49 protein-coding genes and 8 pseudogenes are annotated in these 56,278 nt (G+C 68.2%); 26 read left to right on the plus strand and 31 right to left on the minus strand.

Going from position 1 to position 56,278, the window contains the following annotated elements; genetic code table 11:
• Nucleotides 1-235: 235 nt before the first annotated feature.
• Nucleotides 236-853, minus strand: a complete 618-nt coding sequence (locus tag ACZ5SK_RS44100) for a TetR/AcrR family transcriptional regulator (RefSeq protein WP_069764808.1) — start codon at nt 851-853, stop codon at nt 236-238.
• 114 nt (nt 854-967) lie between these two features.
• Here ACZ5SK_RS44100 and ACZ5SK_RS44105 point away from each other — a divergent pair, with 114 nt between their 5' ends.
• From ACZ5SK_RS44105 to ACZ5SK_RS44115, 3 genes and pseudogenes are all read left to right on the plus strand, one after another.
• Nucleotides 968-1,879, plus strand: coding sequence for an alpha/beta fold hydrolase (locus ACZ5SK_RS44105; protein ID WP_088245477.1), 912 nt, complete (start codon nt 968-970; stop codon nt 1,877-1,879).
• Nucleotides 1,880-2,110: 231 nt separating this feature from the next.
• Nucleotides 2,111-3,538, plus strand: a pseudogene (locus tag ACZ5SK_RS44110) (ISL3 family transposase); the annotation flags it as partial.
• Between the two features lie 240 nt (nt 3,539-3,778).
• A pseudogene (locus ACZ5SK_RS44115) lies at nt 3,779-4,114 on the plus strand (transposase); the annotation flags it as partial.
• An 861-nt stretch (nt 4,115-4,975) separates the two neighbouring features.
• Here the strand turns inward: ACZ5SK_RS44115 and ACZ5SK_RS44120 are convergent.
• The 4 genes from ACZ5SK_RS44120 to dctA form a co-directional block, all read right to left on the minus strand.
• Entirely contained in the window at nt 4,976-6,070 is a 1,095-nt protein-coding gene (locus tag ACZ5SK_RS44120; RefSeq protein ID WP_069764810.1) for a tartrate dehydrogenase, read from the minus strand.
• 113 nt (nt 6,071-6,183) lie between these two features.
• On the minus strand, nt 6,184-7,083 hold the full coding sequence (locus tag ACZ5SK_RS44125; protein WP_468577764.1) for a LysR family transcriptional regulator: 900 nt from the start codon (nt 7,081-7,083) through the stop codon (nt 6,184-6,186).
• A 42-nt stretch (nt 7,084-7,125) separates the two neighbouring features.
• Nucleotides 7,126-8,277, minus strand: a complete 1,152-nt coding sequence (locus ACZ5SK_RS44130; RefSeq protein WP_069764812.1) for a glycerate kinase — start codon at nt 8,275-8,277, stop codon at nt 7,126-7,128.
• Nucleotides 8,277-9,671 (minus strand): C4-dicarboxylate transporter DctA, encoded by a 1,395-nt coding sequence (gene dctA, locus ACZ5SK_RS44135; RefSeq protein ID WP_334581515.1) that lies wholly within the window; start codon nt 9,669-9,671, stop codon nt 8,277-8,279. The genes ACZ5SK_RS44130 and dctA overlap by 1 nt, the downstream gene beginning before the upstream one ends.
• 769 nt (nt 9,672-10,440) lie before the next feature.
• Here dctA and ACZ5SK_RS44140 point away from each other — a divergent pair.
• Nucleotides 10,441-10,659, plus strand: a complete 219-nt coding sequence (locus ACZ5SK_RS44140; RefSeq protein ID WP_079141231.1) for a hypothetical protein — start codon at nt 10,441-10,443, stop codon at nt 10,657-10,659.
• A gap of 4 nt (nt 10,660-10,663) precedes the next feature.
• On the opposite strand, the gene ACZ5SK_RS44145 is transcribed toward ACZ5SK_RS44140, so the two are convergent.
• Nucleotides 10,664-11,011 (minus strand): helix-turn-helix domain-containing protein, encoded by a 348-nt coding sequence (locus ACZ5SK_RS44145; protein WP_256122979.1) that lies wholly within the window; start codon nt 11,009-11,011, stop codon nt 10,664-10,666.
• A gap of 849 nt (nt 11,012-11,860) precedes the next feature.
• Here ACZ5SK_RS44145 and ACZ5SK_RS44150 point away from each other — a divergent pair.
• The 5 genes from ACZ5SK_RS44150 (at nt 11,861) to ACZ5SK_RS44170 (ending at nt 17,362) form a co-directional block, all read left to right on the plus strand.
• Nucleotides 11,861-12,271 (plus strand): nuclear transport factor 2 family protein, encoded by a 411-nt coding sequence (locus ACZ5SK_RS44150; protein ID WP_079141232.1) that lies wholly within the window; start codon nt 11,861-11,863, stop codon nt 12,269-12,271.
• A gap of 575 nt (nt 12,272-12,846) precedes the next feature.
• Nucleotides 12,847-13,431, plus strand: a complete 585-nt coding sequence (locus ACZ5SK_RS44155) for an SDR family NAD(P)-dependent oxidoreductase (protein ID WP_218109058.1) — start codon at nt 12,847-12,849, stop codon at nt 13,429-13,431.
• Nucleotides 13,428-14,645 (plus strand): sugar ABC transporter substrate-binding protein, encoded by a 1,218-nt coding sequence (locus tag ACZ5SK_RS44160; protein ID WP_079141233.1) that lies wholly within the window; start codon nt 13,428-13,430, stop codon nt 14,643-14,645. The genes ACZ5SK_RS44155 and ACZ5SK_RS44160 overlap by 4 nt, the downstream gene beginning before the upstream one ends.
• 94 nt (nt 14,646-14,739) lie before the next feature.
• Nucleotides 14,740-16,320, plus strand: coding sequence for a sugar ABC transporter ATP-binding protein (locus ACZ5SK_RS44165; protein ID WP_334581512.1), 1,581 nt, complete (start codon nt 14,740-14,742; stop codon nt 16,318-16,320).
• A gap of 4 nt (nt 16,321-16,324) precedes the next feature.
• Complete coding sequence (locus ACZ5SK_RS44170) at nt 16,325-17,362, plus strand: ABC transporter permease (RefSeq protein WP_069764817.1); 1,038 nt, start codon at nt 16,325-16,327, stop codon at nt 17,360-17,362.
• 160 nt (nt 17,363-17,522) lie between these two features.
• Here the strand turns inward: ACZ5SK_RS44170 and ACZ5SK_RS44175 are convergent.
• Together ACZ5SK_RS44175 and ACZ5SK_RS44180 are read right to left on the minus strand one after the other, a co-directional pair.
• Nucleotides 17,523-18,391: pseudogene (locus tag ACZ5SK_RS44175) on the minus strand (transposase); the annotation flags it as partial.
• Nucleotides 18,392-18,496: 105 nt separating this feature from the next.
• Entirely contained in the window at nt 18,497-18,709 is a 213-nt protein-coding gene (locus tag ACZ5SK_RS44180; RefSeq protein ID WP_079141235.1) for an HNH endonuclease, read from the minus strand.
• A 204-nt stretch (nt 18,710-18,913) separates the two neighbouring features.
• Between ACZ5SK_RS44180 and ACZ5SK_RS44185 the strand changes: the two are divergent.
• A pseudogene (locus tag ACZ5SK_RS44185) lies at nt 18,914-19,711 on the plus strand (IS630 family transposase); the annotation flags it as partial.
• A 19-nt stretch (nt 19,712-19,730) separates the two neighbouring features.
• Here ACZ5SK_RS44185 and ACZ5SK_RS44190 read toward each other — a convergent pair.
• The 3 genes from ACZ5SK_RS44190 to ACZ5SK_RS44200 all read right to left on the minus strand — a co-directional run bounded on the left by ACZ5SK_RS44190 (nt 19,731) and on the right by ACZ5SK_RS44200 (nt 22,407).
• Nucleotides 19,731-19,955, minus strand: coding sequence for an SDR family NAD(P)-dependent oxidoreductase (locus tag ACZ5SK_RS44190; protein WP_069764818.1), 225 nt, complete (start codon nt 19,953-19,955; stop codon nt 19,731-19,733).
• A 116-nt stretch (nt 19,956-20,071) separates the two neighbouring features.
• A complete protein-coding gene (locus ACZ5SK_RS44195) occupies nt 20,072-21,001 on the minus strand; it encodes an NmrA family NAD(P)-binding protein (RefSeq protein ID WP_069764819.1) in 930 nt (309 codons plus the stop codon).
• Between the two features lie 146 nt (nt 21,002-21,147).
• Nucleotides 21,148-22,407: an FAD-binding oxidoreductase gene (locus ACZ5SK_RS44200; RefSeq protein ID WP_069764820.1), complete on the minus strand. Its 1,260-nt coding sequence runs from the start codon at nt 22,405-22,407 to the stop codon at nt 21,148-21,150.
• A gap of 68 nt (nt 22,408-22,475) precedes the next feature.
• Between ACZ5SK_RS44200 and ACZ5SK_RS44205 the strand changes: the two are divergent.
• Nucleotides 22,476-23,560, plus strand: a pseudogene (locus tag ACZ5SK_RS44205) (IS630 family transposase).
• Here ACZ5SK_RS44205 and ACZ5SK_RS44210 read toward each other — a convergent pair.
• Nucleotides 23,557-24,327 (minus strand): SDR family oxidoreductase, encoded by a 771-nt coding sequence (locus tag ACZ5SK_RS44210; RefSeq protein ID WP_069764821.1) that lies wholly within the window; start codon nt 24,325-24,327, stop codon nt 23,557-23,559. The pseudogene ACZ5SK_RS44205 and the gene ACZ5SK_RS44210 overlap by 4 nt on opposite strands.
• The gene (locus ACZ5SK_RS44215; protein ID WP_069764822.1) at nt 24,324-24,806 is read right to left on the minus strand and encodes a MarR family winged helix-turn-helix transcriptional regulator; all 483 of its coding nucleotides are present in this window, start codon (nt 24,804-24,806) and stop codon (nt 24,324-24,326) included. Before ACZ5SK_RS44215 ends, ACZ5SK_RS44210 begins: the two co-directional genes overlap by 4 nt.
• 349 nt (nt 24,807-25,155) lie before the next feature.
• On the opposite strand from ACZ5SK_RS44215, the gene ACZ5SK_RS44220 reads away from it, so the two are divergent.
• Complete coding sequence (locus ACZ5SK_RS44220; RefSeq protein ID WP_334583736.1) at nt 25,156-25,935, plus strand: IS5 family transposase; 780 nt, start codon at nt 25,156-25,158, stop codon at nt 25,933-25,935.
• 129 nt (nt 25,936-26,064) lie between these two features.
• Here the strand turns inward: ACZ5SK_RS44220 and ACZ5SK_RS44225 are convergent, their stop codons facing one another.
• A complete protein-coding gene (locus ACZ5SK_RS44225) occupies nt 26,065-26,781 on the minus strand; it encodes an SDR family oxidoreductase (RefSeq protein WP_069764824.1) in 717 nt (238 codons plus the stop codon).
• A gap of 71 nt (nt 26,782-26,852) precedes the next feature.
• Here ACZ5SK_RS44225 and ACZ5SK_RS44230 point away from each other — a divergent pair, with 71 nt between their 5' ends.
• Complete coding sequence (locus tag ACZ5SK_RS44230; RefSeq protein ID WP_334581509.1) at nt 26,853-27,668, plus strand: helix-turn-helix transcriptional regulator; 816 nt, start codon at nt 26,853-26,855, stop codon at nt 27,666-27,668.
• A gap of 1,068 nt (nt 27,669-28,736) precedes the next feature.
• Here the strand turns inward: ACZ5SK_RS44230 and ACZ5SK_RS44235 are convergent.
• The 7 genes and pseudogenes from ACZ5SK_RS44235 to ACZ5SK_RS44265 form a co-directional block, all read right to left on the minus strand.
• Nucleotides 28,737-29,417 carry a CoA transferase subunit B gene (locus ACZ5SK_RS44235; protein ID WP_069764827.1) on the minus strand — a complete coding sequence of 227 codons (681 nt, stop codon included), beginning with the start codon at nt 29,415-29,417 and terminating at the stop codon, nt 28,737-28,739.
• A complete protein-coding gene (locus ACZ5SK_RS44240) occupies nt 29,414-30,169 on the minus strand; it encodes a CoA transferase subunit A (RefSeq protein WP_069764828.1) in 756 nt (251 codons plus the stop codon). The genes ACZ5SK_RS44235 and ACZ5SK_RS44240 overlap by 4 nt, the downstream gene beginning before the upstream one ends.
• Before the next feature lie 146 nt (nt 30,170-30,315).
• Nucleotides 30,316-31,347 (minus strand): NADPH:quinone reductase, encoded by a 1,032-nt coding sequence (locus ACZ5SK_RS44245; RefSeq protein ID WP_069764829.1) that lies wholly within the window; start codon nt 31,345-31,347, stop codon nt 30,316-30,318.
• A 33-nt stretch (nt 31,348-31,380) separates the two neighbouring features.
• Nucleotides 31,381-32,349 carry a quinone oxidoreductase family protein gene (locus ACZ5SK_RS44250; protein ID WP_069764830.1) on the minus strand — a complete coding sequence of 323 codons (969 nt, stop codon included), beginning with the start codon at nt 32,347-32,349 and terminating at the stop codon, nt 31,381-31,383.
• A gap of 11 nt (nt 32,350-32,360) precedes the next feature.
• Nucleotides 32,361-33,329 carry a fumarylacetoacetate hydrolase family protein gene (locus ACZ5SK_RS44255; RefSeq protein WP_069764831.1) on the minus strand — a complete coding sequence of 323 codons (969 nt, stop codon included), beginning with the start codon at nt 33,327-33,329 and terminating at the stop codon, nt 32,361-32,363.
• A 143-nt stretch (nt 33,330-33,472) separates the two neighbouring features.
• A pseudogene (locus tag ACZ5SK_RS44260) lies at nt 33,473-34,323 on the minus strand (LLM class flavin-dependent oxidoreductase).
• A 174-nt stretch (nt 34,324-34,497) separates the two neighbouring features.
• Nucleotides 34,498-35,193, minus strand: a complete 696-nt coding sequence (locus tag ACZ5SK_RS44265) for a VOC family protein (RefSeq protein WP_069764833.1) — start codon at nt 35,191-35,193, stop codon at nt 34,498-34,500.
• Between the two features lie 353 nt (nt 35,194-35,546).
• Here ACZ5SK_RS44265 and ACZ5SK_RS44270 point away from each other — a divergent pair, with 353 nt between their 5' ends.
• The 4 genes from ACZ5SK_RS44270 (at nt 35,547) to eno (ACZ5SK_RS44285) (ending at nt 39,769) form a co-directional block, all read left to right on the plus strand.
• Nucleotides 35,547-36,338 (plus strand): polysaccharide deacetylase family protein, encoded by a 792-nt coding sequence (locus tag ACZ5SK_RS44270; RefSeq protein ID WP_334581507.1) that lies wholly within the window; start codon nt 35,547-35,549, stop codon nt 36,336-36,338.
• 69 nt (nt 36,339-36,407) lie between these two features.
• Nucleotides 36,408-37,427: a LacI family DNA-binding transcriptional regulator gene (locus ACZ5SK_RS44275; protein WP_069764835.1), complete on the plus strand. Its 1,020-nt coding sequence runs from the start codon at nt 36,408-36,410 to the stop codon at nt 37,425-37,427.
• A gap of 39 nt (nt 37,428-37,466) precedes the next feature.
• Nucleotides 37,467-38,459: a C-terminal binding protein gene (locus ACZ5SK_RS44280; protein WP_069764836.1), complete on the plus strand. Its 993-nt coding sequence runs from the start codon at nt 37,467-37,469 to the stop codon at nt 38,457-38,459.
• Nucleotides 38,456-39,769: a phosphopyruvate hydratase gene (gene eno / locus ACZ5SK_RS44285; RefSeq protein ID WP_069764837.1), complete on the plus strand. Its 1,314-nt coding sequence runs from the start codon at nt 38,456-38,458 to the stop codon at nt 39,767-39,769. Before ACZ5SK_RS44280 ends, eno (ACZ5SK_RS44285) begins: the two co-directional genes overlap by 4 nt.
• A 200-nt stretch (nt 39,770-39,969) precedes the next feature.
• Here the strand turns inward: eno (ACZ5SK_RS44285) and ACZ5SK_RS44290 are convergent, their stop codons facing one another.
• Entirely contained in the window at nt 39,970-40,818 is an 849-nt protein-coding gene (locus ACZ5SK_RS44290; protein WP_069764838.1) for a fumarylacetoacetate hydrolase family protein, read from the minus strand.
• 401 nt (nt 40,819-41,219) lie between these two features.
• Nucleotides 41,220-41,363: pseudogene (locus ACZ5SK_RS44295) on the minus strand (recombinase family protein); the annotation flags it as partial.
• 42 nt (nt 41,364-41,405) lie between these two features.
• Here ACZ5SK_RS44295 and ACZ5SK_RS44300 point away from each other — a divergent pair.
• Nucleotides 41,406-41,881 (plus strand): annotated as a pseudogene (locus tag ACZ5SK_RS44300) (transposase); the annotation flags it as partial.
• 46 nt (nt 41,882-41,927) lie between these two features.
• Here the strand turns inward: ACZ5SK_RS44300 and eno (ACZ5SK_RS44305) are convergent.
• A complete protein-coding gene (eno, locus tag ACZ5SK_RS44305) occupies nt 41,928-43,214 on the minus strand; it encodes a phosphopyruvate hydratase (RefSeq protein ID WP_334581504.1) in 1,287 nt (428 codons plus the stop codon).
• Nucleotides 43,215-44,134: 920 nt separating this feature from the next.
• On the opposite strand from eno (ACZ5SK_RS44305), the gene ACZ5SK_RS44310 reads away from it, so the two are divergent.
• From ACZ5SK_RS44310 to ACZ5SK_RS44320, 3 genes are all read left to right on the plus strand, one after another.
• Nucleotides 44,135-45,172, plus strand: a complete 1,038-nt coding sequence (locus tag ACZ5SK_RS44310) for a phosphotransferase family protein (RefSeq protein WP_069764842.1) — start codon at nt 44,135-44,137, stop codon at nt 45,170-45,172.
• A 259-nt stretch (nt 45,173-45,431) separates the two neighbouring features.
• Entirely contained in the window at nt 45,432-45,734 is a 303-nt protein-coding gene (locus ACZ5SK_RS44315; protein ID WP_069764843.1) for a transposase, read from the plus strand.
• Nucleotides 45,731-46,291: an IS3 family transposase gene (locus tag ACZ5SK_RS44320; RefSeq protein WP_107488015.1), complete on the plus strand. Its 561-nt coding sequence runs from the start codon at nt 45,731-45,733 to the stop codon at nt 46,289-46,291. Before ACZ5SK_RS44315 ends, ACZ5SK_RS44320 begins: the two co-directional genes overlap by 4 nt.
• Nucleotides 46,292-46,383: 92 nt before the next feature.
• Here ACZ5SK_RS44320 and ACZ5SK_RS44325 read toward each other — a convergent pair whose 3' ends face one another.
• The 6 genes from ACZ5SK_RS44325 to ACZ5SK_RS44350 form a co-directional block, all read right to left on the minus strand.
• Nucleotides 46,384-47,109, minus strand: a complete 726-nt coding sequence (locus ACZ5SK_RS44325; protein WP_079141239.1) for an IS3 family transposase — start codon at nt 47,107-47,109, stop codon at nt 46,384-46,386.
• On the minus strand, nt 47,106-47,411 hold the full coding sequence (locus ACZ5SK_RS44330) for a transposase (RefSeq protein ID WP_079141251.1): 306 nt from the start codon (nt 47,409-47,411) through the stop codon (nt 47,106-47,108). The genes ACZ5SK_RS44325 and ACZ5SK_RS44330 overlap by 4 nt, the downstream gene beginning before the upstream one ends.
• A 611-nt stretch (nt 47,412-48,022) precedes the next feature.
• The gene (locus tag ACZ5SK_RS44335) at nt 48,023-48,982 is read right to left on the minus strand and encodes a PDR/VanB family oxidoreductase (RefSeq protein WP_069764844.1); all 960 of its coding nucleotides are present in this window, start codon (nt 48,980-48,982) and stop codon (nt 48,023-48,025) included.
• The gene (locus ACZ5SK_RS44340; RefSeq protein WP_069764845.1) at nt 48,979-50,070 is read right to left on the minus strand and encodes an aromatic ring-hydroxylating dioxygenase subunit alpha; all 1,092 of its coding nucleotides are present in this window, start codon (nt 50,068-50,070) and stop codon (nt 48,979-48,981) included. The genes ACZ5SK_RS44335 and ACZ5SK_RS44340 overlap by 4 nt, the downstream gene beginning before the upstream one ends.
• A gap of 38 nt (nt 50,071-50,108) precedes the next feature.
• Complete coding sequence (locus ACZ5SK_RS44345) at nt 50,109-50,720, minus strand: nuclear transport factor 2 family protein (protein ID WP_069764846.1); 612 nt, start codon at nt 50,718-50,720, stop codon at nt 50,109-50,111.
• A 71-nt stretch (nt 50,721-50,791) separates the two neighbouring features.
• On the minus strand, nt 50,792-51,400 hold the full coding sequence (locus ACZ5SK_RS44350; protein ID WP_069764847.1) for a PadR family transcriptional regulator: 609 nt from the start codon (nt 51,398-51,400) through the stop codon (nt 50,792-50,794).
• A gap of 666 nt (nt 51,401-52,066) precedes the next feature.
• Here ACZ5SK_RS44350 and ACZ5SK_RS44355 point away from each other — a divergent pair.
• Nucleotides 52,067-52,261 carry an RNA-binding domain-containing protein gene (locus ACZ5SK_RS44355; RefSeq protein WP_069764848.1) on the plus strand — a complete coding sequence of 65 codons (195 nt, stop codon included), beginning with the start codon at nt 52,067-52,069 and terminating at the stop codon, nt 52,259-52,261.
• Here ACZ5SK_RS44355 and ACZ5SK_RS44360 read toward each other — a convergent pair.
• Complete coding sequence (locus tag ACZ5SK_RS44360) at nt 52,243-52,731, minus strand: IPT/TIG domain-containing protein (protein WP_256122981.1); 489 nt, start codon at nt 52,729-52,731, stop codon at nt 52,243-52,245. The two genes, ACZ5SK_RS44355 and ACZ5SK_RS44360, sit on opposite strands and share 19 nt — an antisense overlap.
• A 99-nt stretch (nt 52,732-52,830) precedes the next feature.
• On the opposite strand from ACZ5SK_RS44360, the gene ACZ5SK_RS44365 reads away from it, so the two are divergent.
• From ACZ5SK_RS44365 to ACZ5SK_RS44380, 4 genes are all read left to right on the plus strand, one after another.
• Nucleotides 52,831-53,280 (plus strand): helix-turn-helix domain-containing protein, encoded by a 450-nt coding sequence (locus ACZ5SK_RS44365; RefSeq protein WP_176742565.1) that lies wholly within the window; start codon nt 52,831-52,833, stop codon nt 53,278-53,280.
• 151 nt (nt 53,281-53,431) lie between these two features.
• Nucleotides 53,432-54,211: a helix-turn-helix transcriptional regulator gene (locus ACZ5SK_RS44370; protein ID WP_334581500.1), complete on the plus strand. Its 780-nt coding sequence runs from the start codon at nt 53,432-53,434 to the stop codon at nt 54,209-54,211.
• Between the two features lie 114 nt (nt 54,212-54,325).
• A complete protein-coding gene (locus ACZ5SK_RS44375) occupies nt 54,326-55,426 on the plus strand; it encodes an aminotransferase class V-fold PLP-dependent enzyme (protein ID WP_069764850.1) in 1,101 nt (366 codons plus the stop codon).
• Between the two features lie 57 nt (nt 55,427-55,483).
• Nucleotides 55,484-55,891 carry a RidA family protein gene (locus tag ACZ5SK_RS44380; RefSeq protein ID WP_069764851.1) on the plus strand — a complete coding sequence of 136 codons (408 nt, stop codon included), beginning with the start codon at nt 55,484-55,486 and terminating at the stop codon, nt 55,889-55,891.
• Nucleotides 55,892-56,278 lie beyond the last annotated feature (387 nt).

The raw sequence follows: 56,278 nt of genomic DNA on the forward strand, positions 1-56,278 counted from the left end.
AACTGTGGCGGGTAGTTCTTCATGACCACGAGATGTCCGTTCTCAGATCCTCAGGATCCAGTGTCTCGTGTGTTCAACATCCGGGGTCAAGGCCCTTACTCCCCAGCCCTGCATGGCCAATTAGGCGGTTGTGACCGCTCTTCCGTGATGGCTACGCCTTGATGATGAGACCGGCTGGACAGGGTATGCGGCCGCTCCGCCGGCAGCGGCTCCTACGCGGTGAGTCGGCCGCCCATCAACTAGCCGCATCACCGGTGCGGAAGATTCGGTCCAGGCGGTGGTCCAGGACGGCGATGGCAGACTCCGGGCTGCGCTGGCCGACGAGGATGCTGGTGCCGAGTCCCGCAGACATGGCAAGCAGGCCGGCTGCCTCCAACTGTGCGTCCACACCGGGCTCGAGCAGAGCTGCCTCTTGCGCCTGCCGGAGGAGCTGGGTTACCGCGTCTTCTGCGGCATCCGGGTTCTTGATGAAGGGTTGGGCGGCGAGTGCCTGGTCGGTCACGGCCAGAACTGCGTAGGAGGTGTAGACAAAGTGGAAGGTGCGGCTGTCCTCGTCGGTCGGCAGCGCCGCCATCAGCAGCGCCTCGATCATTTCCCGCGGACCGGGACTGTCCCCGGCGGCCCGCACACGGGCGGAGGCCCGTTCCCCGAACCTCGCTGTCAGGTGCTCCAGTCCGAAAAGCAGCAGCTTCTCCTTGGTCTCGAAGTAGTACTGCACCAGCCGCAGCGACACGCCCGCCTCTGCTGCCACATCGCGCATCCCTACGGCATGCAGCCCGCGTCGCCCGGCGACCCGGACCAGTGCCTCGGCGATCTCGGTGCGCCGTTCTGCGTGGTCCACGCGCTTGGGCATCGGCCGTTTCTCCGCTCATCGTTCCACTGGTGCGGCCCCAGTAGGACCTTGATGATACAGCCGTACCAACATTGTGGTACGTTCGTATCACGAAAATGAGATCCGGAGGTGACCGTGTCCGAGACTGCTGTCCGTGCCCGAGCCGACATAGGCCGCTACGTGAGCGATGCCTGGCGCGACCGCTACTTCGCGGCCTGCGACGCGGTGTATGCACTGGGTGCACCCGCGCTCGCGGAAGAGGACGTGGAGACGTCCTTCGGTACCACGCACGTCTACCGCTACGGCCCCGCGAACGAGGCCGCTCGATCCCGCACCCCCGTCGTCCTGGTGCACGGGGCGGGCTCCTGCTCCGCCATGTGGTACCCGAACACCCCCGCCCTCAGCGCCGACCGCCCGGTCCACGCGATCGACACCCCGGGTGATCCCGGCCGCAGCGTGCAGCGCGAATCGATCCACCAACCCGAGCGCGCCGCACAGTGGCTGGACGAGACGCTCGCCGGACTCGGCCTCGACCGCGTGCACCTCGTCGGCACCTCCTACGGCGGATGGCTCGCCCTGAACCAGGCGCACCGCAGGCCCGGCCGCCTCGCCTCGGTCACGCTGCTCGACCCCGGCGGCCTGGAGAAAGTGGGGCTGCGCTTCTTCGTCTGGATCTTCGCCGGCCTCTTCGCGACCTTCGCGCCCAAGGCACTGCGCCCGCGGCTGGCGGCCTGGCTGGAACAGCCGGTCCTCGTCATGCCGGAACTGCGCACGATGATCAGAACGGCCGTTCGCGCCTACCGCATACGCCGCCCGGCACCGCTTCCCCTGTCCGAGGAGGAGCTGTCCACCATCCGGACTCCGCTCTATCTGGTGCTCGGCAAGCGAAGCCTCCTCGTGCACCCGCAGCGGCAGGCGGAGCGTGTGCCGCGCCTGGTCCGCGGCGCCCGAGCCGAGATCATCTCCAACACGGGCCACGGGCCGCAGATTGACCACGCGGAGGAGATCAACCGCAGGATGCTGAACTTCATGGCATCCGTCGACTGACAACCGCCCACGCCGACAGGGCCAGGACAGTGCCGAGGGATGGCCCGGTCAGAGCCTGGGCCGGTAGCGCCCGGACTGCAGGACCGTTCCGCCAGGGGATCCCTCTGGCATGCGAGTGGAGACGATTGAGGACGTCCTCTTGCCGGGCCTGAACCTCAAGGTGCGGCAGCTCATGGCCGTCGACGGCAACTTGATTTCGATGCGGCGGGATGCGGGCCGCCCGGCAGGTGTCCGCAGTGCGAGCGTCCTGCCACGCGGGTCCACAGCCGATATTGGCGTCAGATATCCGAGTTACCCGTCGGCGGGCGGGGGTTGATCGTCCGCCTGCACGTGCGTCGGTTCTTCTGCGATCAGAGCCAGTGCCAACGCCGGACGTTCGTGGAACAGGTGGCGGGCCTGACCGAGCCACGCCGCCGTTCTTCACCGGCGGCACAGTCGGTGATGAGGGCGGTCGCGACGGAACTCGGCGGGCGCCCGGGTCAGCGACTGTGCGCGAAGCTGCGGCTTCACGGCCGACGGACTGCGCTGTTGGCGCAACTGGTAGCCCCGCCGGTGCCGGCCCGCGCGCCGCGGATACTGGGCATCGACGAGTTCGCGTTCCGTAAAGGACGGACCTACGGCACCGTCCTCGTCGACGTCGAAAACTCCAGGCCCGTAGGCGTCCTGCCCAACCGCGAGACCGGCTCGGTTGCCGACTGGCTTCAGGAGCACCCCGGCGCCGAGATCGTGTGCCGTGACCGCCTCATGGCATTCACCAAGGCCATCAGGCAGGCGGCCCCTGACGCCCGGGAAGTCGCCGATCGCTGGCACCTCCTCCAAAACCTCTCGACGGCCGTGGAGAAAACCTGCCGCCGACACCGCGGATGCCTGCGCCGACCTGCCACCACGGACGCCGGACCGCCGCCGGCTGCCCCGGCGATTCCCCTTCTTGACCGTGTACGTCAACGCCACAGGGACGTCACCGAATTGGCCGCGGGATTGTCCCTCAGCGCCATCGGTCGCCGCCTGCAACTGGACCGCAAAACGGTACGGCGCTACCGGCACAGCGACCTTGAGGACCTCCTCGCCTCGGCACGGGACCGGGGCGCAGGGCTCCTCGACCCGTTCACCGACTACGTGCAGCACCGTTTCCAGGCGGGCTGCACAAGTTCGATGCAGCTCTACCGCGAGTTGATCGGGCTCGGCTATGCCGGCGGCTATCACGTCGTGAACCGCTACGTGATCACTATCAGGAAGGGCACCGCAGTCCCCGCCCAGGCAGTGACGCCCAGCCCACGCACCATCACCTCATGGATCATGCGCCCGCAGGAGACACTCCGGCCCTCGGAGAGCGCGCAGCTGGAAGCCGTACGGAACGCCTGCCCGGAGATCACCGCTGCCTGCGACCTCGCATGGGAGTTCACGGACATGGCCCGTCACCGTCAGGGCCACCAACTCCGGGACTGGATCCAGAAAGCCGAGGTGAGCGGTCCTGAGGCCATCGGTGTCTTCGCCGGCTCCGTCCGTCAGGACCTCCCGGCCGTCACCGCTGGTCTCACCCCGCCCTACAGTTCCGGCGCCGTTGAGGGGCACGTCAACAGAATCAAGACGATCAAACGGCAGATGTACAGCCGCGCCTCCTTCACCCTGCTCAGAGCCCGCATCCTCCTGCAGCCGTAGTCATCACGGAAGAGCGGTCACAACCAATTAGGCCGCACATGACGAGGCCCCGGCTGGACGGGGAGCAGCCGGGCCGAATGAGGTGACGTGCGGACGGCGGTCGCCTCGCGGCGATGGGCTTTATCGAGCTTCAGCCGGACGATCGTCTCCATGAGCAATAGGTGAGGCCTGGGGACACTGTCCCCTCCGCAGCCACGTACGAGTCAACGGAGAACCGGGCGCGGTTGTTCCGCCTGGGCAGCTGCGGCGGGCCTGCTGACCCGGATGCGCCGTCTGCACCGCGACATCACCCTCGTCTGGGCCGACGGCGGCTACACCGGCGGCCTCGTCGGCTGGTGCCGCGACAAACTTGCCCTGACCTTGGAGATCGTCAAGCGCACCGACGACATGACAGGGTTCGTGGTGCTGCCGAGACGGTGGGTGGCAGAGCGCACGTTCGCGTGGCTGATGAACTCACGTCGTCTGGCCCGTGACTACGAGACCCTGCCCGCCACCAGCGAGGCGATGATCCGGCGGCCGGTGGTCACGCGGATGAGCCGGCGTCTGGGACGGCCACGGGCCGCCGGCCGGCACTGAAGGCCCCGGACACCTCCAAGAGGAGCCAACCGCGCTCCGCCAGGCGCCGCGCTTTCGACCGCACTCCCTCGACCTTCGCCGTCTCCGTGGCTAAGCGGCCCGTGACCCGTGGATCGCTGCTGTTCCCGCACCCCCAGAATGCGCTGATAGTCCGGCGCCAAAACCGTCACCGGCAACCCTTCCCGCCAGGGCGGCACCGTCGAGCCCGGCACCCGCGCGAGCGACGGCGCCGCTTCCTCCTCGGCCTCGGACCCGGTCACGGAGGTGGTCGCGGCAGCCGAAGCTGGCAGGGCCTCGACCAGCTCTTCCCGCGCGATCACCCGCCAGTCCAGATCGATCTCCGCGGCCTCCAACACCTCAGCCAACCGGGCGACTTCCTTGCGCAGCCCTTCCACCCGCACACGGGCCGCTGTCTCCCGCTCCTCCAGCATTCCCAGCACCGGCCCCATCGCGCACCCCTCGCTCACGGAGCGGAAACAAGCCGCCGGATGCCTCTCTCATTCCGAGCTACACCATGCCTGACCAGTAGAAATCAAGTGATCACGATCGGTTGAGATACGGCTTCTCAAGTCATCGGCCTGCGCTGTGCCGGACAGTGACGGCGTGAGGGGGCGCAGAACATCGACCCCCGTACCGTCCCCCCAACGGCCTCACTGGCCGGGGTGGCCTATCCCGCCTTCGCTCGCGCGGACGACGAAAAGCAGCGGGCACCCGGCGAGTGGAGCGCGGGCCTGGCTGCGCGGCGGAGCGGAGACCGACGCCGAAGCTGGGATCCGCAGCCAAGGTCACGTCCCTACTCGCCATCGAGGGACATGGCGTTCATAGGACCCGCGACAACGTTCAAAGCTCGCTTTCGGACCGTCAGGCGTTGAGTGCGTCGATCAAAGCCTTGACGACGTCCTCCGTCGTGGCTGTGCCACCGACGTCGCGGGTCAGGATGCCCGCGGCGGTCGTGGCCTCGATCGCCTTGTTCAGGCGGGCGGCCTGGTCGGGCAGGCCGAAGTGCTCCAGCATCAGGGCCGCGCTGCCGACCGCGCCGATCGGGTTGGCCAGGCCTTGGCCCGCGATGTCCGGCGCGGAGCCGTGCACCGGCTCGAACATGCTGGGGAAGCGGCGCTCGGGGTTGAGGTTGGCGCTGGCGGCCAGGCCCAGGCTGCCGGCCAGCGCGCTGCCGAGGTCGGAGAGGATGTCGGCGTTGAGGTTGGAGGCGACGACGACCGAGAGGTCCTCCGGCTTCAGCACGAACTTCGCCGACATCGCGTCCACGAGCACACTCTCCGTCTCGACGTCCGGGTAGTCGGCGGCGACGCGCTTGAAGACGTCGTCCCACAGGACCATGCCGTACTGCTGGGCGTTGCTCTTGGTGACGGAGGAGACCTTCTTGTGGGCCCGGGTACGGGCCAGGTCGAAAGCGAACCGCATGATCCGCTCGCAGCCCACCTCGGTGAACAGGGCCGACTGGACGGCGACTTCACCCCCAGGGCCGCGCCCGCCGAGGTTGCGGCCGCCGAGGCCCGCGTACTCGCCCTCGCTGTTCTCACGGACGACGACCCAGTCCAGCTCCGTGTCGTCGGCCTTGCGCAGCGGACTCTGGACTCCGGGCAGGAAGTGCACGGGGCGGACATTGGCCCACTGGTCGAAGTTCTGGCAGATCTTCAGGCGCAGACCCCACAGGCTGACGTGGTCGGGGACGGTGGGCCAGCCGACCGCGCCGAAGTAGATCGCGTCGAAGTCCTTGAGCCGCTCCAGGCCGTCGTCGTCCATCATCTTGCCCGTGCGCCCGTAGAACTCGCAGCCCCAGGGGAACTCCTCCCAGGCGAAGGCGAACGGGGCGGCGGAGCTCTTGGAGGTCTCGGCCAGGGCGTCCAGAACGGCTCGCCCGGCGCCGACGACCTCCTTGCCCACCCCGTCGGCGGGGATGGCGGCGATGCGGAACGTGCGGGGTGCGGCTGTCATGGGTGCCTCCGGCTCGCTGTCGTGCGGTCGGATTCGAGTCAACACACCGACGTCACGGCACGTCCAAGACCTGCTTTCGATACGACGTATAGGCGTGGCCGATCGGTCCTGCGTCACGCGTCGCGTGCCCGCCGCTGCGCCAGCGACTCTGTGAGCGTGAGGAAGGCGCGCGCGGCCGGGGTCAGGTGGGCGGGCAGGCTGACCATAGCCACGTGGAGGTGGGCGGTCGGCTTGATGGGCGCGACAACCGCGCCGCAGCGGCGGGCCAGCCGGGTCCATGAGGAGGGCAGCACCGCGACGCCGACCCCGGTGAGGACCAGCGGCAGGATCGACGTGCGGTGGTCGACGACCGTCACGATCTCCGTTCCGGTGCCGCCCGCGGTGATGTCGTCGACGATGTCGCGCATCAGGCTGCCGGTGCGGGAGGCGATGAGCTTCTGGCCGGCGAGGCCCTCGGGGCGGATCGTGACGTCGTCCTCGATCGCCCCGCCGGGTGCGGCGACGACCACGAACGGCTGGTCCTCGACATGCAGGACGTCGAGCCCGGACGGGTGCACGGGGGCGGCACTGCCCAGCAGGCCCAGTTCGCAGGCGCCGCTGCGGACCAGGGAGACGACCTCGTCCGGGGTGAAGGCGGCCTGGGTGCTCACCGTCACCGACGGATGCAGCTCGGCGAAGCGGTTGATGAGGGTGGTGAGCGGTTCGATACCGGGCGAGGGCATGGTGGCGACCTCGACGGTGCCGCCGTGCAGCCCGGCGAGCGCGGCGGCGGTGTCCCGTACGGCGTCCAGGTCCCGCAGCACCCGCCGGCTCGGCTCCAGCAGTTCCGCACCGGCCTCGCTCAGTACGACGCCCCGCCCCACCCGGTGGAACAGCGCCACCCCGAGATCGGCCTCCAGGTTCGCCATCGCCTGGGACAGCGATGGCTGGGCCACGTGGAGCGCGGCGGCGGCCTTGCTGAAACCGCCCTGCTCGACGATGGCGAGGAAGTACTCCAACTGCCGGGCGTCCACCGTGCCTCCCCACTCTGTGCTGGTACGACAGGCGGAGCGAGCCTACCTGCCGGTTTCCGTTCCTCCGCGTCCGATCCAACGGTCGGCGAGGGTCCGCCCGCACTGGGCGAGCAGCCGCGCGGACAGGGCGCTGTCCTGCGCGCAGTCCTGGTCGGTCAGGTCCGTCAGGGCCTGGACGGAATGGAAGTGGGCGGCGGTCCGGTCCGCGGGCAGGGTGCAGCGGCCGGCCACCGCGTGCACCGCCACTCCCAGTCGACGGGCCCGCCGGGCGAGCGCGACCGGCAGCTTGCCCGACAGCGACTGTTCGTCGAGGCTGCCTTCGCCGGTCACGACGAAGTCGCTCCCGGCCAGCAGGTCGTCGGCTCCGAGTAGGTTGAGGAAGTAATCGGCCCCTGAGCACACCCGTCCGCCCAGCAGCATCCCGGCGTATCCCAGCCCGCCGGCCGCACCGGCACCGCGGATTTCGGCAAGACCTGCCGCCTCAGTGACGGCGGCCGCCTCCAGTCGCCGTACGAAACCGGCGAGCGCGCGGTCCAGTTCCCGCACTTCGCTTGCGGTCGCCCCCTTCTGAGGACTGTAGACGGCGGCCGTGCCCGTCGTCCCGAGCAACGGGTTGTCCACATCGGTGGCGAGGACGACGTCGACTCCCGCCAAAGCCGCGCGTGCCTGGGCGAGGTCGACGGTACGGAGATCGGCGAGTCCTGAGCCGCCCGGGCCGATGGGTGTGCCGTTCTCCCGGGCCAGCACCGCACTGAGGGACTGCAGCATGCCCGCGCCGCCGTCGGTGGTGGCGACCCCGCCCAGGGCGAGGACGATCGTGTCCGCTCCGCCTGTCAGCGCGTACTGGAGGGCCTCACCGATGCCCCGGCTCGTGGCCGTGAGCGGTACCTTGCGCCCGCCCGGCAGGACGCCGAGTCCGCAGATGGCCGCCGCCTCGATGAGGACGGTACCGCCGTGCACCGCGACCTCGGCCGTGACTGGCCGGCCTACCGGCCCGGTTACCGTGATCTTCTCGGGGCTGAACCGGCCCGCGCAGGCGGCGGCCACGCTCCCCTCGCCCCCGTCCGCCAGCGCGAGTCGGTCGACCCGGGCGTGGGGGGCGGCTTCCAGTAGCCCGCGTTCAAGTGCGCGGGCGGCCTCGTCGGCGCTCAGGGAGCCCTTGAACTTGTCCGGGGCTATCAGCACGGACACCATCAGGACGGCACCTCGGCGGTCTGCGGGACGGGGGACGGGGCGACCGGCCGGACGTCTTCGGCCTCGGTGGTCAGCGGCGGCTCGCCCGCCTTGCCGGCCAGCACCGCTCGAGCCCGCTCCACGTCCAGACCGTTCTCCCACTTGGCGACGAACAGAGTGGCGACGGCGTTGCCGAAGAAGTTGACCAAGGCCCGGCACTCTGACATGAACTTGTCGATGCCGAAGATGAGCATGATGCCCGCCGCCGGAACGGAGCCGACCGTCGACAGTGTCGCGGTAAGCGCGATGAACCCGCCGCCCGCGACGCCCGCGGCACCCTTGGACGTCAACAACATGACGGCCAGGAGCCCGAGTTGCTGGCCGACGGAGAGGGAGGTGTCGGTGGCCTGGGCTATGTAGAGGGTGGCCAGCGAGAGGTAGATCGCCGCGCCGTCGAGGTTGAAGCTGTAGCCGGTCGGCACCACCAGGCCGACCGTGGACCGCTCCGCACCCATGAACTGGAGCTTGCGCATCAGTCCGGGAAGGGCGGGCTCGGCGGTCGAGGTGCCGAGGATCAGCCAGAACTCCTCCTTGAAGTAGCGGAAGAGCTGGAAGATGTTCAGCCGCACGTACAGGGCGAGCACAGCACCGAGCACGACGACGACGAAAACGGCGGAGGTGACGTAGAAGAGGAGGATCAGCGAGCCGAGGCTGGTCAGGGTGGACAGGCCGAACTTCCCGATGGCGTACGACATCGCGCCGAAGGCGCCGAGCGGGGCAGCCTTCATGACGAACGACAGGACCTTGAAGACGACCTCGGTCAGGCGTCCCACGGCCGCGATGATCGGCTCGCCCGTCTTCCCCACCATCTTCACCGCAATGCCGAAGACGACGGCCAGGAAGATGACCTGAAGGATGTTCCCCTCGACGAACGGGCCGAAGAAGCTGTTCGGCACGATGTTGGTGAGGAACTCCCACCAGTGCTGGTGCTCCCCCTGCGAGACGTACTGGCTCGCGTCGCCAGACGTCTTCAGTGTCGACGGGTCGGCGTGCACGCCGTCGCCGAGCCGGAAGATGTTGATCGCCACCAGACCCGTCAGGAGAGCGGCGATCGTGCCGACCTGAAAGTAGGTCAGCGCCTTGATCCCGGTGCGTCCGACCTTCTTTAGGTCCGCGACGCCGACGATGCCACCGATGATCGTCAAAAAGACGATCGGGCCGATCAGCATCTTCATCGCGGTGATGAACGTCGTGCCGATCGGCTCCATGTCGGTGGCCAGATCCGGCCACCGCCAGCCCAGCACGACGCCGATCACGATCGCCACCAGCACCTGGACGTACAACTGCCGATACCACGGCTTCACCGTGATGCGCGCGGCTTGCTCGGCTCGTCCGTTGTCCGGGGTATGCGTCATTGCAGCCTCCCTGATCGCGCGACACCGAGCCCGATCGGTACGCGCCGACTTTCGCCACAGTGAACCGGGCCACAGATGAGGGGTCCACGACCAAAAATCGATGCCCCGTATAGGCCAGGCCTATCAGTACCGGCACAGGCCGCAGGCTCCACTGCGCGAGTGAAGGCCACCCGCGCATGACTGAGTGGATGTGCTCTGGTCGGGTCGCCTCCCTGGGTCGTGCGTCGCACCGGCGAGAGGGCCGGGCGACTGGCAGTCGACACCTTGACGGCGTCGACCTCCGCCCAGCCCGCCCCACGACGGCTCGACCATGCCGAGTAGTCTCTTCTCGCGCCGGCTCAGGGCGCGCGGGCGTCGCCGACGGTCAGGTCGCCAGAGAGCGGGAGGCTACACGAGACGAGCCGCTCCTTCGGTCCATACCCGGCCCCACTGCCAGCCAGGTACGACGCTGTCGCCAGGTGCAGTCCGTGCCACGGGGGATCTCGGCCGGCTCCTCGGGTGTGAACACCTCACGGATCCGTACCGCCCGCGACATAACTGACTCAGCCGTTGTCGGCGGCGGCTGAATCGTGGTTCTGGATCACTTTTAGTGCCGGAGCCACGGAGGGTCACCACAACCGCGATCATGAACGGCCTCACGCTGCGAGGAGGACCCGCTTGCGGAGCAGGTCGAAGTTGGCCCAGCCGAACATCTGCCGTTTCAGCATCTTAAAAGTTACGTGGAATCTGCCAGGGTGATCATGTCTCCTCCACGGACTTGGGAGATGGCTTGAGCGGCACGACGGTGCTCAAGGAGAAGTGGGCGGTGCTCGGCCGGCACGAGCAGGCGGCAGGCTGGCTGACGGTCTGGACGGATCTGGGACGGGCACCGCGCACGATCGATGCCTACGGCCGGGGACTGGCCCGCAAGTCGGCGGGGCCGTGGGCGAGGAGGACCAGGCCCCTGGAGGAGGCGTGCAGGGGCACACGGCCCGCGATGCGGGCGTAGTTGATCACGGCCTCAGCACATCTTCGCCGTCCAGCACCCCGAGCTGCACATGGTGGCCGACGACGTCGTGGACGCCCTCCATGAACGGCATGGCCGCGTTGCGCAGCGACAGGGTGGGCGAGGCCCGGGTGTCCAGTTCCCACAGGCGCATGCCGATCCGCACCCGTCGGTCGTCGTCCCGGGTCAGGAACCCGTACGAGACCAGCTCGGCCACCAGCCGCGACACGGTCGCCACGTGCAGCCCGGTACGCCGGGAGATCGCCGAGACGGTCAGAGCCGACTCCTCCGGCGTGAACGCCTCGAAGATCCGCACGGCCCTCGCCAGAACCGACTCGCCGTTCTGTGTCCTCACCTCGCCATCATCGGATCCCTTCCCGCCACGTCAAGCCCACGGTTCGCCTTGGTGGCGGGCTCTGGGACCAGCGTCTCTGGAACTCTTGAGGATCCTGGGTTATCGCGTGGTCCCGAGGGGTGGAAGCGGTAACGAGCGCGGACGAGTCCGGGCCGATCCTTGGGCAGAGCCCGTATGCGGGCGTCACTGGCGGTGACGCGATGCCGACGTGCGATCCCTGGCCACCGGCCGTACCGGTCCGGCCTCGAGGGCCCCGCGGCAGAGGTCGGCGAACGCCTGTGCTCGTCTGGTGAGGTTGGCGCAGGCCCGGCCAGGCGAGCAGCACGGGCATGTCCGGCACCTGCTCCCGGATCTCGCATTCGGCCAGCGGTACGCCCTCGTGGCTGATGCCGGAGGCGGGCCGCTGGATCAGAAGAGTGACCGGAGCGCCGTGGCGCCTCGATGTAACAAGGACGTGTCGAGGGTGTTGACACCGGGCATTGAGACGGCCCACTCTTGCGCAAACGATAGCACTGACCCTCTGGGGAGGGAGGCCCCTCCCATGACACCACTCCCACATCGTGCGCGAGCGCAATGACCTCCGACCCACGTCGTCATTCGACTTGGTCGACGTAAAACCATAAGCACCGTGGAGCAGGCCGAACCCGAGCCGAATTCACGGTCCCCCGGTCCGCCTCCACCCCTCCGCTGCCCGGATGGCACACCCACGCCATCCTTCGGGCGCGGTCCTGCCGACCGCTCGTCGGCCGGTGACGGGCCCATGGCGCCGCTCTCGGTTCCCTGTCGCCTCGGTCCTCACGGAGCCGTGCGAGGGGGCGTACATCGACACCCATCAGAAAGGACTGGCACATGGCGCCGACAATGCCGGACGAACGGGTGGTGGAGGCGGTCGCCGACGCGTTCGCCCGAATCGCAGCAGAGGGCGATGTCGAGGCCTTGCGCGCGTTGTACACGGACGACGCGCGGGTCTGGCACAACACCGATGACACGGTGAAGACGGTCGAGGAGAGCCTGGTGTTCTTCGAAGGGCTGCTCAGCGTCACCAGCAAGCGCTGGTACGAGGACGTCCGGCTCACGCGGACCGCGACCGGTTACGTCGACCAGCACTACATGTGCGCGATGTTGAAGACGGGTGAAGAAGTGCGGGTCTCGATCTGTGCTGTCGTCACGCTGGAGGGCGAACGCGTGAAGCGGGTTGACGAATACATCGAGTCCGGGGCGTGCGGGCCGGTCACAGCGGCGCTGATGCGCGGGCGCTGATCGGCTCTGCAGCCCCCATAGGACTGAGTGATTCGCCGAGTGGGAAACGGGGGCAGAGTGACGTGAGCCATAAGATGCTAACGATAGCATGTCAGAGTCGCTCGCGTTCCTTTTCCTGCAAGGTTCCTCACCTGCGAACTGCTCGCCGTTTCCTGCAACTGCCGCGGGCGCCGACTCGGTGCCTGCCGACTGACACCGAACGACGAAGGAGCAAGAGATGGGACTGCTGGACGGGAAGGTCGCCTTCATCATCGGGGCGCCAGCGCGGCCGGGGGCAGAGCCACGCGGTGGCGCTGGTCCGGGAAGGCGCGGACATCATCGCCGTGGACATCTGCCGCAATCCGAGGCGGTCCCCTATCCGATGGCGACACCGGAAGACCTGGCCGTGACCGTCAAGGAGGTGGAGGCGATCGGCCGCCGGATCGTCGCCTCCCAGGTCGACGTCCGCGACCTGGCCGCGCTGACCGACGCCGTGGAGGAGGGCGTCGCCCGACCCGGCCGCCTCGACATCGTGTGGCCAACGCCGGCATCTCGACCCTCGTCCCGACGCTGGAGATGGACGAGCTTGGGACGAGATGATCGAGATCGCCCTGACCGGCCAGTGGAAGACGGCCCGGGCCGCGGTCCCGCACATCATCCGCGGCGGCCGGGGCGGGTCGGTGGTGTTCACCAGCTCGCTGGCCGCGATGTGCGCCAACCCGAACCTGGCGCACTACGCGGCGGCCAAGGCCGGGGTCGTCATGCTGATGAAGGTGCTGGCCAAGGAAGTGGCCGCGCACAACATCCGGGTGAACGCCATCCTCCCGTCCACCGTGGCGACGGACATGGTCCTCAACGAACCAACCTACCGGTTGTTCCGCCCGGATGCGGAACACCCGGGGTGGGCGGACTTCGAGGTGGCCACCCGCATGCTCAACAAGCTCCCTACCCCCCTGTTCGAAGCGGAGGACATCTCGAACAAACCGTCCTCCATCTGGTCACCGACACCGGCCGGTACGTCACGGGAACGACGCACGCCGTGGACGCCGGCTGCCAGTTCGGCTTCGACCTGGCCATCACCAGCGGCACCGGAGCATCCGGCGACTGAAGGGGCTCCGCCCAGTCGTGGGGGTTCACGAACCCCAAGTTCGCCGCAGCAGAAAGGACAGAGCATCAGATGACCAGGTTCAGACGTATCTCGCCGGTGACGATGGCCCGGGACAGTGTGAACGGACGCGAGGGCCACGCCCCGCACAGGGGAGGGCGCCGCCGCACGCTTGCCGCGATACTCGCGTGCGGAGCTCTGACGCTGGCGGCCTGTGGCAGTTCCACAGCAGACGGGGCCGGCGACGCGGACGAGTCGGTGTCAGCGGGGGTGCGCAGCGCGAAGGCGACGGTGGAACGGTTCTCGGCCGACCAGTCGGCGATCACGCTCCCCGCGCTCCCCGCCAAGCCGCCGTCAGGACTGTCCCTGTCCGTGATCGGGTGTCCCGCCCCGGCATGCCAGGTGACCGTGAAGGCGGTGAGCGAAGCCGCGCGGGCCCTGGACTGGAAGGTGAGGACGACCACCTCGCAGTTCACGCCGGAGAGTTACATCTCGTCGTTCAACCAAGCGTTGACCGACAACCCGAAGCTGCTGACGTACATCGGTGTGCTGCCGAACTCCACGGTGCAGGCCCAGTTGAAGGCCGCGAAGGAGCGGGGCATAAAGGTGGTCGGCATCTCGCCGGTCGACGCGCCCGGTCCGCTGATGCCCGGCGCCTACGCGGGGGCGAGCGAGTATGTGGCCGCGGGCAGGCTGCTGGCCAATGTCGTGCTCGCCGACGCCGGAAAGCCGGTCGGGACGCTCTTCGTGCAGGACCCGATCGCGGACGGGATCTTCGGTCCCGAGGTGGCCATGTACAAGAAGACGCTGACGCGGCTGTGCCCGCGCTGCACGACCACGGATCTGAAGATCTCCACCGAGAACGTCGGCCGCACCGTGCCCAGCCAGATCGTGAGCCAGCTCCAGCGGGACAGCACGATCCGCTACGTCGTGGTACCCACGGACGACTTCCTGCCCGGTGTCTACGCTGCGCTGCAGAGCGCCGGGCTCGTGGACAAGGTGAAACTGGTCGGCCAGACCCCCAACAGGCAGAGCCTGGCCGCTCTGCGGGGCGGCCAGCAGTTCGCCTCGGTCTCAGTGGAGAACAGCACCACCGGCTGGCGGGCAGTCGACGGGCTGGCCCGCCTGTACATGGGCGTAGCGCTCGGCGAGTGCTGCACCGCTCCGGCGGGCTGGACGCAGATCTTCACGAAGGACAACGCTCCGGCCGACGACGAACTGTCGCCGCACGGGACTCCGAGGGTCCCCGGCGATCCGGATGCCTTCCTCAAGGCCTGGCTCGTGCAGTGAGCCGGGACGGCCGTCACCCCTGCGCTCGCCGACCCGCCGACCCCGGCCGACCTCAGTGAGGAGTCCAGTGATGCTGGAAAAAGGAGGAGCGGACGTGGAGTCCCTACCCAAGACGGAGTCGTCGGGAGCACCCCCTGCGACCGATGGCGTATCCGGTGCCGGTTCGTCCGCCGTGCTCGTGGTGCACAACCTCTCCAAGGCCTTCAACGAGAGGCCCGCGCTCTCCTCGGCCAGTCTCGAAGTCCGGGCGGGTGAAGTGCACGGTCTGGTCGGGCAGAACGGCTGCGGAAAATCGACGCTGATCAAGATCCTGGCCGGCTACCACGCGCCCGACCCCGGTGCCGAGGCCACTGTCCGTGGGGATCCGCTGAGCCTGGGGGACGCGGGCGCCGCGCACGCGGCCGGACTGCGCTTCATCCATCAGGATCTCGGGCTGGTCGGCGAACTGAGCGCGGTCGACAATCTCGCGCTCGGCGAGTCCTACACGACGCACTGGTGGCTGTCGGACCGCCGCGAACGCCGGGCAGCCCACGCCCTGCTGGCCGAGTACGCGGTGGACATGGACGTCGACGCGCCCGTTCGGAGCCTGAGTCCCACGCATCAGACGTTCGTCGCGATCGTGCGCGCCCTGCGCGGCGGACTCAGCCGCGGCAACGTACTCGTCCTGGACGAGCCGACCGCCGCACTTCCGGACTCCGAGGTACGGCACCTGTTCGGGCTGCTACGCGGGCTGCGGGCCCGTGGAGTGGCCATCGTGCTGGTCACCCACCGCCTCTCGGAGATCCTCGACCTCGCCGACCGGGTGACCGTGCTGCGGGACGGACACACGGTCACCACCCGCGAGGTGGACGGGCTCACTCACGACGCGCTCGCGGAACTGATCATCGGCCGCAGTGTCGAGGCGTTCTATCCGTCGGCGGGCGCACGCCGGACCGAACCGGTGCTGCGGGTCGAACGCGTATGCGGCGCGGGCGTGACCGAGGCGTCCCTGACGTTGCACCGGGGAGAACTGGTCGGAATCGCCGGTGTGGTCGGCTCCGGCTACGAGGACCTTCTGGGTCTCATCTTCGGTGCTCGCCGACGTCACGCCGGCGCCGTTCGCCTCGGTGACCTTACGGTCGGCGCGAACCCGACCGCATCGGTACGGGCCGGGATCGCCTACGCGCCCGCCGACCGCAAACGGCTCGGCGCCCTGACGAGCTGGACCCTGCGCGAGAACATCACCCTGCCGTCACTGCGGACCCGGTTCGCCGGCTGGCTCAGCGCACGGGCCGAACGGGCCGAGACCGCCACGTGGCTGAACCGCGTCCAGGTGAACGCCGAGCCCGAGAGAGAGTTCTGGACCCTCAGCGGTGGAAACCAGCAGCGGGTCGTGCTGGCCCGCTGGCTGCGCCACGACGCGCAGGTGATGCTGCTCGACGAGCCCACCAACGGCGTCGACATCGGTGCCCGCCACACGATCTACGAATCCCTCGCGGCGGCCACGAAGAACGGCACGGCGATTCTCGCCGCGTCCTCGGACGCCGAGGAACTCGCGGCGATCTGCGACCGCGTTCTGGTCATGCGCGACGGCGAAGTCGCCGCGGAACTCGACGGCGACCGGCTGACCGTCGACGCCATCCTCGCTGAGAGCCTCAGGTCCGGCGGGACCGACAACGACGAGTGGGGGAACTGACGACATGAGCGAAACGACCGTAGCGGCGCCGTCCACCGAGACCCCGCCCAACCATCCCTCACCGACTCCGGCCCGTCGCAGAGGCAAAGGCCTCGTCGGGTATCAGGTGTCACGCTACGGCGGCCTGTACCTGTGGGCCGCGCTGATCGTGGTGTTCGCGCTGTGGCTCCCGGACACGTTCCTCACTGTGGCCACCGCTCGCGCGATCGCCGGTGATCAGGCGATCACCGTGATCCTGGCCCTCGGACTGCTCTTCTCCCTCGCGTCGGGTGCCTACGACCTGTCGATCGCCCAGAACCTCGGGCTCAGCGCGGCGTTCTCGGCCTGGCTGATGGCCGACGCGCAGGTGAACCCGTGGATCGCGCTCCTGATGACGCTGGGGCTCGGCGCCGTCATCGGCATCGTCAACGGCATCCTGGTGGCTGTCGTCGGCCTCAACAGCTTCATCGCGACCCTGGGCACCGGTTCGGTCCTGGTCGCCTTCACCGGGATGGTCACCGACTACAACTTCGTGGGCCCTGTGCCCTCGGACTTCCAGACGATCGCGACCTCCGCGCCGGGGGGATTGCCCATTGTGACCGTGTACGCAATCGCCGCGGCCCTGATCGCCTGGTACGCACTGGAGCACTCACCGGCCGGGCGGCGCCTGCAGGCGACCGGCGCCAACCCCGACGCGACCCGGCTGGCTGGTGTTCGCACCGGGCGCTACATGTTCGGCGCCTTGGTCGTCGCCGGGATCGCAGGCAGCCTCGCCGGTGTGCTGGCTGCCGCCAAGATCAGCAGCGTCTCACCGTCGGTGGGGCTGCCCTATCTGCTGCCCGTGTTCGCCGCGTGCTTCCTTGGCACCACCCAATTCAAGCCCGGCCGTTTCAACGTGTGGGGCACCGTCCTCGCGCTTTACCTGCTGCAGACCGGAGTGAAGGGCCTCCAACTCGCCGGTGGCCAGCTATGGGTGACCGACTTGTTCAACGGCGTTGCCCTGGTAGGTGCAGTGTCGATAGCGGTACTGAGCGAGAAGCGACGGGCGCGGGACACCCACTAGCCTCGATCTTTCGTGATTGGCCGTCAGCTCTTGTTGGCGGCCGATTTGCGTTCGGCGGTGTTTTTCGGGTGTGGCGGCGGCCCGACTGTCGCATCGGGTGGGCGCCGGGTTCCACGGCTCCGGTGGGGCGGTGCTACTCGTAGGGAGGGGAAAGTGCTGGTCAGCCGGGGTTCGGAAGGGCTGCGAGCCGCCGGATGGCCTCCGTGATCACATCGGTCCAGGGCCAGTGGCGGGCGAACCTGAGGTGTCGGCGGCGGGCGGTGGTGAGCAGCTGGGCGACGGCGGAGAGCAGGCGGAGTCGCAGGCGGCGGGGTTCCCAGAGCCGGGCGGTGCCGGTCAGGGCGAGCATCGGCATCCAGGCCAGCAGGTCCAGGGCGATCTGGACGGTCTCCAGCCGGATCTGGTTTGCGCGCTGTCGTGCAGGGGCAGGTTGCGCAGGCCGGTGGCACGGGCGGCGCGGATGCGGTCCTGGGCGCGGGCACGCCGGCGGTGCCGCAGCTCCAGCCGGGTGATCTTCTGGCCGGTGGTGTTGGTGGCGAAGCAGGTCAGCCGCATTCCGTCGGCGTCGGTGAAGCGCAACTGGGCGCCCGGGTGCGGGCATTCCTTGCGGACGATCAGCCGCATCCCCTTGCGCCAGCCCTTCAGATAGTCGCTGCTGACATCGAGTTCGGCCACCCTCGCACCGTCGCGGACCTCGGCGTCCGGCTCGACGGCCGGTGTCCACGCGGATGCGGGGACCTTCAGGACGGCCTGGTGGGTGGCGTCGGTGATGGTCATGCCGACCGAGTACGACAGCCACCGGCCGCGGGCGGAGAGCCAGGCCACGAACTCATGGGTGCCACCGCCGGAGTCGGTACGGATGAGTGTCCGTCGGCCACGTCGATGGTGTTTGGGCAGCTGGGCCAGCGCGAGTCGAGCCGTGGCGATGTGGTCGGCGGCGGTGTTGCTGCCCGCGCTGCCGGGTAGCAGCAGGCCCGCGACCGGCTCGCCGCTGCCGCCCCGGCAGTGGTCGACGAAGCCCATCAGCGGAGTGAGGTAGGACACCGGCGAGGTTCCCGCGGTGCGGGACCTTTTCCGGTGCCCTCCTCCCGAACCGCCCGTGCGGGTTTTCCCCGCAGGCGGCTCTCCAGCGATCTATCCGTGTTCCGCAGCCGGTGTCTGGATGCTGGAGTGACAAGTCCGGCAGACCACAAGGGCCTTGCGTCGTTTCTTGAGTATCACAGCGACCCACGAGGGGTGAGGCTGCCTGAAGGCGGCGAGGTCGGCGAGCTTGCGGATGTGGTGGACGGCAATGCCATCCGTACTTCTGCAAAGCTCGCAGCGACCGGCCAGGAGCCGGGTGACCAGCTCTTTGGGGCCGGGTGATGCCGCGTGTCGAGGACACGTCCGTGACTACGGCGTTCTCCTTCCGCCTCAGCGGAATACCTCCGAACCGTGCGACCAGCGGCTTCCTGCCCGGACGCTCTATGGCAGCCTGCAGTGAGGGGCCACGAACTTTCCGGACAGGCATCTGCCCGTCTATTTCACGCGGCGATTCGCACCTTCTCGTAGCAGGAGCTGGCCAAGGGGCCGGTAGCGCACGGCTGGCCGGACCAGACCTGGACCCTGTCACGGATCAAGACCCTCATCGGGCGCCGGTTCCACAAGAGCTACACCGTGCAGGGTGTTGCCGCGCTGCTCAAGAGGCAGGGCTGCCAGCTGCCGGGCGGTGGAGCGTGACGAGGCGGCGGTGGCCGGCTGGGTGAAGGAGACCTGGCCGAGCGTGGAAGGACGGTGGCGGCGCTCGATGCCTGGCTCGTCTTCGAGGACGAGGCCGGCTTCTCGATGACGCCGACCGCCCGTACCTGGCCCCACCGCGGCCGCACTCCCGTCGCGCGCGTGCGGGGCCGCTCCCGCCGCCGCTTATCCGTCGCAGCCCTGGCCTGCTACAAAGCAGGCGAACACTCGCGGCTGATCTACCGGCCCTGCCAGGACGCCCGGCCCGACGGACGCAAGAGCTTCTCCTGGAAGGACTACCACGACCTGATCCAGACCGCGCACCAGCAGCTCGGCGGCCCGATCGTGCTGGTGTGGGACAACCTGAACACCCACCTGACGGCAGGGATGCGCAGCTACATCGCCGAACGCGACTGGCTCACCGTCTACCAACTCCCGCCCTACGCACCGGACCTCAACCCGGTCGAGGGCATCTGGTCGGTACTGCGGCGCACCACCACGGCCAACCGGGCATTCGCCGACCCAGAAGACCTGATCACCGCCGTCCGGCGGGGGTTACGCCAGCTCCAGGACCGCCACGACGTCCTCGACGGCTGCCTCACCGGCACCGGACTCGTGCACACCCCTCCATGACGACATCACGCTTTCAAGGTCAGTAACCGCTCCTTGGCCGCGGCGACCGCGTCGAATACCTGGTGCGGTCGGCGACGTCCACGCGCAGCGGCAGCACGGCGTCACCGAACCGGTCCACCAGGTCGCCGAGCGCGGCGGTGTCGCGAGCAGTGGCGGCGACTCTGTCTCCGCGCTTCAGCGTCGCGAGCGCGAACTCGCGCCCGAGCCCCTTCGACGTGCCGATGATGAACCAGACCTTGGTCATGATTTTTCCTTCAGGAAGTGAAGGAGACGGCACTACTCCGCCGGGGCGGGGTATCGCGGTTCGACCCAGTGGTGCTGCGGACTGTGGCGTCCGGCGGTGCCCTGCACCGGCGTCGCTCAGCGTTGAGGCGTCGGGTAGCCCTCGTTCGCGCCGAAGTACTGCTCGACAGTGATCGGTTGGATCGAGGGGTAGCGGTCGTTCATCAGGGGAGGCAGCGGGGCGTCGCCCCGGAGGCTGCCGCGGAGGTACATGAGCGGGAGGTAGGCGAAGAAGTTCTGAGGTTCGCTCTCCACCATGTCGGCGATGCGGCGGTCGAGGTCGTCCAGCGAGCCCAGGCGCTCCTTGCGCAGCTTCTGACCGGTCCCCTTTTCGTAGGCCTCGACGAAACCGTGGAAGTCGAGGCTGTCGCCGGCGACCGGGAGGACCCGGCCGATCGGCTGGTCGTCGAGGGCCGCCTCCACGGTGTACAGAGCGGTGTCCGCCCAGGTGGTGTACTGCACGGGGGCGTCGCCATCGCCCCAGACGTACGCGGTCTGCGCCTCGGTGTCGACCATGCGGAGCCAGTCGAACAGCGTGCCCCGGTCGAGGAAGCTGCCGTTGAGAACGCTGACCACCTCGACATCGCCGCTCTCGTCGTCGGCGATCTCGGCGAACTGGCGACGCCAGTCGGTGGAGAGGATCTGTCCGGCCGGGAGCTTGAACAGGTCGAGGGTGAAGTCGGAGGGGATGAAGCGCCGTACCCCCGCCTCACGTGCGGCGTGCAGCAGTGCCCGCTGGCCCTCGACGATGACCTCGGGTCCGCCCTGCACGGTCGAGATGACGGTGGAGGCACCGGCGCAGAGCGCGGCCAGCGGCCCAACGCTGTCAGCTCCGGTCGCCCCCTCCACAATCTGGGCGCCCCTGCGTTCCAGGTCGGCAACCTTGGCGCGGCTCTCGGCCCGGACGAGCAGCCTCAGTTGCGTGTCTGGCCGTGCGAGGATCCCCTCGGCGATGAGACCGCCCAGGTGCCCGGTGCCGCCGACCAGCGCGATGACCTTCTTGTCCATGATTTCCTCCGGGAATCGATTCTGTTGCGCGTCGGGTGGTTGGGGGAGCGTTCCCGACGCCGGCGTGCCTCTCCGGCTTGTCGGCCTCGGTGCTAGCGCGCTCTAGTCGGTGAGAGCGGTGAGGTGTTCGCGCAGGATTCCGCCTGCTACGCGACGGGGAAGTTCTGGTTGAACACATTCTCCGGATCGACCTTGCGCTTGATCTCACGCAGGCGCTGCAGCGTCGGCGGCGGGAAGGCGTCGGTCAGCCGCTGTGGTGAGAACGCCGTCTCGAAGCTGAGGTAGAGACCGTCCAGTGACGGGCGGACGAACTCCCACGCGGCGTCGAACGACGCCGAAGGACCGGGTGCCACCGCGGTGACCGAGAAGTTCTGGTGCCGGTGTGCGAATGCGGTGGCCTCGGTGGGGACGTCGTTGACCGCGCCGCCGACCGATCGGATCTGCACCATCGTGCCGTACTGCGATCCGAGCAGTGTCTCGAGTCGTTTACTGAGCGGGCCGTCCAGGTGGACGGCGAATCCGTTGTGGAGGTAGGCGCCCTGCTGACCGTAGTGCGGTGCTCCGGTTCGGGTCACGACTGAGGCGTAGGGCGTCAGCACAGCCCGTCGGCCGAGGACGCGGCCGATCTTGAGGAAGGGAGCGAACGCCTGCTCGGCGGCCACGGTGTCCTCGCCGGCGAAGACGACGCTCGCCATGACGACCTCCCCGCCCCCCATGTACAGGAACGCGCCGATCTCGCGGGGCGCGGCCTCAACGGTCTCTCCCCAGGAACGCAGGAACGGTGCCAGCCGGGGGACGCCGTAGTGGAAGGTGGCATGGGCGACCATCGGCACCGGCGCGGCGCGGAAGTCCATCGAGGTGACGATGCCCATGTTCGCACCGGCACCGCGCACGGCCCAGAACAGGTCGGGCTCCTCTTCCGCGTCGAGGGTCCGTATCGACCCGTCCGCTGTCACGATCCGGGCCGCGACGATGTGGTCGATCGTCAAGCCGTGCGCCCGGCCCATGAGGCCGACGCCCGCGGTCGTCGCCAGCCCGCCGACGCCTACGTCCCCGGAGTCGCCCGAGCTGATCGCCAGACCCCAGGGATGCAGGGCCCGGGCCACATCGCCCCAGCGTGCGCCCGGTCCGATGCGGACCAGGCCGTCACCGGCGTCGATCCGCTCGATCGAGCTGAGTTCGCCCAGATCGATGACGGTGCCGCCGTCGTTGGTGGACACGCTACTGAGGCCGTGCCCGCCGCTGCGGATCGAGAGCGGGCCGCCGGCCTCCCGGGCCCAGAGCAGTGCCTCGGCCACTTCGTCGGCCGAGCGCGGTCTGATCACCGCCGCGGGTGAGCCAGTCGCGGTGTAGACGTGCCGGACGCCGGGATATCGCCGGTCGTCGGGCCGGATGATGTCAAGCATGACGCCTACTCACTAGTGTCCTGTGCCGGTAGTCCGTCGTTAGGTCTTGCACAAGTTCTTCTGCCGGGGTGCCGGTGCCGCGTCGTGGTCCGAAGCTGGAGCCGTTGCTGTTGGCGGATGACGAGCGTGCTGCGCTGGACGCGGCGGGCGAACTCCGCCCAGGCTCTGGCGTTACGGGCGCCCATCGTGTTGGCCTGTGCGGGCCCTGATATCCCACCGATCGTCCAGATGGCCCGGGAGTTGCGGATCGCTGCGGACACGGTGCGCAAGTGGCGGCGGCGTTTCTTGGCCGAGCGATTGGACGGCCTGGTCGACGAGCCGACCGCCCACCATCGGGGTGGACCAGGTGGAGGCGGTCGTGGTCGCCACGCTGGAGGAGATCTTGAAGAACGCCACCCACTGGTCGCGGAAGTCGATGGCGCAACACAGCGGCCTGTCGAAGTCCACCGTCGGCCGGATCTGGCGGAAGTTCCAGCTCAAGCCGCATCTGACGGACACGTTCAAGCTTTCCACGGACCCGTCGTTCGTGGAGAAGGTCTACGACGTCGGCGGGCTGTACTGCAACCCGCCCGAGGGTGCGATGGTCCTCTCGGTGGACGAGAAGTCCCACATCCAGGCCCTGGACCGCTCCCAGCCGGTGCTGCCGATGACGCCGGGCATGCCCGAGCGGCGCACCCACAACTACGTCCGCAACGGCCTGACCACGCTGTGCGCCGCGTTCGACGTCGCCACCGGGGAGGTCATCAGCTCCCTGCACCGCCGGCATCGGGCGGCGGAGTTCAAGAAGTTCCTGATCAAGGTCGACAAGGAGGTGCCGACGCATCTGCAGATCCACCTGCTCTGTTACAACTACGGCACCCACAAGACGCCCGTGATCAGGACGTGGCTGTCCAAGCACCCCCGCTTTCATATACACTTCACCCCGACCGACTCCTCATGGATCAACCAGGTCGAGCGATGGTTCGGCTTTCTGGCCGACCAGAAAGATCTGCCGCGGCGCACACAAGAACGTCCAGACCCTCGAAGCCGACATCCGCGCCTGGCCAAGGACTGGAACACAGACCCCAAGCCGTTCATCTGGACCAAGACCGCCGAGGAGATCTTCCAATCCCTCGCCCGGTACTGCCAACGGATCTCCGGCGCAGGACACTAGACCTGCGGCGCGGTGCGGCTCGGGCCCGCGTCGCGAGTGACGAAGTACTGGAGGGCCGAGTCGGCGAGGGGACTGTTGCCCGCGACCAGTTCGGCGATGTGCGTACCGACTTCGGCGGCCGGAATCCAAGCCTCGTTGTCGATGCCGGCGAGCTGGCGCGGCCGGGTGCGGATGACACCGAGGATGAGCTCGTACACCCGCAGTTCGTCGCCACGCATTTCCTCGGCGAGGGTGCGTGTCAGCGACTTGGTGGCCGCTGCGGCGACGGCGCCGACACCGTGCGGGGGATACGGGATCTCCGCGCTGAAGCCGTTGATGTGGACGAACACTCCGCCCCGCGCGAGAGCCGGGATCAGTGCCCGATAGGCGCGGAAGATGGACGTCTGGTTCTGGGCGATCACCGCGTCCCAGTCGGCCTCGGTGAGGTCGAGGATCCGCGTTCCGCCCCCGCGGCTCCAGTCCGCGGCGGCGATCGCGATCCCGTCCAGGCGGCCGTGCTCCTCCACGATGGCGGAGACCGCTTCGGCCAGGTCGTCCCCGGTCATGTCGAGTGTGCGGGTCCTAAGGTTCGGGTGCGCCGCGCGGGCGACCAGGTCCTCGAGCCTCGCCTCGCTGCGGCTCGTGACGATGACCTCGGCGCCCAGCTGGAGCGCCGTGCGCGTGATTCCCTCGCCGACGCCGCCGGCGCCGCCGATGACGAGCACGGTCTTGCCGGTCAGGTCGGTGTCCTGCTGCGCCCAGCTCGGGAGCTTAAGTGCGGTGGTCATGACTCTTCCTTCGAGGGTTTGTGCTGTGTGTGCTGAAAGTGATCGAGAAGCATCTGGAGGATGGCTTCGATCTGATCGAGACGGTCGGGCTCGATGCCGTCGAGGAACCAGCGCTTGACCGACTGCCAGTGCGGACCGAGTGAGCGCCGATAGGTCGCGAGTCCGTCCTCAGTCAGGGAGACCAGTGCTGCGCGGCCGTCCTCGTCGGTGCCGCGACATCGCTTGACCAGACCGCGCTGCTCCATGCGGCGCAGTTGGTGTGACATACGGCCCGTTTCCCAGTCGAGCGCCCGGGCCAGTTCTGTGGACCGCATCAGGGCGTCCTGTGCGCTCGCGAGCCGGGCGAGCACGGTGAAGTCCGCCTCCGAGAGTTGGGAGGTCTCCCACAGGTCGCGTCCGATCTCGCGCCGGAACGATTCGTTCAGCACGAGGAAGTTCTGCCATACCCGCCTCTGCTGGGCGGTCGTTCTTCCTGACATGTCAGCAACTTTAACGGATTGCTGACGCGTCAGCAAGATGAGTGCTCGAATGGCCGGAACCGTTCCTGCCGTACTCGGCACCAACGCGGCGGCAACGTCAGATCTGATCAAACCAACGAGGACGGTGGTGTCCGGCGCCCCTGCGCGAGCCGCTGGCCATCGGGTCAACGGCGCCCAGGTGGTTGGTGCGGCGGCCGAGGGTTTGAGTCAGGCGAGTTCCGCTGCGTCACTCGTTACACCGAAGAACTTAGAGCTCGCGCAGATAGGTGGCATGGGGAGCCCCGGCATCGAGGCAGGCCAGGTCCCGGTGATCATGGAGTTGCGACGCTCTGTGACCACTGGGAGACCTGTGCCCGTTCTTCCTTCATGGCTGACCGACCCGCTGTGGGACCAATTCGCGGCGTTGTTGCGCAAGCATCCTACGATCGATCCGACCCGTCCGTTGGGTTGCCACCGCCGCCGTATCAGCGACCGGATCGTGTTCGACAAGTTGCTGCAGCTCCTGCGGTTCGGCTGCTCCTACCAGGCGATCTCCGACACGGCCTGCTCGGCGACCACCGTCCGCAACCGCCGCGATGAGTGGATAGGACTCGGCGTCTTCGCCCGGATCAAACGGATCGCGCTTGAGTCCTGCGACCGGATTGTCGGGCTCGTGCTCGACCAGATCGCTGTCGATGGCGCCATCACCAAGGCCCCCGGCGGCGGTGAGGTGGCCGGGCGCTCACCCGTCGACCGCGGCAAACAGGGCCTGAAACGCTCCGGTATGACGGATGGTTACGGGATCCCGCTCGGCGGGGTTCTCGCCGGAGCGAACCGCCACGACTCCCCTCTATTGGCTCCGACCCTGGACCGGCTGGCGGACTCGGGACCGCTGCCCGACGACATCACCGTGCACCTGGATGCCGGCTACGACTCGGACAAGACCCGCACCGAACTCACCACCCGCGGCCTGCATGACCGCATCGCGCACAAGGGCGAGAAGGCACCGATCCAGGCGAGCCAGCGGTGGCACGTCGAACGCACCCACGCCTTCTTCGACCTCGCCGACACCGTCATCGCCGTCCGTAGCCTGATCCGCCGGGCCTGGACGACCCACCGGTGGGACGACCGCCCGAACCGCTGCCCATGAGCGCGCACCTGTCTTCGCAGCCTCCTTGCGCTGCTGCCAAGCACGCTTCGCCCGAGGAGGACCGCCGCTGTGGGAATACGCTTTTTGGGGCGTGCGAGTCAGTGCCGTCGCCTGGGATCTCAGCGCCGCTCACCAGGGCACGGGCGTTCCGTCCCAGGAGAAGAAGCCACCGGTGGGGCCGTCGTCTGGCAGCAGGGCCAGGCGGGCGGCTCCCTGGGCGGCCTCGGCCGGGTCGTCGCCGGCAGCGGCGGCCAGGGGGTTGAGGTTGGTGGCCCGCATGCCGGGGGCGAGCGCGTTGACCTTGAAGCCGTCCTCGGCCAGCGTCTGGGCGTAGAGGACGGTGAGGGCGTTGAGGGCGGCCTTGGACGACCGGTAGGCGGCGGCGCCACCGCTTCCCGGGGTGAACTGGGGGTTGGGGTTTGTGCTCCAGGTCAGCGATGCGGTGCCGCTGGAGATGTTGACGATGCGCGGATGCGGGGACCGGCGCAGGGCGGGCAGGAAGGCATTGGTCACCGCCACCACCCCGAAGACGTTGGTCTCGTATGTGCGCCGGAACTCCTCGACGCTCGTGTCGGCCGGCGGGGCGAGTGACGGTGAGATCCCGGCGTTGTTGACGAGCACGTCCAGACGGTCCACCTGGGTCGCGGCCCGTTGGATGCCGTCAAGATCTGTCACGTCGAGGACCAGCAGGCGGGCGCCTGTGCTGATCTCCTCGACGGCTCGCTGTCCGAGCCCGCGGTCGCGAGAGCCCACGTACACGGTGAGGCCCTCGGCGGCGAGGAGCCGGGCGATGTGCTTGCCGATGCCTTTGTTGGCACCGGTGACCAGAGCTGTGCGATCGTTCATGGCAACTACCGTTCCCTGGCTGTGGGCGCCCTGCCAGGGACAACCTGTACCAGGCAGTGGGAGGAAGCGGCATGGCACGGCAGGAGCTGGCCCGCTTTCTGCGGGCCCGCCGGGCGGGCCTGCGTCCACACGAGATCGGCCTGACGGCGACGGGCACCGATCGCCGGACACCGGGCCTGCGCCGCGAAGAGGTGGCGGAACTCGCCCACATGTCGGTCGACTACTACACGCGGCTGGAGCAGGCCCGGGGCCCGCGGCCGTCCACTCGGATCCTGGACGCGTTGTCCCAGGCACTACGGCTCACGCCGGCCGAGCGCAGCCACCTGTTCCGCCTGGCGGGATCGAGCGCGCCGCCCGGCATCAGCGCCGTGCGGTGGGTACGCCCGCATGTGGCCCGGATGCTGGAGCGGTTGCCGGAGACCGGTGCCATCGTCACTGACGCGGCGTACGGCGTCGTCGCCTGGAACCGCCTGGCCCAGGCACTGCTCGGCGGCGATCTCGGAGGCGGGAGGACGAACCTGGCCCGGCGCCGCTTCCTTGGCCAGGGGCGGATGTACGAGAGCTCCAGCGCTGAGGAGTTCGGGCACATCGTGGTGGCGCGGCTGCGACGGGCCGCCGACCGCTACCCGCATGACCCGCAGCTGACCGCTCTGCTGGCCGAACTGCACACCGGCAGCGAGGAGTTCCGACAGATATGGCAAACGCGTCCGGTCCACGCCCCCGGGCACCGCACCAAGATCCTCGATCACCCGGAGACCGGCACGCTGCGGTTGAACTGTGACGTCCTGCTCGTGCCCGAGGATGACCAGGAAGTCGTCCTGATCACGGCCGACCCCGGATCACCTGCCGCGCGGACCCTGCACAGGCTGGCCAGGCAGGCGACCTAAAACATAGGACTGGCACAGATCTCGCCAGTGGGATGGTCCCCGCGTGGGTCAGCCAGGCCCGGCAGCGCGTTCGCGAGCAGCTGGCGGTCTGGGGCCTGGAGGACCTGGCGATGACCACCGAGCTTGCGGTCAGCGAGCTCCTCAGCAGCGTCATCCGCCATGGGAAGGCGCCTATGCGCCTGCGTCTGCTGCGCAGCCAGTCGTTGATCTGCGAGGTTTACGACGGCAGCCTCAGCACGCCACGCATCCGCAGAGCGGCGTTTACGATTAGGGAGGCCGTGGCCTGCACCTGGTGTCCGAGCTCTGTCGCCGCTGGTGCGCCCTCTACCTCGCGAATGGCAAGTGCATCTGGGCCGAGCAGAGCCTCTCCTCCTGGACCGCGCCTAGCGTCGGCGGTTACGGAGCATGGTCGTTGACCAGCGGTGTGTCCGTTCCGATTGACTCATCGCCCAGACCCGGCTCGGCGGCGGGCGGCTGCACCACGCGATGCGGTCCGTCGGGCAGTGCAAGCGCGCGGTCTTGTTGGGCAGGCCAACTACCCGGTAACGCTGCCGTGCGCCGGCGGTGCCTTGACCTTGACGCAGGTGTGTATGGACATGCATTACAAAATCGCTCGCAAGTTGAGCGGTCTCATCCCTCGCGGAGGTCCTTTCATCGCTGCGCGTGGCGCTGCTCGCCCTGCTGGCTGTCCGCCCGATGACCGGCTTCGACGTCATGCGGCAGTTCGACGCCTCGGTCGGATACCTCTGGCACGCGCCGCACACCCAGATCTACGGCGAACTGCGCAAGCTGGAGACCGCCGGGCTCGTCGAGGCCCGAGGAGGTGCCCCGGGGCGAGCACGGGCGGAAGCGCCGGTACAGCCTCACCGACGCCGGCCGCGACCAGCTGCGGGCCTGGATGAACGAGGTCGAGGAACCGCGACGCGAGCGCGATACCCAGCGGGCCGCTTACTTCGAGTGGGCGAGTCCCGGGCGGCCCGGGCCCAACTGGAGACGCACGCACGCTTCCACGAGGAGGGGCCGGCGTCGTACGACAAGCAGCGCGAGGACATCCCCAAGGGACCGTACTCAGCGGGCGTCGGATGTACTGCGCCGCTCGCTGAGCAGGGGCGCGTCGGTCCGTTCGGCGATCTGTGCCGACGTGATGCCGGGGGCGGCCTCGACGAGCACCAAGCCGTCCTGTGTGACGTCGAGAACACCGAGGTCGGTGATGATGCGATGAACGCAGCGCTCGCCGGTCAGGGGGAGCGTGCACTCCTTGAGGATCTTCGGGGTGCCGTCCTTGGCCGTGTGCTCCATGAGCACGATGACGCGGCGGGCGCCATGGACGAGGTCCATGGCGCCGCCCATGCCCTTGACCATCTTGCCGGGGATCATCCAGTTGGCCAGGTCGCCGTCCTGCGAGACCTGCATGGCGCCGAGTACGGCGGTGTCGATGTGGCCTCCGCGGATCATGCCGAACGACAGCGCCGAGTCGAAGAAGGAGGCGCCGCGCAGCACGGTGACCGTTTCCTTGCCCGCGTTGATGAGATCGGCGTCGACCTCGTCCTCGGTGGGGTAGGGGCCGGTGCCGAGGATACCGTTCTCGGAGTGCAGCACGACGTGCACGTCGTGGGGGAGGTGGCCGGGGATGAGGGTGGGCAGGCCGATGCCGAGGTTGACGTAGGAGCCGTCGGTGAGTTCGGCGGCTGCGCGCGCGGCCATCTGGTCGCGGGTCCAGCCCTGTTGGGTGTCGAGGGCGGTGGTCATGCGCGTACGGTCCTCTTCTCGATCTGCTTGTCCGCGGCTTCCTCGGGCGTCAGCGCCACGACACGCTGTACGAAGATCCCGGGAAGGTGGATCTCGTCGGGGTTCAACTCGCCTGGCCCGACGAGCTGTTCGACCTCGGCAATGGTGGTGCGGCCGGCCATGGCGGCGAGGGGATTGAAGTTGGCGGCGGCCTTGCGGAAGACGAGGTTGCCGTGGGAGTCGCCGCGCCAGGCTCGCACCAGGGCGAAGTCGGTGGTAATGCCGTGCTCCAGAACGTGCGGTCGCCCGTCGAAGTCTCGGGTCTCCTTCGCCGGGGAGGCCACGGCGACCGAGCCGTCGGGTGCGTAGCGCCAGGGCAGACCGCCATTGGCCACCTGGGTGCCTACGCCCGCCGGAGTGTAGAAGGCGGGGATGCCCGCACCCCCCGCGCGGAGACGTTCGGCGAGCGTGCCCTGCGGGACGAGCTCCACCTCCAGCTCACCGGCCATGTACTGACGGGCGAACTCCTTGTTCTCACCTACGTAACTGCCCGTCACTCGCGCGATGCGGCCGGCCGCGAGCAGTACGCCCAGACCGCGGCCGTCCACGCCGCAGTTGTTCGTCACCACGCTCAGCTGGGCGGCTCCCTCTTCGTACAGGGCTCGCACGAGGATCTCCGGCACACCACTGAGGCCGAAGCCGCCGACGGCCAGTGAGGCGCCGTCGGATATCCCGGCGACGGCCCCGGCGGCGCTGGCGCTGACTTTGTTCACTGAGGATCCTTTCTCTGCGGAGGACATGGGGAGCCCGCGAACTCAGCGCGTCCAGGAGTGCGCGGGCCGGGGACACGGCAAGGGAGTCAGAGCAGTTGACAGGGCCACCGTGTCCCCGGGGCTCAAGGGAGTCGGCTCCGCGCGTGCTACGAAGTGACGTCGATCAGTACGCGGCCGACAAGACCGCGCTCGAGGTCGGTGTGTGCCTCCCGGACCTGCGAGAGGGGGTAGTGGTGGACCGGGATGCCGTGAGCCTCGCCGATGTGGATGTGACCGTCCGCCAGGGCGGCCTGGATACCGCGCACCGCGGCGCGCTTGGCGTCGTCGGGCATGGTGTAGACCAAGATGAACTGGTAGCGCGCGTTGGCGGTCATCGTGGCCCGCACGGGGAGCGAGAGGGGCCCCTGACCGTCGTCCGCGTAGATCGCGACCACTCCGGACGGCTTGAGCACGGCGGCATCGAGATCCACGTTCGCCGCGGGAGCGACCTCCACCACCGCGTCGACCCCGTCGGGGGCCCACTTGCGGATGTCGGCGGCCGCGTCGGAACTCTGGCGGTAGTTCAGGACGTGGTGGGCTCCCGCGGCTTGCGCGAGTTGGGACTTGCGAGGACTGCTCACCGTAGTGATGACGGTCGCGCCGGCCCACCGGGCGAGCTGGATGGCTGCGTTGCCGACCGCCCCTGCCCCACCCGCGACGAGGATGAATCGCCCCGCCAGGGACCCCGGAGTCAGCTCTGCCGGCCCACCCTCGATCAGGGTGAGGGCTCGGTGTGCTGTCATGAACGGAATCCCGAGTGCGGCACCGGTGTCGAACTCGACGTTCTCCGGCAGCGGCGCGGTCTGGGCCGCGGGAATTGCGACGTACTCCGCCGCGGTGCCACCGAGGCGCCGATAGGCCGCTTCGTGAACCCATACCCGCGCGCCCACCAGGGACTTGTCGACGTCCACTCCCACTCGCTCCACCGTGCCGGCACCGTCATGATGCGGGATCTGGGGCTTTCCAGGGCCGATCGGCATGTGCAGCGCCCCGCGCCGTGACTTCCAGTCCGTGGGGTTGACCCCCGAGCGGACGATGCGGACCTCGACCTCATCCGGTGCGAGACCGTCCGGCCGTGGAACGACGAGATCCGCCAGGACATCGACGTCCCCTGTTGTTTCGTAACCTACGGCACGCACAGTGCATTCTCCTCGTCAGCGCACATTCTTCGATTACTTCACGCCGGTCGTGGCGAGCAGGACCTTGCCGATCGTGCGTCGGCTCTCCAGCGCGCGGTGCGCGTCCGCGGCTCGATCCATCGGGTAAACAGAGTCGATCGTCGGGGTGACGACGCCCTCGGCCATCCAGGAGAAGATCTCGGCGCTCCGCTCCGCGGCCTCGCCTCGTTGCGGCGTGAGGTAGTCGCCCAGCCGCGGGCGGACGAACGTGCAGGAACGCAACCGGTCCAGCGGGAGGGTCGGGACGGGCCCGCTCGCCCAGCCGAAGAGCACCAGTCGGCCGCAGGACTCCAGCGCCTCGATGCTCTGCGAGAGGGTCGCGGCCCCGACACCGTCGTAGACAGCGTTCAGACCGTGCCCATCCGTGAGCTCTGCAGCCGTCTTCGAGAAGTCGCCATAGGTCGTCACGGCATCGGCTCCCGCATCGAGAACCGCCTTCATCTTCTCTTCGGCGGATACCGTACCCAGAACCTTGGCCCCGCGATGTTTGGCAACCTGTGTCAGGAGCAGGCCGATGCCTCCGGCCGCCGCGTGGACGGCGATCCATTCGCCATCCCGTACGGGGCCGCAGTCGTTCGCGAGTACGTGGACGGTGAGGCCTTGCAGCAGCACAGCGGCCGCGTGCTCGAAGGAAACCGAGTCCGGAATCGGGAGAACAGCATCTGCAGGAAGGGTGATCCGTTCCGCGTACGAACCGGCGTCGCCGGTCCATGCCACCCGATCGCCGGGCGCCACGGAGGTGACGCCCGGCCCGACAGCGGAAACCACTCCGGACCCCTCGATCCCGGGGACGAAAGGCAGCGGCGCCTTGTACATCCCGTTCCGGAAGTAGACGTCACGGTAGTTGACACCGGCGAACCGGGCGTCGACCAGAACCTCACCGACACCGGGCTCCCGGACCTCGGCCTTGTCCCAGCGAAGGACCTCGGGGCCGCCGACCTCGTGAATAGTGACCGCGTGCATATCAATCCGCCCTACTGGTCCCTGAAGAGCTTCGCGGCCGGGACCTCGTGGTGCGGCGAGGCCGGCTTGAGCTTGTTGGAGATGGTTCCGATTCCCTCGATCGTCATCGTCACCACATCACCCGGCTTGAGCGGCGCCGGGTCCTGCTTTCCGGACCGTCCCCAGATCTCGAGGAGGCAACCGTTGGGAACCGTGCCGGCGGCGATGACGTCACCCGCCGAGACGTTCGCTCCGCGGGAGGCGTAGACGATCAGGTCGGCGAAGGACCAGGACATCTCGTGCGACGAGCTCTTGCCCACCGTCTGGCCGTTCACCTGCACCTCCATTCCGACCTCGATGGCGTCACCGACCCGGTACTGCTCCATCTCGTCGGCCGTGGTGACCCAGGGGCCGAGCGTGGCCGCTGCGTCCTTCCCCTTCGCGGGGCCGATGGTGGCCTGCAGCTCATGGAACTGCACATCGCGGGCCGACCAGTCGTTGAAAATGGTGTAGCCACCGATGGCGTCCCACGCCTCGGCGTGACTCAGGTTCTTTCCGCCCTTCCTGAGCACGACCGCGAGCTCCAGCTCGAAGTCCAGCAGTTCGCACTTCGGGGGAAACTCCACGTCGTCCTTGGCGCCCACCACCGAGAGACCGTTGCTGAAATAGAAGATCGGAATCTCGTACCAGACCGCCGGAATGGCGAGCTGCTCGGGCGTGGGGTTCGGTACATCACGGAGCAAGAACATCTTGCCGCCCGCGAAGTGCTTTTCAAAGGTCATGAAGTCGCGAAGGGATGGCGGGACGACCGGCGGGAGCAGCTGAACGTCCGCGAGTCGCAGGCGAGGGGCACGCGACCGTGCCGCCAGCTCCTGGCGCTCTTCGACGCTCAGCGCCAGCACGTCCAAGACGCTGACATCGGGCAAGGGAAGGAGTTCCTCCCCCAGGACCTGGCACGTGATTTCCTTCCCCGACGCGTCACGAACCGCTGCGATCTGCATTGCACTCTCCAATCTCGCCGGTCGAGCTTCCGGCCGTTTCCGATACGCATGATCTATTCATCGTCGTGCGGTGATGAACTGTCTAAGTGTGAAGGGGATTCAGGAGATTGGACTCCCACGTTTCCTCCTGTTTTCGGCGGGATTCAACCTCTGCACGCGCCTGAGGAATCACTTCGCGCGCCAGCAGTTCCTGGTCCTCGACCGGGGCGCAGCGACAACCAGGAACGTGAATCCGGCACCTCGATGATCTCCACCAGCCGCTGAACCACGGCGGGAATGCTGCCGAACGCCCGTTCCGGGGTGGGAGTCCGCTTCGGGTCGATGCGAACCGCGACGTTGCACGCGCAGGTGACCGAGTCGGGGTCCCGTCCGGCGGTGCGTGCAGCGGAACGGACGATCTCCCGATTGCCCAGCGCCCGCTCGAAGGTGACGGGTCCGAGGGTGGGAATCCATCCGTCGGCGAGTTCTCCGGTCAGCGCCAGTGCCTTCGGCCCGCAGGAACCCAGCCAGATCGGGGATGTGCCGGCGGTAGGCTGATCCTTGCTTCTGTGACTGTGAAGTCCTGGCCTCCGTACCACGTGGGTTCCCCTGACCACAAGCCGCGCATGATCTCGATGGCCTCCCGCTGTGCGGCCACCTTGCGCGCGTTCGAGCGCACGGTGAGGCTGAACGCGGCGAACTCCTGGTCGAAACCGTCGGCACCCAGGCCGAGGACAAGCCGCCCACCGGATACCTGGTCCAGCGTCCCGGCCATCTTGGCCAGGACAGGAGGCTCCCGGTATGGGAGGCCGAGCACGGTCGGGGCGAACTCGATCCGTTCGGTCTTCCCAGCGAGCCAGCTCAGCAGTGTCCTTGGTTCCGGCGTGGGCTGCTCGGTGTGCAGATGGTCCGTCATGGTGAAGAGGTCGTAGCCGAGTTCGTCCGTGCTCTGCACCAGATCGAGTACCTGCGTTGCGGACTTGCCATCCAGGATGCCTCCCGCAGCGAAGCCCACCCGCTGACAGGCAATCGCATTCGTACCGTCGCTTCCTTACGGCGGCATTTACACGTGCTCGGCACGCTCAGCCCCCTCGGCCACGACCCTGCCGGGCCTTCGCTCAGCGTGCCGAATTCCTCACGGATCTTGCTGTGTGCGGCACACCGGTCTGGTGGTCGCTGCTCACCGCGGTCACTTGCCGCCGGGCACCGGCGGATCCGTCGCACTGAACTTGGCCCAGACGTCGTCGTCGGACATCTCCATTTGCATGACGATGGCGTCCTCGTTGCCCGGCCAGTGCATCGTCGGCTTGGACGGGTCGGCGGCGGGTTGTGGAACGGGGCCCTGTGAGGCGTCGAAGGGCGTGGGGTCCAAGAGCTGTTCAAGCTCCTCCGGCGAAATGCCGCACTCCTTTACCACCTCGGGGTCCACCCACTCGTTGGGCTGGATGTCGCCACCAGTGGTGATTTCCAGGCTGGTGTGGTCCGGGCCGGCGAAGTAGATCGACTTCCACCAGCCGTGGTCTATGGGGCCGAGCACCTGGATGCCCCGACTGCGGATGCGGTCCCGGAGTGCCACCACCTCGTCGAGGCTGTCCACATCTACCGCGATGTGCTGGACCACGCCGGCTGCCGCGAAACCGACCGCGTTCCCCGAGTGGGTGACGCCGTACTGCACCGCGTCCGAATTATTCGGATCGTGCACGACGGAGATGTAGCTGTTCGGCGCCATCTCGATGAAGGCGTGGTACACGCCCTCGGTGTTGTGCATCCAGAAGAGTCCCTTGAGTGGCATGCCCAGTACGTCACACCAGAACTCCAGCTGGCCCTTCATGTCCCGCGTCGAGATGGCGATGTGGTTCACACCACGCGGATGCAGCGCTGTCATCTCCTTGGTCCCTTCTCGGAGAAGATCCACCCAGCGGCCCCGTTGCCGGAGGATGGGGTCTGACGCCACCGATACGCCGCAAGAAGTCGGCTCAGTGCTATCGTTTGCACAAGCTCACCCTGGCCGGGACCATATGTCAACACCTTGAGCATGATCGAGATTAGGGGAAGTCATACTTCATTGCCCAAGGTGCCGAAATATCCTTCGCGGACCTCGTCGAGTGGTTGACATCTCAGCGCGACGATGGTGCGCTATCGATAGCAAATGCTGGCGCCTGTGCGCTGAGCAGGTGAAACGGCTGGTCGCCACCTGGGAGGTGGTGGAGCAGTGTCCCTGACAATGGAGGGCGCATCGTGGAGCAGCACGGAACCGTCTGTGTGACGGTCGACAATCTAGGTAGCGCGTTGGACATCCTCGCCGGACGGGCTCACCGCCCTGATTCCGACGAGGCAGGGGTCAGGACCGGCTTGCCGAGGCTGCTGGAACTCTTCGACGCGCTCAAGATCAGGGCCACGTTCTTCGTCGAGGGCTGGAACGCCCTCCATCATCCTGAGGCCCTGCAGGCGATCGCGGATGCCGGTCACGAAGTGGGGTTGCACGGTTGGATGCACGAGGAGTGGGCGAAGCTCAGCGAGCACGACCAGGAGCGCCTGCTTTTCGACGGCACCGCCGCACTCCGGCTGATCGGCATCGAGCCGCAGGGCTTCCGCGCTCCGGGCGGCTACCGCGGTACCCGGACCGCCGCAGTTCTGGCGGACCTTGGTTACCGCTACGACAGTAGTGTCACCCCGGAGTCGGTTAACCTGCCGCCGAAGGTGCACCGGCTCGACGATCACCTGGTCTGCGTTCCGTGGCAGTGGGAGGGCAACGACTGCTGGCAATACGCCAAGAATCCGGCGGGCAACCAGACGGAGGACCAGGCCCGAAAGACCTGGCTGGACATGATCCACGACGCGGCCGGCAACGGCGGCCTGGTCACGCTGACCATGCATCCGTTCATGTCCGGGTTCTATGACGCGAAGTTCGAGGTCTACAGCGAGATCCTGCACACGGCACTCGATCACGAAGCGCTCACCGTCACGACCGCCGGCGCGCTGGTGGACAGTTTCCTGGAGGAGGAGACGGCCGGCCTGCGCGCCCCGTGAACGCGATGGAGACGGTCCGGGGAGCGAGGCGCCACCGGGTGGGGCGGACGAGAAGGCTATCGTTGGCATATGCGATCGGGGAAGCGTGTTACCACGCGAGACATTGCCGAGCAGTTGAACCTGTCTGTATCGACCGTGGGCCGCGCCCTTGCTCAGGACTCGCGTATCAGTGTCGAGACGCGTCACCGCGTCGAGCAGAAGGCGGCCGAGCTCGGCTACGTCGGGAACCAGGCCGCGCGGATGATGCGGGGCGCCTCCAGCAAAGTGATCGGTCTGATGGTCCCGGATGTGGGCAACGTGTTCTACAGCACGGCGGCACACGCGCTGGCACAGTGCATGAGCAAGCAGGGGTACCAGGTGATGCTCTGCGAAACCAGCGACGACCGTGACAACGAGCTCGCCCAGGTGAAGGGCATGATCGCCGGGCAGGTCGCGGGCGTGATCGTCGTACCGACCCCGAATCCCCGCAGCGAGTCGATCCGCCTGCTCCGTCAGGTCCCGCATGTGCAGTTCCTGCGCACGCACCCGGAGCTGGCCAAGCAGTCCTTCGGCATTGACGACCGAGGAGTGCTGAGCGAGGCGACGCGGCACCTTCGCGACCTCGGGCACACCCGGATCGCCTACTTGGGTGGCCTCCCTGGGCTGTCCACGGGGCACCAGCGCTTCGCCGGCTATCTGGACGTGGTCGGTGACGATCACGATCCCGACCTGGTCGCCCACATACCGCCCGGCGCCAGCGACTCCGCACGCGATGCGCTGGCGAGGCTGCTGGACAGTCCCAACCCCCCGTCCGCCGTGGTCACCGCGTCGGTCCGCGTCACGGAGGGCGTGCTGGAAGAACTCGACGCACGCCGCGTCGCGGTGCCCCGCGAGTTGTCGGTGGTCGGCTTCGGCGACCAACCGGGCTTCGGCTGGTGGGGGCCGGGTCTGACGACCATGGCGCTCCCCGTGCACGAGGTCGCCACGGCCTGCTCCATGTGGCTGCTGCAGCGGTTGGGCGACAGCGGCAGGTCGGCGCCCTTCAGCTCGAACACAGGCGGATATCTACGCACGAGGGGAAGCACCGCGGTTCCGGCTCAACGCCGCTGACAACGGTCCTCCCCGGTTCCACAGACAAGGAGCAGTGACATGGACCGACGAGGGGTGGTTCTCCTCACCGACCGCGCGTGGCCGGACGACGAGATCGAACGCCGCATCATCGAGGAAGCCGGGTTCGATCTCGTCGTGGGCCCGGCCGATCCCGCGCCGAAGGAGACGATCGAGGACCTGGTCAAAACCCACGACCCGGTGGCGATCATGACCTGCTGGGCACAGGTGTCGTCCACGGCCATCCAGACGCCGTCACGGCTGGGCGTCGTCGCCCGGATGGGCGTCGGACTCGACAACATCGACGTGGCGGCCGCGACCGAGCGCGGCACACTCGTCACCAACGTGCCCGACTACTGCGTCGAGGAAGTCTCCGACCACGCCCTGGGCCTCATCCTGGACTGGACGCGCGGAATCGCCCGCTACGACCGCGATGTCCGCGCGGGACGGTGGGACCCGGCCGGCGCCCGGTTGCAGCGGCTGCGCTCGAAGACCATCGGCATCGTCGGCTACGGCCGTATCGGCCGGGCGACGGCCCGTAAGTGCGCGGCGCTCGGCTGTCGGGTCATCGTCCATGACCCAGTCGTCGATCCCTCGGCGGACGTGGAGTTCGTCTCCTGGCCCGAGCTGCTCGGCGTGGCCGATGCGGTGGTCCTGCACGTCCCTCTCACGCCGGCCACCCGGCACCTGGTCGGAGCGCCGGAGCTCGCCGCGATGCGCGACGGGGCCCTGCTGGTCAATGTGAGCCGGGGCGGCCTGGTGGACACCGCGGCGCTGGTAGTGGCGCTGGACGCCGGCCGCATCGCCGGTGCGGCGCTCGACGTGCTCGAAGAGGAGCCGACCGTGGATCCGGCGCTCTTGGCCCACCCCAACGCGGTGATCACCCCGCATGTCGCGTTCTCCTCGGACGAGTCCGTGGAGGAGCTGCGGACCAAGGCCGCGCAGGAGGTCGTACGCGTGCTGCGCGGACAGCAACCGCACTACCCCTGCAACACGCCCACCGTCCGCCCGGCCACCGAGGAGCGCGTCCGATGACGCGAATAGCCCGAGTTCACGCCCGCCAGATCCTGGACTCCCGTGGCCGGCCCACGGTCGAGGTCGACGTCGGGACCGAGGACGGCCTCCTGGGGCGCGCGGCCGTGCCGTCCGGGGCGTCGACGGGCAGCAACGAGGCCTGGGAACTGCGCGACGGTACGGGTGAATACGCCGGGCTCGGCGTGCGCACCGCGGTCGGCCATGTCAACGGTGAGATCGCGCGTGCCGTACTCGGGCAGGACGTGACCGAGCAGGCCGCGCTCGACAAACTGCTGATCGCACTGGACGGAACGGCAAATTTAGGACGGCTGGGCGCCAACGCCATCCTCGGAGTCTCGCTGGCGGCGTGCCGAGCCGCCGCACAAAGCCAAGGAACGCCGCTGTACCGGTGGGTGGCCGAGCTCGCGGGCACGACACCTGACCTCCCCATGCCCATGGTCAACATCCTGAGCGGCGGAGAGCATGCGCGGCGCGGCATGGATGTCCAGGACTTCCTGGCCGTACCGGCCTCCGCCACCTCGCTGGACGAGGCCATCGAGATGGTGAGCCGGGTCCGCTCGTCCGCCGCCGATGCCCTGACCGCCCGGGGACTGCCCACCCTGCTCGCCGACGAGGGCGGGCTGAGCCCGGGCCTGGAGACGGGCCGGGCCGCGCTGGAGCTGATGGTCGAGGCCATCGAACGCGCCGGGCTCACTCCCGGGCAGGACGTCGTGATCGCGATCGATGTCGCCGCGCACTCGCTGTGGGACGCCGAGAAGGAGAGCTACCACCTGGTGAGGGAAGGCAGATACGCCGACAGGGCGGAGATGGTCGAGATGGCCGTCGGCTGGGCGGAGGACTTTCCGGTCGCGTCGATCGAGGACGCCCTCGACGAGGAGGACTGGCGTGGCTGGAAGCTGCTGACCGGATGGGTCGGGGATCGGCTCAACCTCATCGGGGACGATCTCTTCACCACAAACCTGGAACGGTTGAAGCAGGGCGTCCGGCTCGGCGCGGCCAACGGCATTCTGGTCAAGCTCAACCAGAACGGCACTGTGAGCGGCACCCTCGACGTCATCGCGGCGGCACGCAACGCGGGTTATGTGCCCGTGGTCTCGGCCCGCTCGGGCGAAACCGAGGACTTCTTCATCAGTGACCTCGCGGTGGGCACCGGTGTCGGTCAGATCAAGATCGGGTCGGTCCGGACCTCGGACCGGCTGGCAAAGTACAACCAGCTGGTCCGCATCGCCGAAGACCCCGGACTCAAGTTCGCCGGTATGGCCGGCTACCCCCGTCACAGCTCGGGTGCGGTCGGAGAACGGCAGACCTGACGCCGCCGCTGCAGCCGTCCTCGCGGTCCGCCGGGACCTGCCGGCGGACAGGCGTTGACGGTCGAGAGGGCAGCCCAGAGGCGCTCGACGAGGCTGCAGCGGAGCAGATCGCTGAAGGCACGACACAAACGGCCGACCCGCCAACGCTCCAAGAAACGCGTTGACGGGTCGGCCCTTCTTCTTGCCCGACGGCTCCGGCCTCAGGGGCGCGGCACGAACTTCGTGACCATCTCACCGATCCCGTCGATCTCGCTGCGCACTTCGTCCCCGGGTGAGAGGAACCGCGGCGGCTTCCGGCCGATACCCACACCTGACGGAGTCCCGGTGAAGATCAGGTCTCCGGGCAACAAGGTGACCACGTTGGACAGGTACTCGATCAGGAAGGGAATGGGGAACACGAAGTCATCGGTCCGCCCGTCCTGCACCAGTTCGCCGTTCACCCAGCAGCGCAGGCCGAGATCGTGCGGATCTCCCACTTCGTCCATCGTGGCCAGAACCGGGCCGATGGGCGAGAACCCCTTGAACGACTTGCCCAGACCGTGCTGCGGGTTGTCCTGCGGGCGGATCTGGACGTCTCGGTCGCTGACATCCTGACCGACGGTGAAGCCGGCCACCGCGTCCCACGCGTCGGCTGCTGCGATGTGGTGACCGCCCTTACCGATCACCACGACCAGCTCGACCTCCCAGTCGACCTTGGGGCCGGTGATTTCAACCTCCGCCCCCGGCCCTGTGACCGAGCTCGGGAACTTGGTGAACACCATCGGCACATCCGGAACGCCCCAGCCCAGTTCCTCCGCGTGCGAACGGTAATTGAGGCCCAGGACGAAGACCTGCGGCGGTGCCGGGCTCGGCGCGTAGAGCTCATCCGGATCGAGTGTGCTGGTGAACGCCTCGTCCCGCTGGGCCGACGCCCACTTCGTGACGTCGGCCCAGCGGGCGTAGGCCTCGGTGGGATCTGCCGGCAATTGGCCCCCGCTTGCCTTACCGACGTCCAAGGTGCTGGTGCCCCGGACCACGTGGAGCCGACCTGCGAGGTTGGCGAACTTCATGAGGGTCTCCTCTGCGACCGCCTGGAATTAGGGAGGGCCCGACACTCGCTGTCGACAGCGGAACATGCGGGGCTTGGCCTCCCAATGCCAACGATAGCATTAGCTAGCGTGATCGGGCTGTGGACATCCAAGGGAACAACCGCCCCGGGTTGGTCACCGCCGGCGTCTCACCGAGCAGTCGGCTCTCCCGGCCCAAGCGGGGGTTCACGGAGCACCGGACGGGCATGCCCATGGCTAGTCGGCACCCGCACAGGATGCCGCAGTCGCACCGGGCGATGTCGTTCGACCGGCCGTCGCGGACCTTGTTGGCGTACTCGGGTCGGCCAGCAACTGACGGGCGAACATCATGGCGTCGGCATGCCCTTCCGCGAAGACCCACCCCGGGGCGCCTTCGAGTGGCTGGCGGCACCCGCCTTTGCTGTTCTTGGCCACGGCTGCACGCAGTCCGTCGTAGGTCAGCTCGCGCTGGAGTTCGTCGGCGGCGGCGAGGGTCTGCACCATGAACTTCACGGTGGACAGCAGCTCCCCGGTGTGCGCGGGTGGCGTGGGGCGGCCGAGGACGGGTAGGGCACGCCACCCGGCTGCGGCTGATGAGCCTCAACCAGCAGGTCGCCGAGCTCGACGAGAAGAACATCGAGGCACGGTTTCGCGACCACCACGCCTTCGACGTGATCACCAGCATGCCCGGCCTGGGCATCATCCTCGGCGCCGAGTTCCTGGCCGCCACCGGCGGCGACATGACGGCCTTCGGCACCGCCGACCGCCTCGCCGGCTTCGGAGGCGTCGCCCCGGTGCCCCGCGACTCCGGGAAGACCAGCGGCAACCTACGGCGCCCGCAGCGATACACTTGCCGCCTTCAACGCGTCTTCTGCACCTCGGCGTTGTTCAGCATCCGACACTGCGATGAGTCGTGTCGGTTCTACGACCGCAAACACTCCGAGGGCAAGCGCCACACCCAGGCCGCCCTCGCTTTCGCCCGCCGCCGCGTCAACGTCCTCTCTGGGCACTCCTACGCGACGGACGGAGCTACGAACTGATGCCATCCACTGCTCACACCACTTGACAGACCGCATTAGGAATCACTGGGTGATGAGCCCGGGCCGCGGGGGTCAGCGACGGAAGGAAAAGGCAGACCAGCCGGTGAACGCCGCCTCGCTGCCAAGCGCCTCCTCGATGCGAAGGACTTCGTTCCACTTCGCCATGCGTTCGGAGCGGGTGAACGACCCCACCTTCAGCTGGCCGGCGTCCCAGCCCACACTGAGGTGGGCAATGGTGACGTCCTCGCTCTCCCCGGAACGCGCCGACACGATCGTGCCGAACCCGGCCTCCTTGCCGGCACTGAGCGCCGCCAGCGCATCGGTGATGGTGCCCGCTTGGTTCGGCTTGACCAGGACGGCGTTCGCTGTCCCGTCAGCCGCCGCCGTCTCGACCCGGTAGGCGTTGGTGACGAGGAAGTCGTCGCCGATCACCTGGCAGCGGTCGCCGTAGCGCTGGGTGAACTCGCGCATGCCGTCGGGGTCGTCCTCACCGACGGGGTCCTCGACGGAGAGGATCGGGTACTGCTCGATCCATGTGCCGAGCAGGTCGATCAACTCGTCGGTACCCATGCTCCGGTCGTCCAGCGCCAACCGGTAGTGGCCGGCCGTGCCGAACTGCGAGGCCGCGATGTCCAGCGAGATGCCGACCTGAGTGGAAGGCCGGAATCCCGCAGCCTCGATGGCCAGGGTCAGCGCCTCCAGCGCTTCCTCGTTGGAGGCGAAGTCCGGCCAGAAGCCGCCCTCGTCGGCGACACCGCCGCTCTTGCCCGCCTTGCGCATCAGACTGCCCGTGGCCCGGTGGATCTCCGCTGTCCAGTCCAGGGCCTCGGAGAAGCTGGTCGCCGCCGGGCATACGACCATGAAGTCCTGTACGTCGACTCGGCGGTCCGCGTGCGCCCCGCCGCCGAAGATTTGGATCTCGGGCAGCGGGATCCGCACCGGTGCGCCGCCCGACAGGTGCAGCCACAGTGGGTTTCCCGAGGCTGCCGCCGCCGCGTGGAGCACGGCCATGGATGTCGCCACGATCGCGTTGCCGCCGAGTCGGCCGAGGTCGTCGGTCCCGTCGAGTTTCACCAACAGCCGGTCCACGGACTGCTGATCGGCCGCGTCCTGACCCTGGAGTGCCGAGGCGATCTCCCCGTTGACCGAACCGACCGCCCGACGGACGTCCAGCCCGCCGTACCCTCTGCCGCCGTCCCGCAGGTCCACCGCCTCACCGCGGCCTGTCGAGGCCCCGGCCGGCGCGATGGCCCGGCCTACCGCCCCTCCGGCGAGGTGCACCTCGGCCTCGACGGTCGGCCTGCCCCGTGAGTCCCACACCCTGCGGCCGTACAGCCGAGCTATCCGCGAGTCTGTCATGGCGGTGCAACCTTTCGGAGTATGGATGATCACCGTGCTGTCCGTGCCGCCTGGAGAGCGCGTCTGCGGTGGCTGGCCGGTGCCGTCGAGGAGCATCCGGCGATCGGCTATGTCCAGGGCGTCCCGGCCGGGGTTCGGAAGTGGGGGAGCGTCAATGAGGGACACACACTCATTGTCTATGCTAACGATAGCCTAAGGTTGGACACGTGCGACCGACTTCGTCAAGGGGCCGTGCGGCACCGGCAGGAAGCTCTCGGGAAACCCCAGAAGTAGGTGCCTTTGGAGGGAAGTGCGTGCTATCGTTTGCATTGCGCGGTTCCGGTCGACCCCGATGGACCCACGCCCCTGGAAAGACGGACAGCACAGGGCACGGCGTGGGTCCATCGGCCGGAGGGCTACCCGACAGGACTCACCCGATGCACCAGGAAGTGCCAGCTTCTTGCGGCCGGGCGGCACGGGTGCTGTTCGTGGCTCAGCTTTTGCCCTGACCGGCCAGGCCCCCGGGTCGCCGATCGCACCAACTCTGTGAGGACGACTGCCATGACACCACCGAGCCCGCACCGTGCTCCTCACCGACTACGCCTGGCCCGACGACACCGTGGAACGATCGGTCCTCGAGAGCGCGGGCCTCATCCTCGTGAGCGGCCCCGCCGAGCCGACGAGCGCCGAGGCCGTTGCGGAACTCGTGGAGGAACACCGGCCCGCAGGGATTCTTACGTGCTGGGCCCCGGTCTCCGCCACCGCGCTGTCGGCCTCTCCGAACCTCAGGATCGTGGCCAGACTCGGCGTGGACCCGGACGACATCGCCCTGGTACCGAGCCCCGCAGCACGACGTCTCCGAGCTGTGCCGCCGGCTGCCGGTCCGGCCGGGGCGCGAGCCGACCTCCGGCCCACCGGGCGACAGAAAGGACAGGCCCGTCATGAGTGCCGCGCCCGAACCCGCGCTGACCGATTTCCTGCTGGCCCAAGAGCTGGCAGCGCCCGACGAGACCGCGCTGTGGACGCCCCTGGCCGGCGGTGTCTCCTCCGATCTGTGGCGCGTGGACCTGCCCGGCCGTTCCTTGTGCGTCAAACGTGCCCTGGCGAAACTCAAGGTCGCGGCGGACTGGCAGGCCCCCGTGTCACGCAACGCCACCGAGTGGGCTTGGATGCGGTTCGCGGTACGGCACCGGCCCGACAGCGTGCCGCGCCTTCTGGCGCACGATCCCGAGGCCGGACTCTTCGCCATGGATTATCTGCCACCGCGGGACTACTCCGTGTGGAAGGCCCAGTTGCTGGCGGGCGACGTACGCCGGGAGACGGCGATGGCCGTCGGAGAGGTACTCGGCACACTGCATGCCGCGAGCGCCGGCGACGACACGCTGGCCGAACTGTTCGCGACCGACACGAACTTCCACGCCCTGCGCATCGAGCCGTACTTGCTCGCCACGGCCGCGGCACACCCTGGTCTCAGCGAGGTGTTCCAGAGCCTTGCCGACCGCACGGCTGCCACGCATCTGGCCCTGGTCCATGGCGATGTCAGCCCCAAGAACATCCTTGTAGGCCCCTCTGGCCCGGTGCTGCTCGACGCCGAGTGCGCCTGGTACGGCGATCCCGCATTCGATCTGGCGTTCTGTGTCAGCCATCTGCTCCTGAAGAGCCTGCTGTTGTCCGAACGCCGTGACGCTCTCCTGCAGTCGGGCGGCGACCTGTGCGCGCAGTACCTCCGGCATGTCGGCTGGGAGCCGCAGGCCGCCCTCCAGGAGCGGGTCGCGGCACTGCTGCCCGCGCTGCTCCTGGCGCGCGTGGACGGCAAGTCCCCGGTGGAGTACCTGACGGAGGAGAGTCAGAAGGCGTTCGTTCGCAAGGTGGCGGCCGCCCTGTTGCGTGCCCCCGGTCGCACGGTGGAAGAGGTGCTGGAGCACTGGCGGTGGGCCTTGGAACAGCACGTCGCCCAGGGACCCGCACAACGGGCGTAGACGAGCTGACGAGCTCCGCCACTTGCGGCAGCTCAGGAGTCGCTCGGCCCGGAAAGCGGCCCGGCCGTCGTCGGGAGCGCGTCGGGGGCCCCAGTTCGTCCGTGAACCGGGCTCCCCGGAGGTCTCAAGGAGCCCCGCCGGTGCCACATATTCAATCCCGGTGTTCAGCCTGGCCCTCCGCCAGAACTGAGCTGACCCCGGATTCGTGGAGTCCCTGAAGCCAGGCTTATGGTCCTGGCCCGAAGGAAAACCACGAGCAGTGCCAGCACCACGCAAATACCCGGACGAGCTCTGCGAGCGGGCCGTCCGCGAAGTCCGCACCACCGGCCGCCCGATCGCGCATGTCGCCAAGGACCTGGGCATCCACTGCGCGGCTGGGGTCCGCCGGGCCGAGGCAGACGCCGGGGAACGCGACGACCGGCTGACCACCGCGGAACACGAGGAGTTGAAGCAACTTCGCCAAGAAGTAGCGGAGTTGAGGCGGGCGAACGAGATCCTCAAAGCGGCGAGTGCGCTTTTTGCCCAGGAGCTCGACCGTCCCCGGACGAGGCCGACCAAGTGATCGACAGCCTGAAGGAAGACGACTTCGGGGTCGGGCCCGTATGCCGGGTGCTCGGCTGGTCCGAGTCCGCCTACTACGCCCGCAAGAAGCGGCCGAAGTCCGCGCGCCGGCTCCGTGACGAGCAGCTCATGCCACTGATCCAGCAGGTTCACGCGGAGTCGGGCGGCACCTATGGGGCCCGGCGGATCACCCGCGCGCTGCGGCGCAAGGGCGTCGTCGTGGCCCGCTGCACCGTCGAGCGGCTGATGGACGAGCTGGGCCTGGAGGACGTGATCCGCGGGCAGCGGCGGCGGACCACCGTGGCGGAGCCGTCGGCGCCCCGCCCGCCGGACCTGGTCGACCGCGACTTCACCGCTTCGCGGCCGGATCAGCTGTGGGTGGCGGATATGAACGTATGTGCGTACCTGGTCTGGGTCGGCGTACGTGGCGTTCGTCCTGGACGTGTACTCGCGGATGATCGTCGGCTGGCAGGTCGCGAACCACAAGCGGACCGAACTGCCGTTGGACGCCCTGCGGCCATGACACGCCGACCGCCAACGACGCCTCCACCGTCGTGACCCCCGTGGCGATCAGCCGCCAGAACTGGCGCTGCACGACTCGAGACGGATCAGGCCGCCCCGGCGAACGCATCGCCGGCCGCAACGCATGATCAGCGCGCCACTGCCGACGCCGACCCTCCGGAACATCGCTGGTCTTCAAACTCCAGTCCGCCGTGGCCACGTCGCACACCTCCGAGATCAAAGTGTTGCGACGACCAGTTGAATTCACCCTGCGAGCCGTGATCGGTGTGCATCACCGCTCCGGCAAGGCTGCCGCGGGTCCGCTCCGCGGCACCGAGGGCGTCGACGACGAGCTCGGTGCGCATGTGGTCGGCGATCGCCCAGCCCGCCAGGCGGCGCGAACACAGATCGATGACAGTCGCGAGATAGCAGAATCTCCCGCTGCCGACGTTCAAGTACGTGATGTCGCCGACGTACTTCGTGTTCACCGCGGTCGCGGTGAAGTCGCGGCCGATCAGGTCCGGCGCCTTCGGCGCGGCCGCGTCCGCGATGGTGGTGCGGTGCCGGCGCCGCAGGCGTACTCCTTCGATTCCGATGGTCCGCATGATCCTCGCGACACGCTTGTGGTTGACTACCTGCCCGCCCTCGTCACGTAGCTCGGCGGTGACCCTCGGGGAACCGTAGGTACCGTCAGATTCCTTGTGGACCTTGCGTATCCGGGCCGCCAGGCGGTCGTCGGCGGCCTGACGGGCCGCACGGGCCGGGGCGGTGCGGCGCCAGTAGTAGAAGCTCGAGCGGGCGATGCCCAGGATGTCGCAGAGCCGCTTGACGCCGAACCGGCGCTGGTGATCTTCAACGAACTGGCAGCGGTTCACCAGCGCGTCTCCCCTGCGAAATACCGGGCCGCCTTACGGAGAATGTCCCGCTCCTCCTCCAGCTCGCGGATCCTCTTGCGTGCGGCGGCCAGCTCCGCCTGAACCGCGTCACCGCCAGCCTGCGGCGCCGCCGCAGGCGCGGAGTGCGCACCAAGCCGGCGTCCGTCGGCGGCCCGAATCCAGTTCCGCAGCGTCTCGGTGTTCACGCCCAGATCAGCAGCAACCGACTTGATCGTCGCTCCCGGACGGGACCGGTACAACGCGACCGCGTCCACTTTGAACTCGGCGGGGTAGTGCTTCATCCCCACAGGGACTCCGTTCTCCTGGACCATCAAGATCCAAGTCTCTCCGGTGTCCAAGATCCGGGGTCAGGGCCCCGGCTCCACTCCGCCCTCGACTACGTACCGCCCGCCGAGTACGAACGCGACTGGTGGCGACAACAGGAAGCCACCCCGCAGTCCGCCTGAAACAAGATCACCGGACCCTACGAGACTCGGGGCAGCTCAGCGAGGGCGTGGCCGTGGACTGGTACTACCTGTAAACCCAGCTTTGCCCGCAGGAATCGGTGGACTGGCGCGTCGGGCGTCGAGCCACCGGCGCCAGGCCCACGGCCTGGCGCCGTCCTGGCGCCCGGCGTGAAAACCATCCTCACCGAGGACCACCAGGACGTCGCGAAGGTCATGGAACAGATGGTGGCCGCTGCTGTGGGCCAGGCCCTGGATACGCGTCCCACACCCGGTGCACCTCTGGTGCGCACACCACGGTCGTCGGCGCGCATGGGGCGCGCGGCAGTCGTCGTAGTGCGACAGATCTTCGTGCCAGCGGCGACCAGCGTCTGCTCGACGACGTCCAGAGCGTGTGCGGTCGACGGGGCAGCTCCGGTCCTCGGCCCCACACCGCAACGCGGAGCTGCTCAGCAGTCAATGGTGACCTCGGGCCCGGCGATGCGGGACACGCAGGCGCAGAGCTCGCGGCCCTCGGCCCGTTGTCGCGAGGACAGGAACACGTCACGGTGGTCGACGGGCCCGTCGGCCTTCAGGATCCGGACGCGGCACAGTCCGCATTCGCCGCGCAGGCAGTCGTACATGATTTCGACACCCGCCTCCTGCAGCGCGTCCAGCATGCTGGTGCCGACCGGGACTTCGACCGTCACGCCGTGGCGTGGCACGGTGACCCGGTACGAACAGGCTGGGTGGTTGCCGCTCGTTCCGAACGTCTCGAACCGGAGGTCTGCAGAGGGCCGCGCGTCCTGCTGCCAGGCCTGGCGGACGTCCCTCAGCAGACCCATCGGCCCGCAGACGTAGAGCACACCGCCCTGTGGAACGTCAGCCACCACGTCGGCGGGGGTCAGGCGTCCTCCGTGTGCGGATTCGGCCAGGGTCACGAGGCCGGGGTGAGCGGACTCCAGCTCCGCCGTGAACGCCATGCGGTCACGGGAGGGGCCCGCGTAGCGGATCCGGTAGTCGCAGCCCCGGGCACGCAGGGCTCTGGCGAGTCCGAGGACGGGGGTGATGCCGATCCCCGCAGCGAGCAGCATGCTGGGGGCCGGTCCCGGGGTGAGCGGGAACTCGTCGATGGGGTCGGTGACTTCGAGTTCGTCGCCCGGTTTCAGCGAGTGCATCCACACGGATCCGCCCCGGCCGTCCCGCTGTCGGCGCACGGCGATCCGCAGCAAGCCGTCGTCGTGCCCCAGATCCACGAGGGAGTACGACCGGGTGTCGCTGCCACCCGTGAGGCGCACGGTGACGTCCAGATGGCTGCCGGGAGGTGGTGCGGGTGCTGGGTCCGGCAGGCGCAGGGTGATCATGGCGACGTCCGGCGCCACTTCGTCGCAGGCGTCGACGGTCGACAGCCGCTTCGTGCTGCCGCTCATGCCGACCGCCGTGTCATCGCGGCTGCGGACGCGAGCGCGGAGGGATGGGTGCGTTCGCGGCCCTGCTCGGCGGCGACCTGGGCGTCGATGATGCGCCGCGTCCACATGCCGCCGATGTCGATGTTGAGGTTGTAGAACTCGTGGTCGGGGTTGGCCTCGATGGCCCGCTGCTGGGCGTTCAGCATGTCGGAGTCCTGGCCGAAGACGCGGGAGACGTTCTGCCTCAGGAGATTGGTGAGCCCTTGGTCGCCGAGGTGGTAGTTGCGGGTGAACGCCCAGAAGTAGTGGCAGGCGCCGGGGCCGGCCGGTGTGACGGTGTTGAGCACATGTCCGTTGACGCCCGCGCTTCGGTCCCCGTCCGGCGCTCCCGTGCCCACGGGTGCCACGCCCACGTCGATGGTGACCGTGGAGGGTGCGGTGAAGCGGATGATCTGCCAGCGGTCGACGGGGCCGCGGTACTCCGGCGCCTTCCGTTTCAGCTGCATGGCCAGGAACGGGGGCGCCTCGATGCCGTGCATCCATCGAGTGAGGGTGACCGAGTTCTCGTCGTGTGCCACGTCCGGTTCGGCATCGGACAGTTCATCGTTGGCGAGGCTGTCGGCGTGCAGGAACTGCTCGTGCGTCAGGTCCATGAGGTTGTCCAGCACGAGACGGTAGTCGCAGTCGAGTTCGATGCGTTCGCCGTCGCCGGCCCACTCGGCGTCGTCGTTCCAGTGCAGGTCGGGGACGAGCGCCGGGTCGGCCTGGCTGGGGTCGCCGGGCCAGATCCAGATGTGGCGGTGCCGTTCGACGACAGGGTAGGCGGTCACGGCCGCCGAGGGGTTGAGGGTTTCCTGGGCCGGCATCCGGGTGCAGCGTCCGGTGGGGCCGTAGGTCAGGCCATGGTAGCCGCACACCACGTCGTCGCCGTCGAGACGGCCCATGGACAGCGGGACGAGCCGGTGCCAGCAGGCGTCGGCCAGGGCGACGGGCGTTCCCTCTCCCGTGCGGTAAAGGACGACGGGGCGTTCGCAGATGGTGCGCGGGAGCAGTGTCCGGCCGACTTCGGTGTCCCAGGCCGCCGCGTACCAGGCGTTCAGGGGATACATGCGCGACTTCCCTTCCTGAGGTGGCGGACCAGCCGGGGTCACTGAGGCACTCCGGGCCGTTCGGAGCCGGCGAGCCAGGCGGCGCCCTCCGCGTAGAGGCGGTCGACGGCCTCGCCGACCAGGCCCGGCAGGCCGGGCTTCACCGTGAATCCGGCCTTCGTCTGCACGTACCCGAGGTGCCGGTAGCCGAGGGGAAACCGGGCGAGCAGTTCGGCGTCGAGTTTGAGGGAGACGGCGGGGTCGACGACGTCGAGGCGGTCCTTCTCATACATGGGCTGCCTGCGGACGACGGTCCATTCGTCGTCGTCGCGGGACAGGAAGTCGTAGAACCGGCCGGTGCACACCACATCCACCACCACGCCGTCGACTTGGGCGCGCTGACTGATCGTCATCTTTGTCTGCGCGATGGCACGCTCCCCCGCCACATCCGAGGTGTGGCCACCCAGGAAGTGCAGGATGCTGACGCCGTTGTCGAAACCCTCCCTACTCGCGGCTATGAAGTCCGCGGCCGGGCCCTGGAACCATGTGGCGCTCATCCAGCCGTCCGGATGCCAGACGGTGGCAAACCGTTCCCAGTCGCCAGAGTCCCGCCACAGTGCCCAGTTCTCCACCAGCTGCCTGATTTCTGCCTGATCCGCATTCGTCTTCATCGAGATCTCCGTCTCTGGCCGCCGGCAGCGAGCGCCGTGCGCCTTGACCGACCGGGCGAGCAAGCGCCCGGCTACTCGGCGGCTTCTTCTTCGGACCGCTCCTTGTGGAGCCGGTCCAGCAGCCGCAGTCCTTCGTACGCCCACTCCACCTCCGCGCGGGCACGGGCGATGAGACCGCTGTACGCGAACGCCTTGAACTCCACGACCGCTTCCTGTTCCTCGGGCGGCGTTCGCTCAAGACGGGCCAGGAGCAGGGGAACGCTGCGCGCGAGGATGTCGTCGCGCTGCTTTTCATACGACGCCAAGGCGTCCTGGTGGAACCGCGCGTGCGCCTCCAGTTGGGCACGCGCGGCCCGAGGGCTCGCCCATTCGAAGTACGCCGCCTTGAGCCGCTGTGGATCCCGCTCCCGCCGAGGTTCCTCGACCTTCTCCACCCAGGCCCGCAGCTGCTCATGGCCGGTCTCGGTGAGGCTGTAGCGGCGCTTCTTCGCGTTCTCGCCGCGCGGCACCTCCTCGCTCTCCACGAGACCCGCGGCCTCCAGCTTGCGCAGCTCGGGGTAGATCTGGGTGTGCGGCGCGTGCCAGAGGTAGTCGACGGACGCGTCGAACTGCCGCATAGCGTCAAAGCCCGTCATCGGCCGGGCAGCCAGCAGGGCCAGTAGCGCCAAGCGCAGCGACATGGAGGAACCTCCGTAACGAGCCGGCGTCGCCACCAGCGAGCCGGAACAGGTATTAATGTATCTCCATACATGCCTGAGTCAATGGTTCGCCCCCGGAGCAACGTGAGTTGTTCACCAGACTTCTCGAAGCTCGAGAGCGTTCCCCGCTGGGGCGCATCCCGCAACGCTCGCTGATCCGTGTCGTGCTGTACCTGTGGCTGATCGACGACACGATCGTGCTCACCCCGCAGGCGCGCCGAGCCTGGCGTACCCAGGCGCGCGCTGCTGGCCAGACGACCGCCGTCCGGCGCAGCGAGAACGTCCGCGCCATCGTTGAGCAACTCGCCCACCCTCAGCCACCTTCAAGCAACGGCGCGCCGCCCAGCTCGCCCTCGAGGAAGGCGAGCCCGCCCGTACGGGGAGGGTCGACGGGCGCTTCGGTGGTTACTGATGCCGGGTGCCGCCGAAGCCCGGACTCCGGCCCGGGAGAGCGGCTGGCGGCCGGCCAACGCGTAACCCGTGGCGGGCATGGCGGGGGCTCACGCATAGGCGGTACACGCGTACGTGCACGTGAGGGTGCGCCCCGGCACGGGTCGGCACGGCGCGTGCGTCACAGTCCCTGCTCTTTGCTCTCGCCGTCTGGAAGGGCTCTTCGGGGCCCCGCTGGACGCTGTCTCACACGCCCAGGTGGCCGCCCTGAAGACGAACGCTGTCTCGGAGTCCCACGACTTGGACTTAAAGGGCGAGCTCTATGGCGGCAACGACAGGGCCAAGCGGGACCTGGCCGGTGACGCGGCAGCCCTGGCCAACACTGCCGGCGGAGTCCTGCTACTCGGAGTTGCCGAGGACGACCGGCAGCTGCGCTACCCGGCGTCGCGCTGAGCGACAGCGAGGTTCTTCGGTACCGCAGTGTCGTGGCGGATCCTGACGGTGAGCTGAGTGTCGGAGACCTGTTGGATGACGGCCCGGACGGGCTCGAGGTACGCATCGAGTGCTCCGGCAAGGTTGCGGCCGGTAATGACGATTGCCTGGTCGCTGCCGGCGACGGGGCCTGCTGCGGGGCTGATACCCGTCAGGGCAGGGGCCGGCTGGTAGTAGAAGTGTCCGAGGGTGCCGGTGCCGCCTGCGGTGGTGACCGTCACGGGGACGACACCGGATCCCGCGGGGGCGGTGACGGTCAGCGAGGTCGCGGTGTTGGCGGTGATGACGGCCCGGGCGGTGCCGAAGCGCACGGCGGTGGCGTTGGCCAGGTGGTGGCCGGAGAGCTTCACGGTGGTGCCGCCCCCTGTGGATCCCTGGTCGGGGATCACGGTGGTCGCCAGGACACCGACGGTGGAGGATGACAGCTCCACCGCCATCTACACCCACGTCAGCGATGACTTCATGAACACCATGCTCCACAAGGCGCTCGCGCCCGCGCTCGCCCCGACCTCCGCAGACAAGGACCGCTGATGGCCGCGAAGCTCGGCTACCACTGGCACCTGCGCAAGGTCATGGCCGACCGCGGGCTGTTCTCCACCACCGACCTCATTCCGCTGCTGGACGAACGCGGCATCACCCTCTCCTCCAGCCACGTCTACCGGCTCGTCGTCGAGCGCCCCGAACGGCTCAGCCTGAAGATCCTCATGGCCCTGCTCGACATCCTCGACTGCACCATGGGCAACCTCATCGAGCCCGTGGCCGCAGCAGGAGCCGGATCAACCACCAGGACCAAGAAGGCCGTTGGCGCCGAGACCGGCGTCGGCGCCCTGCGGCCCAAGCGGGCCCGCATCCGCGGTATCGAGCGGCCGTGGCCGCACAGGAGCCCTCCGACCGAGCCGTCGGGGACCCGATCGCGCGCTGGAGGTGACTGTGCTCGCGCCACGCGGGCTCGTAGGCGGCCGAGACAGCCGGGATCGTGATCAGTTCGGTGAGGCTGGGGGCACCCTCGATGTCGTCGTGCCGTCGGAGAATGGTCACCGTAGCCACACTGCAACCGGGATTGCAAAACTCAACCAGCCGTGTAAGCCTAGGCTTGCCGGATTCGATCGGAGCCGACGAGGGGGAGCCCGCATGACAGCAGACCGGGCCGAAAAGACGACCGCGGACGAGGGTCTCATGCAATACCGGACGACTCCTGACAGCGACTGGACCATCGCGGCCGTCGCCGAGATCGTCGAGCCGCTCGGCATGACACTCCCGCCGCCCAGTGAAATCATCCTGCATGATCTGAGCAAGCTGCCGAATTCGATCGTCGCCATTTACGGAGAAGTGACAGGCAGGCAGGTCGGGGATCCTGCCACCAATTACCTCCTGGAGCGCGCTTCGGCCGGACTCCTGGAGAATGACGTCGGCTACGAGACCACGCTGGACGACGGACGTGTGCTCCGCTCTTCAACGGTGATCATCCGGAATCGGGTCGGCAATCCCGTTGCCGCTCTGTGTATAAACATCGACATTTCCGCGTGGCTGCAGGTCGAGAAGCTGGCTGCAGCGATGACCTTCAAGCGAGGGGGACCTGATCACGCCGCCGTGTCCCAGCCTCCCGCCAGCACCGCCTCCGCGACCGCGAGCACGGAGGAGAAGAGGGGTTCGAGGACCCGGGAGCGGTTCCCGAAGAGCGTCGACGAGCTGACCGACACCATGATTCAGGACGCGATTCAGTCGTCGGGGCTCGACGTACTGGCCATGAAGAAGCGCCACAAGGTTCAGATCGTGAAGCTCCTTCAGGATAAGGGGCTTTTCTTGATCAAGGACGCCGTGGAAAGGGTTTCCGGCGCCCTCGGTGTGTCCCGGTTCACCATCTACAATTACTTGAACGAGATCGCCGAGTCTCCGGGTGAATACAGCTGATTCCCTCGGGAACACGTAAAAACCCTGAACGGCGGTCCGGGTAGACCGCCATCAATGATGAACGGCAACACGATGACACTTTCTGACGCCCATTTCCGTGAATACGCTGCGCCCTTGTACCCGGGAGCGGCGACGGTCAGGTATCTCGACACGGCAGCGGTCGGGCTGATCTCCACCTGGGTCGAGGACGCGATGGCCGATGTCCTGCGCCGCCACCGCGACACCGGCATCGACGCGACTGTCCCCTTGCGTGAGGAGGCGGAGTCCGTCAGAGAGCGGGTGGCCCGGCTAATCCACGGGGACGCCCGCCGCGTCACCTTCACTCAGAACACGAGCACCGGACTGGCGCTCGTCGCCAACGGAGTGGACTGGCGGCCGGGAGACAACCTGGTGGTGCCAGAAAGGGAGTTTCCCTCAAACTTCTACCCCTGGCTGCAACTGCGTCAGCAGGGTGTCGAAGTGCGGGCCGTCCCGATGGGCGCCCACGGGCACGCCGAGACGGCCGACATCGCGGAGCGCGTCGACGTACGGACGCGCCTCGTCGCTCTCAGCGCCGTCCAGTATTCAAGCGGCCATCGCTACGACCTCGCGGAGATCGGCGCGGTGTGCCGAAACCACGGCGCACTCTTGGTGGTTGACGGCACCCAGGCAGCGGGGGCCATGGCACTGAACGTGAACGAGTCAGGCATCGACGTCCTCTCGGTCAGTGCGCACAAGTGGATGCTCGGCCCGTTCGGCATCGGCTTCGTTCACTTCTCGGACCGTGCGTTCGAGCAGCTCACGCCGTCCACGGCAGGTTGGCTGAGCACCGAGAAGCCGTTCGACTTCGACCACGAACCGACCTTTGCCTCGGACGGCCGCAAGTTCGAGAGCGGAACCGAGAACTCTGTCGGCATCGCCGGCCTCGGGGCCACCATCGACCACATGCTCGACCTCGGGCCCGAGCGGATCGAGCAGTACATCCTGGACCTTGTGGGCCAGCTCGTGACGACCCTCGAAGAGAGGGGTTTCACCATGGTGAGCCCCCGGGACGCACGGCACCAGTCCGGCATCGTCATCGCCCGTTCGCCCGTCGAACCGGGAGAGGTCCTCCACGAGCGTCTGCTGAAGGAAGGAATCCGCTGCTCCCTGCGGGGCGGTGGCGTGCGGCTCTCCCCGCACTACTTCATCACAGGCGACGACATCAGCCACGCCATCTCCGTCATGGCCCGCTGAACCAGCCATCCATCCACCCACGCCAAAAGCGATCAACCACCGACAAGGAGATGACGCATGTCCGCCATCGCAGCTATCGCCACGTCGAACGCCCCCTCGGCCATCGGCCCCTACTCGCAAGCCGTGCGCACAGGCGACCTGCTGTTCGTGTCGGGCCAGCTGCCGCTGCCCCCCGAGGCCGGAGCCGTCGGTGAGAGCATCGAGGAACAGACGCGCCAGTCCCTCGACAACGTCACGGCCATCATCCGCGAGGCCGGCGGCCAGCTCTCCGACGTCGTCCGGGTCGGCATCTTCGTCACCGACATCAAGGAGTTCGGCGTGGTGAACAAGATCTACGCCGAGTACTTCAGCGCCGAGCCGCGACCGGCGCGAGCGGTTGTCGAGGTGTCCGCCCTTCCCCGCCCGGAGGCCCGCATCGAGATCGAGGCCACCGTCGCCGTCGGGGCGACCAGCAGCAACGTCTGAACGGCGTGAACCCCCTACGCTGGTGCAGCGGGCGAGCGTGAGCGTGCGCCGTTTCCCAGCCGTCCTTCCGGTCAGCTGAACCGGGGTTGGACTGCAGGTCCCATCCGCTGAACACGCCGATGCGGCGCCAAGCCCGCACCGCAAGCCCGGGGGAGGCCCGAGCCTGCCGCTCGCCTTCTGCTCTGGGGCTGGTCTGCCGTACATGGTGTCACCACCGTCGGACTGCCGAACCGTGCCTCTGCCCGGTCGGGCTGCCGGTACCCCCGGCCCGCGCCAGACAAGTAACCGGCCACCTAAGGGTTGTCCCGTAATTGGTCTTTGCCGGGCAGGATGGCCTGCGTTTCTCTGCTATCCGGCGAGGGTGAGGTTGTGCAGGCGGGCGATGCC

The sequence above is a fragment of the Streptomyces sp. NPDC031474 genome, from assembly GCF_055581185.1.

What these genes read in the sequence shown, in the direction of transcription:
- ACZ5SK_RS44330 (WP_079141251.1), bottom strand. Translation starts at nt 47,411, where the DNA reads ATGAAGCACTACCCCGCCGAGTTCAAAGTGGACGCGGTCGCGTTGTAC.
- ACZ5SK_RS44380 (WP_069764851.1), top strand. Translation starts at nt 55,484, where the DNA reads ATGTCCGCCATCGCAGCTATCGCCACGTCGAACGCCCCCTCGGCCATC.
- ACZ5SK_RS44340 (WP_069764845.1), bottom strand. Translation starts at nt 50,070, where the DNA reads ATGTATCCCCTGAACGCCTGGTACGCGGCGGCCTGGGACACCGAAGTC.
- eno (WP_069764837.1), top strand. Translation starts at nt 38,456, where the DNA reads ATGACGCGAATAGCCCGAGTTCACGCCCGCCAGATCCTGGACTCCCGT.
- ACZ5SK_RS44225 (WP_069764824.1), bottom strand. Translation starts at nt 26,781, where the DNA reads ATGAACGATCGCACAGCTCTGGTCACCGGTGCCAACAAAGGCATCGGC.
- ACZ5SK_RS44280 (WP_069764836.1), top strand. Translation starts at nt 37,467, where the DNA reads ATGGACCGACGAGGGGTGGTTCTCCTCACCGACCGCGCGTGGCCGGAC.
- ACZ5SK_RS44210 (WP_069764821.1), bottom strand. Translation starts at nt 24,327, where the DNA reads ATGACCACCGCACTTAAGCTCCCGAGCTGGGCGCAGCAGGACACCGAC.
- ACZ5SK_RS44150 (WP_079141232.1), top strand. Translation starts at nt 11,861, where the DNA reads ATGGCGCCGACAATGCCGGACGAACGGGTGGTGGAGGCGGTCGCCGAC.
- ACZ5SK_RS44215 (WP_069764822.1), bottom strand. Translation starts at nt 24,806, where the DNA reads ATGTCAGGAAGAACGACCGCCCAGCAGAGGCGGGTATGGCAGAACTTC.
- ACZ5SK_RS44190 (WP_069764818.1), bottom strand. Translation starts at nt 19,955, where the DNA reads ATGACCAAGGTCTGGTTCATCATCGGCACGTCGAAGGGGCTCGGGCGC.
- ACZ5SK_RS44275 (WP_069764835.1), top strand. Translation starts at nt 36,408, where the DNA reads ATGCGATCGGGGAAGCGTGTTACCACGCGAGACATTGCCGAGCAGTTG.
- ACZ5SK_RS44265 (WP_069764833.1), bottom strand. Translation starts at nt 35,193, where the DNA reads ATGACAGCGCTGCATCCGCGTGGTGTGAACCACATCGCCATCTCGACG.
- ACZ5SK_RS44155 (WP_218109058.1), top strand. Translation starts at nt 12,847, where the DNA reads ATGATCGAGATCGCCCTGACCGGCCAGTGGAAGACGGCCCGGGCCGCG.
- eno (WP_334581504.1), bottom strand. Translation starts at nt 43,214, where the DNA reads ATGACAGACTCGCGGATAGCTCGGCTGTACGGCCGCAGGGTGTGGGAC.
- ACZ5SK_RS44195 (WP_069764819.1), bottom strand. Translation starts at nt 21,001, where the DNA reads ATGGACAAGAAGGTCATCGCGCTGGTCGGCGGCACCGGGCACCTGGGC.
- ACZ5SK_RS44235 (WP_069764827.1), bottom strand. Translation starts at nt 29,417, where the DNA reads ATGACCACCGCCCTCGACACCCAACAGGGCTGGACCCGCGACCAGATG.
- ACZ5SK_RS44370 (WP_334581500.1), top strand. Translation starts at nt 53,432, where the DNA reads ATGACAGCAGACCGGGCCGAAAAGACGACCGCGGACGAGGGTCTCATG.
- ACZ5SK_RS44230 (WP_334581509.1), top strand. Translation starts at nt 26,853, where the DNA reads ATGGCACGGCAGGAGCTGGCCCGCTTTCTGCGGGCCCGCCGGGCGGGC.
- ACZ5SK_RS44170 (WP_069764817.1), top strand. Translation starts at nt 16,325, where the DNA reads ATGAGCGAAACGACCGTAGCGGCGCCGTCCACCGAGACCCCGCCCAAC.
- ACZ5SK_RS44250 (WP_069764830.1), bottom strand. Translation starts at nt 32,349, where the DNA reads ATGCACGCGGTCACTATTCACGAGGTCGGCGGCCCCGAGGTCCTTCGC.
- ACZ5SK_RS44255 (WP_069764831.1), bottom strand. Translation starts at nt 33,329, where the DNA reads ATGCAGATCGCAGCGGTTCGTGACGCGTCGGGGAAGGAAATCACGTGC.
- ACZ5SK_RS44130 (WP_069764812.1), bottom strand. Translation starts at nt 8,277, where the DNA reads ATGGTGTCCGTGCTGATAGCCCCGGACAAGTTCAAGGGCTCCCTGAGC.
- ACZ5SK_RS44200 (WP_069764820.1), bottom strand. Translation starts at nt 22,407, where the DNA reads ATGCTTGACATCATCCGGCCCGACGACCGGCGATATCCCGGCGTCCGG.
- ACZ5SK_RS44335 (WP_069764844.1), bottom strand. Translation starts at nt 48,982, where the DNA reads ATGAGCGGCAGCACGAAGCGGCTGTCGACCGTCGACGCCTGCGACGAA.
- ACZ5SK_RS44350 (WP_069764847.1), bottom strand. Translation starts at nt 51,400, where the DNA reads ATGTCGCTGCGCTTGGCGCTACTGGCCCTGCTGGCTGCCCGGCCGATG.
- ACZ5SK_RS44345 (WP_069764846.1), bottom strand. Translation starts at nt 50,720, where the DNA reads ATGAAGACGAATGCGGATCAGGCAGAAATCAGGCAGCTGGTGGAGAAC.
- ACZ5SK_RS44365 (WP_176742565.1), top strand. Translation starts at nt 52,831, where the DNA reads ATGGCCGCGAAGCTCGGCTACCACTGGCACCTGCGCAAGGTCATGGCC.
- ACZ5SK_RS44310 (WP_069764842.1), top strand. Translation starts at nt 44,135, where the DNA reads ATGAGTGCCGCGCCCGAACCCGCGCTGACCGATTTCCTGCTGGCCCAA.
- ACZ5SK_RS44100 (WP_069764808.1), bottom strand. Translation starts at nt 853, where the DNA reads ATGCCCAAGCGCGTGGACCACGCAGAACGGCGCACCGAGATCGCCGAG.
- dctA (WP_334581515.1), bottom strand. Translation starts at nt 9,671, where the DNA reads ATGACGCATACCCCGGACAACGGACGAGCCGAGCAAGCCGCGCGCATC.
- ACZ5SK_RS44120 (WP_069764810.1), bottom strand. Translation starts at nt 6,070, where the DNA reads ATGACAGCCGCACCCCGCACGTTCCGCATCGCCGCCATCCCCGCCGAC.
- ACZ5SK_RS44290 (WP_069764838.1), bottom strand. Translation starts at nt 40,818, where the DNA reads ATGAAGTTCGCCAACCTCGCAGGTCGGCTCCACGTGGTCCGGGGCACC.
- ACZ5SK_RS44160 (WP_079141233.1), top strand. Translation starts at nt 13,428, where the DNA reads ATGACCAGGTTCAGACGTATCTCGCCGGTGACGATGGCCCGGGACAGT.